Source organism: Saccharopolyspora sp. NPDC050642, from assembly GCF_040654735.1.
Taxonomy (GTDB): Bacteria; Actinomycetota; Actinomycetes; order Mycobacteriales; family Pseudonocardiaceae; genus Saccharopolyspora; species Saccharopolyspora elongata.
Genome location: NZ_JBFAIN010000040.1, coordinates 1 through 56,606, shown reverse-complemented (window position 1 = coordinate 56,606; position 56,606 = coordinate 1). Strand labels below are relative to the sequence as shown.

Genomic DNA, 56,606 nt, shown 5'->3' with positions numbered 1-56,606 from the left:
CGACGTGGCGGAGCTGGTGGAGGAGTGCGCGATCCTGGGCGCCGACACGGCGTTCGTCCCGCATCCGCGCCTGGTCCCGGGCTTCGGCGAGGAGACCTTCGCCGACCCGGCCCGGGTCGACGCCCTCGCCGGAACCCTGGGCTCGGCGGCAGAATCGGTCGCGGCCGATCTGCGCCTGGGCTACCACAACCACTGGTTCGAATGGGCCGAACTCCCGGACGGCACCACGGGCTTCGACCGCTTCTGGTCCCGCGCGGGCGACGACCTGCTCGCGGAACTCGACGTCTACTGGGCGGTCGCGGCGGGTGCCGATCCGGCGTCGGTCCTGGCGTCCCTGGGCTCCCGGGCCGTCGCGGTCCACCTCAAGGACGGCCCAGCCCTGCCCGGAGCGCCCCAGACGACGATCGGCACCGGAAAGGTCGACATCGCCGCGGCGCTCCGCGGCGCATCGGGAATCCGTTGGCACGTGGCCGAAATCGACTCCACCGAACTGGATCCGTTCGAGCTCCTCGCCACCAACGCCAACATCCTGGTGAACGAGGGCCATTCCCGCTGGGCCTAGTAGCGGCCGGTGCGGGCTTGGCACCAGCGCCAAGCCCGCACCGGCTCACTCGGCGATTCGGCTCAGCAGTCCGGCGACGAGTGCGACTCGGTCCGGGATGTCGTCGACGATCACGTGCTCGTGCAGGGCGTGCGCGCCGTCGCCGCTGGCACCGAGCCCGTCGAGCACCGGAAGGCCAAGTGCGGAAACGAAGTTCGCGTCGCTGCCGCCTCCGACGCTGATCGGTTCGAGCGGCGCGCGCACGGACGCGGCGACCTCGTCGGCGAGGCCGAACAGCCGCCTGCTCGCCGGGGTGAGCCGCATGGGCGGGCGGCTCCACTTCCCGTCGACCTCCACCCGCACCCGCGGGTCGCCGGCGCGGAGCCCGGCGAAGACCGCGTCGATCCGGTCGGCCTCGGCCTGGTCGCTGATCCGGATGTCAACGAGGCAGCCGGCCCTGCCCGCGATGACGTTGCGGGCGGTGCCGCCGCTCATCGTGCCGACGTTGATCGTGGTGCCGCGCTCGTGGTCGGCTTCGCCGGCGAGCCGGTAGATGATCTCGGCGAGCGCGTGGACCGCGCTGGCGCCGTCGGTGGCGTTGTTCCCGGAGTGGGCCTCCACGCCGTGCGCGGTGACGGTGAAGATCCCGACGCCCTTGCGCTCCGCCTTGACGTCCCAGCCGACGCCCGGTTCCAGCACCAGCGTCGCCAAGCAGTCCGGCGCCGCGCGTTCGATGTGGGGGCGGGACATCGGGCTGCCGAGTTCTTCGTCGCCGTTGAACATGAACCGGACGGTCGGGCACGGCAGGTCGAACGCGCGCAGCGCCAGCAGCGCCCAGACTCCGGTGACGAGGCCGGTTTTCATGTCGTAGATGCCCGGCCCGGTCGCCGTCCCGTCCTCCCGCACGGCGAACGGCCACCCGTCCACGGTTCCCGCGGGCCAGACGGTGTCGTAGTGGCCGATCATGAGCACGGGCGCTTCGGTGGAGCCGGCGTAGGTCACCTCCAGCAGGTCACCGTGCGCGGCGTGTTCGTGCCGCGTGAGCCGGGACGGTGCGCCGAGCCGGTCCCGCAGCCACGTCGTGATCGAGTCGGCTGTCTTGTCCAGCAACGCTTTCTCGCTGCTCGGCGACTCGTGGTGCACCAGCATCGACACATCGCCGAGCAGCTCGTCCAGCCGGTCTCGGCACCACGTGGACAAGGGCTTCGCGGACAATTCGTGCGCCTTCCTGCATCGGGGGTGGTTCATCGGACGGGAACGCCGGGGCCGAGCGGGATGCCGAGCGCGTACCAGGCCAGGAACATCAGGACCCAGACGCACAGGTTGACGAGCGCCAGCGGCAGCACGAGCGACATCAGGGTGCCGATCCCGGCGGACGGGCGGTAGCGGCGGATGAATCCGAGCGCGATGACGAAGTACGGGCTCATCGGCGTGAGGCTGTTGGTCGGCGCGTCGGCGACGCGGAACAGGGCCTGGGTGGTCTCCGGGTGGATGTCCAGCAGCATCAGCATCGGCACCAGCACCGGGGCGACCAGCGCCCACATCGCCGAACCGCTGGTGAGCAGCAGGTTCAGCGCGCTGATCAGCAGCACCGCGCTCACGAAGATCACCACGGGCGGCGCGTCGATCGAGTCCAGCACGCCGGCGCCGGAGATCGCGATGACCTGGCCGATGTTGGTCCACTTGAAGTACGCGAGGAACTGCGAGACCGCGAAGAACAGCACCAGCACCGGGACCAGTTCGCGCAGCCCCTGGCCCATCAGTTCCGGGAAGTCCTTGGCCGAGCTGATGGTCTTCACCGTCAGGCCGTAGACGGTGCCGATGACCATGAAGAACAGCATCATGATCACCGCGACGTTCTCCATCAGCGGGGAGTCCACGATGGAGCCGCCATCGCCGCGCAGCGGCGAGCCGCTCGGCAGCACGGCGAGCACCACCGCGGCGAGGAAGAGCGCCGCGGCGATCAGCGCCCGCCGCACCCCGGTGCGCTCGGCGGCGGACAGGGACATGTCGGGCAGCTCGTCGACATCGGTCAGCTCCGGCTCGACGGCGTTCATCGCGGCGACCCGGCGGGCGACGACGAGCTCGGTCACCACGGTGATCGAGACCGCCAGCAGCAGCGAGGACGCCGCCGAGAAGTAGTAGTTGGACACCGGGGTGACCAGGTAGCCCGGGTCGATGGTGTGCGCGGCCGACGTGGTGAGTCCGGCGAAGACCGCGTCCGACGCCTCGATCACCGGGCTGATGCTGCTGGCGCCGCCGACGGCGACGTAGGCCACGACCGCGCCGATGATCGGGCTGCGGCCCACGGCCCGGAACACGATCATGCCGAGCGGGATCATCACCACGAACGCGGCATCCGACGCCAGGTGGGCGAACATCGAGGTCAGCGCGACGGAGAAGGTGACCAGCCCGGCGGGCACCCTGGCCAGCGCGGCCCGCATCATCGCCGCCAGCAGCCCGGTCTTGTCCGCGATGGCCACGCCGAGCATGACCACCACGATCATCCCGAGCGGCGGGAAGTTCACGAAGTTCTTGATCAGGTCGCCGAGCATCATCTGGACCCCGGCGCCGGAGACGAGGCTCTTGACCCCGACCTCCTTGCCGTCCACCGGGGAGATCGCGGAGACGCCGAGCGCGGCCAGCAGCCAGCTCGCCAGCACCACCACCGCGCTCAGGATCACGAAGAGCCAGAAGGGATGCGGCAGCTTGTTCCCGACCCGGTCCACCACGTTGAGCACGCGCATCACCAACGACGTCACCGAACGTCGTCGAGTCGTCACCTCGCTCAAGGACCCCTCCACTTACGTCAGACGGTGATTTGATCCAGCATCCAATATTTATATGCAGGCTTGTGTCAAGTAAGCTACGAAAGCGGGATAACCGTTCAACTTGAGGTGAGGTTTTGCAAACACTGGATGACGCGGACCTCGATCTGGTGGCCGCGCTGCAGCTCACGCCCCGGGCGCCGCTGAACGCCGTTGCGGAGATCCTGGGCACCTCGGCGAGCACGGTCGGCCGGCGAATCCAGCGGCTGCAGGAGAGCCGGCTCCTGCGCTTCATCTCGACCGTGCACTGGTCGCTGATCCTCACCGCCAACCCCTACGTGGTGTGGATCAAGTGCGAGCCCGGCATGACCTCCGGTGTCGCGGCAGCGATCCAGGAGGTGCCGGAGGCCCAGTCCGTCATGATCATCAGTGGTGACGCGGATATCTACTGCACCATCTACCCGCTGGCGGGAACGGACCTGCGCCGCCTGCTGACCCACACCTTGCCCGCCATCCCGGGCATCGCGTCCATCGAGTCGCACCTCGTGCTGCGCACGGCGCGCCAGGCCGTGGCGTGGCACCTGAACCGGCTCACCGGCGAGCAAACCGCTGCGCTGCGAGAGCACGCCGACGCCGACCCCAGCTCCCCACCGGAGAGCGTCGGGCCGCTCAACGAAGCCGAGTTCAACACGCTGCGCCTGCTCGTCGACGACGGCCGGATCTCCGCGGCACAAGCCGCCCGCGAACTCGACGTCAGCCGCTCGACCGCGTACCGGCTGATCCAATCGGTGCTGGAAGCGGGCGCCGCCCGCCCCCGGGTGGAGATCGAACCAGCCGTCCTCGGCTTCCCGCTCACGGCGCTGATCACCCTCGATGTCCAGCCACAGCACATCCCCGCGGTGCTGGCAGCGCTGGGCGCGCACCCGTCCGGCCGCTTCACGGTGATGACTGCCGGACCGGCATCGATCACCCACCACGCGGTGTTCCGCGACGAAGACCACCTGTCCCGGTTCGTCACCGAAGACATCGGTGCGCTTCCCGGTATCAACGGTCTGAACATGTCGACGGCGCTCGCGGTCCTGCGCCGCCAGTGGATCGACCGCGACAACGACGTGCTCCTCGGAGACCGAGTGCACGACGTCCTGTCACGCCCCTGACCTGCGGGCTTCGTTGTGGATGTCGGGGCCTGGCGTCCCGGCCGTGGCGCCAACCGCGTCAGTCCAAATTGGACCATGAAGAGACGGGGCATCCGAGCGGCGGGATGCCCCGTCGTTCACGGTCAGCGGCGAGGCAGCAGGAACAACGCGTCGCCGATGGCGCGCTCGCCGGTCGCGTCGGACGGTGTCGTCACCATGTCGTCGTTGACGACCATTCCGGCCGAGCCTCCGCCGTCGAGCGCCATTGCGTCGACGGCACCTAGGGAGTGGATGAACTCGGCGGCCTCCTGCAACCCCCATCCGTCGCTGAAACCAGGCATGCGACCTTCGGTCGTTGCAAGGATGATCCGGCCCCGCGCATCGACACCGATGATGCTTCGCGGGTTGCGCTTGAGCCCCCAGATGTAGGCGAAGGTCGGGGAGTCGTGGATGATCCCGTCCTCCTGGAGGTTGACCCGGACCTGACCGTTGCGGACCAGTTCTGGCCCGCCGTTGATGATGTCGTCGCTCGGTCCGAGGCGCACGGGGCGGCCGGTCTCGTCGTGGATCTGCTGGTCGACCAGAAGCGGTTCGCCTGGCCGCGCATTCGCGGACAGCCAGTGGGCAGCTTCGCCCAATCCCTGCACGACTGTGCCTCCGGCCGGAACCAGCCCGCCCGACGGACGGACCTCGGTGACCCGGCCGGTTCGATCGCGAACGGCTTCCACGCCGTTGCCTGCCGGGGTCGGGGCTCCCAACTCGTCGGTGAAAAGGACGAGTTCGTCCGGGTCCGTGCAGGTCACATCGTGCTGCGGCCGCTCGGTCGGGCTGTCGCCGCCGACGCCGCCGCAGTTGCGGATCTTGCCTGGAATGCGGTTGATCCCGTCTACCAGACGGCGCTGCCCGCGAGCGGTTGCGGTGATGTCCGTGGACATTTTCGAGATCCGCGGACGCAAGCCGTCTCCGGCGAGGATCAGCCCGACGCGGCCGTTCGTCGCCGCGCTCTGCAGTCGACCGTTGTAGGCCGCGATTCCCGCGGAGGCTCCTGGGATGCCGTCCTTGTCCTCCATCACGAAGAATCCGGCGTTGATGCCGAAGATCGCGTCCCGTCGCGCCGACATATCGGTCAGCTTCTCCCGGCCTGCGACCGACGTCCCGTAGTCGGCGACCAGTTCGCCGTCGAACTGCGCCGGGTCGACGATCGCGACGGTGGTGCGGGCGATGCCGGTGTCCGGCAGGGCGTCCGCGCCGGTCCACTCGACGATGCCGTCGAAGCCCGTGTCGTCCACCTTCCGCTCCAGCTCCGCAGCCTGATCCCGGCCGCCGAATCCGCCGGTCCGGACCCGCCACCCGACCGCTCCCGGGGCGACATCGACCCGGGACGTCCAGTCGACACGCTCCACCCTCGGCTCGAACCCGCCGCTGCGGAGCTTGCCCGCCAGCGCCCGAGCATCAGCCTCGGCCGCCAGATGCTCAGGACCGTTCGGGGTGGCGAATCGAACGGTCACGGTCCAGAAGTCGGCGCCGGCCCTGCCGTGCACCTCCCCCTGGTACATGGTCACTCCCGGAGACACGTCGGTGCGCTTCCAATCTCGTACCGGATCTGGAGCGGCACCGTCGGCAACACCGGTCCCGGGACAGGTCACCACCAGGGCCATCGCGAGCAATCCCGCGCCCACCGACCGCCCATCAGGCTTGAACATCGAGTTCTCCCTCCGTACTTGCTCGATGCACCTCAACGGCTGATGACGACGCACGCGAATCGCTTTGCTGAATCACCCCTGAACGCCCCGCGAACAACGAAACCAACACCCGGAGGGAGGGACACGGACAGGCCCCAGCGTTCCACCGACGTGCGGCAAGAACAACACCAAAACGACGAAGTGCGGTTGTAGCACCGGAGAAGCCAGCCGCGAGTGCATTCCTGATTCTCGTCGGAGCGAGCGCGCCTGGCTGGTAAATTCGGTCGCTGGAACGATCGGGGCCGGTGAATAGCGGGGCACGTGGCGAACAACAAGCGGAAGAAGCAGAGGCGCGGCCCTGCTGGCCGGACCACAGTTGCTCCGCCCCGAACGGTTCCGGAACCCGACGAGGTTCCCGAAGAGCGGTCGTCCGGCCCGAAGCCGCCATGGCTCGTCGTCGTCCTGGCGCTCGGCTGCTTCGCCGTCATCAAACCCGACATCTGGATGACGTGGTCGCGGGACCAAGCACCTGAGTGGGCCCAAACCGGCGCGCTCGCAGCCGGTCTCTTCGCGATCTGGCTGATCCTGCGCGGCCTGTGCGCCACGCAGTGGCTCGGCGCGTCCCGCGTCCGGCCGACCCCGGAACTTCGCTCCACCCGCCAGCTGGTCGAACTGGTGCTGTCGCGAACCGCGATCTGCACCCTCGCCGGAACGTTCCTGGCGCTGATGGTCGCCGGCCGAGCGGAAGCGGCGGGAGTCAAGGTGACGAGCCTGATCAGCGACCTCGCGACGGTCGGAGCACTGGTCGGCCTAGCATCCTGTGCGCCGCGTAGCGTGATCCAGAGCATCCGAACCTTCAAGCTCCTCAAGGAAAACGACCGCCGCAACTGGGTCCGCGCCCACCTGACGCTGGCGATCGTCGACCTGATGGTCCTCTTCGAGCTCTTGAACCTGATCCGATCGGTGTTGTTCAACAAGTGAGGGGCACCCGTGACCCGCTTACTTGGTCATGGGTGCCCCTCACCCAAGCACGATCAGGTTCAGCCGGGGAAGCGGTCGCCCTTCACGGCGGCGATGAACGCCGACCACCCTTCCGAAGTCCTGTCGATCGCTTGAGCTCGTTACATGCGTTCTGGAGCATTGATACCGAGGAGATCGAGCCCGTGTTGCAGCGTGCGAGCGGTGAGCTGGCAGAGGGCTAGCCGATTGCTGCGTACGGGGCCCTCGGCGTTGAGGACGTGGCAGGCTTCGTAGAAGTTGGTGAAGTCGCGGGCGAGGTCGTAGAGATAGCCGCACAGCTTGTGGGGTTCAAGGCTTGCGCTCACGTCCGCGAGTGCTGTGCCGTAGGCGTCCAGTTCCAGCGCCAATGCGCGTTCGGCGGGATGGAGTTCGATCGTGGAGTCGATCGCCACGTCAGGATCGCCGGCCTTGCGGAGGATGGAGCGGATGCGGGCGTGCGCGTACTGGAGGTAGACACCGGTGTTGCCGTTGAACGAGACCATGCGGTCGACGTCGAAAATGTAGTCCTTGATCCGCGAGTTGGACAGGTCGGCGTACTTGACCGCGCCGATGCCCGCTTGCTCGGCGATCTGGTCCAGTTGGTCGGCGGGCAGGTCGGGGTTCTTGTCGTGGACGACGGCGCGAGCACGGGCTGTCGCGTCATCGAGCAGATCCATCAGGCGCACGGTGCCGCCAGCGCGGGTCTTGAACGGCCGTCCGTCCGGGCCGAGAACGGTTCCGTAAGGCACGTGCGCGGCCTCGATGTCGTCGGTGAGCCAGCCCGCGCGCCGAGCGGCCTCGAAGATCATTTGGAAGTGGAGCGCCTGGCGGGAGTCCGTGACATACAGCAGGTGGTCGGCCTCGAGGTCGTGGATGCGGTAGCGGATCGTGGCGAGGTCGGTGGTGTCGTAGCCGTAGCCGCCGTCGCGCTTGCGCACCATCAACGGGGCGGGATTGCCGTCCGGACCGTTGACCTCCTCGGAGAAGATCACGAGGGCACTGTCGCTTTCGACCGCGATCCCCACCTCGGTCAATTCGTCGATCACATCGGCGAGGACGTGGTTGTAGAACGACTCGCCCACCGAGTTTTCAGGTGTGAGCAGGACACCGAGGCGGTCGTAGATGTCGCGGAAGGCTTTTTCTGACTCGGCGACGATCTCCCTCCAGCGCTCCACAGTGGCCGGGTCACCGGATTGCAGGGCGACCACCCGGTTGCGGGAGCGGTCGGCGAATTCGGGGTCGGCGTCGAACAGGCCGCGGGCGGCCCGGTACAGCTCGTCCAACGCGGACACGGCCGAGGTGCCCGGCTCCAGCTCGTCGTGGTGCCAGGTCGCTTCGGGATGCTCATCGAGGTATTGGATGAGCATCCCGAACTGGGTGCCCCAGTCGCCGAGGTGGTTCTGACGGATCACGTCTGCGCCGAGGAAGCCGAGCACGCGCGCCAGGCTGTCGCCGATGATCGTGGTGCGAAGGTGACCGACGTGCATTTCTTTGGCGATGTTGGGCGCGGAGTAGTCAATGACGGTCCGCTGGCCCGTGTTCGGCGTCCCGATGCCTAGACGGGAGCTGGCCAATCGTGCGGCTAAATGGGACCAAATGAGCTGGTCGGGCACGGTGATGTTGAGAAAGCCCGGACCAGATATCTCGACGCGCGTGATCGGCCCGTGGTCGTCGGTCAGGCCAGCGGTAAGCGCTTCGGCCAGTTCGGCGGGCTTGGTGCTGGCGCGTTTGGCGAGGGCGAGGGCTGCGTTCGACTGGAAGTCGGCGTGCTCGGATCGGCGGACAACCGGATCAGCTCCGGCTAGTTCAGGGCGGGCATGGGCGATTACCTGGGACACGCTGTCGGCGACCTGGTCGAGCAGCGGCAGCACCTCGTGGTTTGTCACTACGTGAACCCTCCTTATCGAAGGGCATTGTCCCAGGCCGCAGCATCTAGCCCGCGCACAGCCCGAAGTCTCCAAACACGTAGGTACTTATCGGCGCTGCTCAGGGCCCGTTCTCGGACCGTCGGCGCAGACCCCTGCAAGCCCCCGATACGAAGGGCATCTAAGGCCGGCTATGCGGTCAAAGATGCCCTTCGCTCAGACAAGATCGGGTTCAGCCGATGACCTTCGCGATGAGTTTTGCTGAATCGTCCGGGCTTAGAGCCACGTCTCGCAACCAGCTGACTGCGTCCTGGTACGCGCCCACGTCGTCGCGTTCGTGGAAGAACTGTCCGGAACGCCTGTTCTCGATGTGCACCACCGGATTTCGGTTTCGGCCTTCCACGGCTTCGCGAAGGCCGTTGTCATCACCGCGTTCCTTTTCGTCGCAGGAATCTTCTACTGGCACAGAAGGGAATCCGGTCAGCATGGTTGCGGTTCGGGGGGGTTCGATGGGTGTCTGGCAGCTGTGTGCGCAGGTCGCTGCGGAGCGGCAGCGAGAGCTCGAAGCCGAGACCTACGGGCGTCACGCACTGCGGCGGACTTCGTTGTCACTCGATCGGGCGATGGGGTGGCGTGCGGGATCGGTTCTGGGCCGCTTGGCGTTGATGATGATCCGCATGTTTGAGAACGGGGCAGACAAGACCGAGGGCGCCGGCGGTGCTGGGAGAGGGCCGGAGGAGGAGCGGCTGGAGCGGACCCGGACCGGCGGGATCTGGGTTTCCGTCGTCGTCGCGGTGATCGTGCTGGTGTTCCTGCTCGTCTTCATCGTGCAGAACTCCGAGAGCGTGACCGTGCATTTCCTGTGGCTCGCCGGGAACCTGCCGCTCGGCGTGGCGATGATCTTCGCGGTGCTCGCGGGTGCTTTGCTAGTGGCTCTCGTCGGCACTGCCCGGATTCTGCAGCTGCGCCGCTCTGCCAAGCACCGCGCGCGCAAGCAGAAGTGAGGTCGCCGTGGTCGGCGGCGCGAGGGGCGTCGCCGACCACGCCACAATTTCAATTGAAACTGTGGTCTTCGGACCTCGCGGGTCCGCTCACTGCGCGGTGAAGCCGCCGTCGATCGACAGGTTGGCGCCGGTGATGAAGCTCGCCTCATCGCTGAGCAGGTAGGCCGCGAACGCGGCGATCTCCTCGGGCTTGGAGATCCGGCCCATCGGGTGGAGACCGGCGATCTGCGCCTCGCCTTCCGGAGTCGCGCCCATCGTGCTGCGGAACGCCGGGGTGTCGACCGCGCCGCTGGCGATCGAGTTGACGCGGACGCCCTGCTGAGCGTTCTCCAGCGCCGCCGACTTGGTCAGACCGACGACGGCGTGCTTCGCTGCCACGTAAGGCGAAATGCTGCCCATGCCGACCACGCCGACGTTGGAGGCGTTGTTGAGGATCGCGCCGCCGCCGGAGGAGAGGATGGCCGGGATCTCGTACTTCAGGCCGTAGAAAACGCCGTCCAGGTTCAGGCCCAGGTCCGCCCGCCAGCCTTCCGCGGGGATGTCCTGCACGGGGCCGAACGCGCTGATCGCGCCCGCGTTGTTGAACGCGCCGTCCAGCCGGCCGAACTCGTCCATCGCCGCGCGCACCAGCGCCGCGACCTCGCTCTCCACCGTCACGTCGGTAGGCACGAACAGCGCCCGGCCTCCGGTGCCGCGGATGTCGGCCGCCAGCTGCTCGCCGACGTCCTTGCTCCGCGCGCCCAGGACCACCGCCGCGCCCTCGGCGGCCAGCCGCCGGCTCGTGGCCTCGCCGATGCCTGAGGTCGCCCCGGTCACCAAGACCACTTTGGACTCGAAACGTGCCGTGTTCATCTCTTCCTCGATCGTTTCGCCGTTTTCTCGGACGAGCCCAATACTTCCGGCGAAAGCGGATCAAGTCTGGCGGTAATCGGCCGTCGCGTCCGGACGTTCCAGAGTGGTCGCGAGCCAGAGCTCCAGGCGGTCCTGGGGTTGGTCGAGGGAGCGGTTCGTGACGCGTTCGGCGGTGCGCAGGCGGGAGCGCAGCGTGTTGCGGTGGATGTCGAGCTTTCGCGCCGCCGCCTCCAGGTTCTGGCCTTCGTCCAGGAAAGTCCGCACGCAGTCCACGAGGCTCGGGGTGCCCGCGCGGCGGCGTTCGTCCTGACGGCGCAACGGTTCCAGCGCGGAGTCGACGAAGCGGTCGACCGCCGGGCCGTCGAAGACGCCTTGGAACAGGGCGCTCGCGGCGAGCTCGTCGGCGTGCCGGTAGACGTCTTCGGAGCGGGAAATCGCACTCGTGGCGCGGTAGATCGTCGCGGGCAGCTCGGTTCGGTCCCGGGCGGTAGCCGCTCCCGCGCGAACCTGCCCGGCCCGCGCGTTCAGCCGCTCGGCCAGCGCGCGGCCGGTCCTAGGGTTCGCGTCGGGGAGGACGGCGACCAGCGCCTCCGGTAGCGGGCAGACCACCAGCCGTTCCTCCAGCGCCGTGTCGTCGATGACCTCGGCGAGGGTGTCCAGCACGAGGCGCGCCAGCTTCGGCGGCTCGGCGCCGCCGGCGCGCAACGCCACCACCTCGTAAGGCGGAGGAGGCAGCGGGCAGGCGTCCTCCAGCCGGTCCCACAGCGTCGCCGAGTTCTCCTCCAGCGCTGCAGCGAAGAACGCTGCGCGCTGCTGGTGGGTCTTCGCGCGCGCCGAGCGCACGCCTTCGACGCCGACGCCGACGAGGTTGGCCGCGTGGTTGGCGAGGATCCGCACGTGCGCGGCGACCGGCGGCGCGGACGCCACCGCGAGCCAGCCGCTCGGGCTGCCGGAGATGCCGGTGCTCGCCACGTGGATCTCCCAGTCGTTGAAGGTCGTTCCGAGTGCTCCGCGCGTGCTCCGCCGCACGGCCGCGCGCACCGCCTCGTGCCAGTCGCGGCGCTCCGGCGGCTCCGCCGCGCGCATGTGACCGGCCGAGTCGAGCAGCAGCACCTCACCGCCGGTGCCGGCGGCGAGCTCGCGCACGATCCCGGCGGGCCCGGAGCGCAGCGCCGCCCGCGCCATCGCGTCCTGCGCTTTGAGAGCCTGCCGCTCCTGGCGGGAGCGGTGGTCGGCGTACCACTGGGCTACGGCTTCGGTGATCGCGATGAACGGCGTGCTCTCGATGGCCGCCACCACCGGGAAGTCGCATTCGTCGGCGGCCCGCAGGACCGCGGGCGGCAGCTCCGTGCGGATCTCGCCGGGCGGGAAGCCGAGGCCCGCGCACCCCGCGTCGGCCAGCCGCCGCACGTAGTCGCGCTGGCCCCGCGGGTCGTCCGGCAGGCCGAGCCCGACGGTCAGCACGAGCTCGCCGCCGCGCAGCCACGGCACCGGGTCGGTCAGCTCGATGACGTGCGCCCAGCGCACCTCCCGGTGCAGCCCGCCCGCCCCGGCCAGCAGGCTCAGGTCCAGTCCCGGCAGGCCCAGGACATCCGCCATCCGCGGCGCCATAGATCAACCCTTGTGCGAATCGCCCAACTCAGACCGCGAAAGTGTACGGTTCGCCCAGGGTTTTTTTCCGCCCGCGGTCCTACAGTCGCTGCACTCGCTCCCAGCGCCGACGGAGGACTCCATGAGCGATTCGACCGCGTCACCGCGAATGGCCGTCAGGGCCGCGTTCGCATCGTTCGTGGGCACGACCATCGAGTGGTACGACTTCTACGTCTACGCCACCGCCGCCTCGCTGGTGCTCGGCAAGCTGTTCTTCCCGACCACCGCCGACCCGTTCGTGGGCATGATGGCCTCGTTCCGCGGTGCTGGCCGTCGGGTTCTTCGCCCGGCCGCTCGGCGGCATCGTGTTCGGGCACTTCGGCGACCGCGTCGGTCGCAAGTCCGCGCTGGTCACGACCCTGTTGATCATGGGCGCAGTGACGTTCCTGGTGGGCCTGATGCCGACCTACGACACCATCGGGCCGTTCGCGCCGATCGCGCTCGTGGTGCTGCGGTTCATCCAGGGCCTCGCGGTGGGCGGCGAATGGGGCGGCGCGGCGCTGATCGCGGTCGAGCACGCGCCGGAGCACCGCAAGACCTTCTTCGGATCCTTCCCGCAGATCGGCAACTCCGCCGGGGCGCTGCTGGCCACCGGCGCGTTCAGCATCGTGTCGGCCTTCGGCGAGGAGGCGCTGCTGAGCTGGGCGTGGCGGATCCCGTTCCTGGCGTCGGCGGTGCTGGTGCTGGTGGGGCTGGTGATCCGGCTGCGGGTGGAGGAGTCCCCGGTGTTCGCCGAGGCCCTGCGGGAGCAGGACACCTCGAACGAGGCCCCGGTCAAGGAGGTGCTGCGGACCTCGTGGCGGTCGGTGCTGATGGGCATCGGCGCGCTGCCGGTCGCCGTCGGCGGGTACTACATCGTCACGACGTTCCTGCTCGCCTACGCCACCACGCCGGAGATCGGCGTGTCCGAGACGGTGATGCTCAACGCGCTGAGCGCGGCGGCGTTCCTGGAGATCGTCGCGACGCTGATCACCGCCTGGTTCGGCGACCGCGTCGGCGCCCGGCGGATCGTGATCGGCGGGTTGATCGCGGTGGCCGTGCTGGCCGCGCCGCAGTTCCTGGTGGTGCCCAGCGGGAACGTCGCGCTGATCGTCGCGCTGCTGCTGGTGATGCGCGTGGGCATGTCCGGCACGTACGGCCCGCTGCCGAAGATCCTGTCGGAGATGTTCGAACCGCGCGTCCGCTACACCGGCATCTCGCTGTCCTACCAGATCGCCGGGGCGGTCTTCGGCGGCTTGGCGCCGATCGCCTGCACCGCGCTGCTGGCGGCGTTCGGCACCCCGATCCCGGTGGTGGTGCTGCTGGTGGCGATGTGCCTGGTCGCGATCGCCTGCACGGCCAAGGCCCGGCAGGTCGACGACTCGCTGACAGCGGTCTCCCAGCGCGCCTGAGATGAAGTTCCCGAACGATTCGAAAGGTCAACCGTGTCCACTTTGGTCATCACGCACGCCGACGTCCGCACCGTGGACGAGCGCCGGCCGCGCGCGGAGGCCGTTGCCATCCGCGACGGCAAGATCCTGCTCTGCGGCGCGGAATCCGAGGTCCGCGCCGCGGCGGGCCCCGGCGCGGTGGAGCTCGACGCCGGCGGCCGGACCGTGGTGCCCGGGTTCATCGACCCGCACAACCACCTGCTGTCCACCGCGGAGTCGCTGGCGGCGGTGAACGTGCGCAGCCCAGGGGTGTCCAGCGCGGCCGATCTGGTGGCGGCGATCGCGAAGGCGGCCGCGAGCGCCCCGGCGGGCCAGTGGATCCGGGCGTTCGGCATGGACGACGCGAAGTACCCGGAGGGCCGGGTCACCCGGGCCCAGCTGGACGAGGCGACCACCGAGCACCCGGTGATCATCTACCACGTCTCCGGCCACCAGGCGGTCGTCAACAGCGCCGCGCTGAAGTGGCGCGGCATCGCCACCGACGTGGCCGACCCGGCGGGCGGCGCGTTCGTCCGCGACGAGGGCGGCCGGCTGACCGGGATGGTGCTGGACAGCGCGATGGAGCTGCTGCTGCCGCTGGCCGCCGACATCGGCTGCCACGGCCCCAACTTCCACACCGACCTGCCGCACGAGCAGCTGCTCGACTGGCTCGCCGACGCCCGCGACAACTACCTGTCCGCCGGCGTCACCACGGTGTGCGACCCGCAGGTGTCCCGGCGCGAGATGCTGGTCTACCGGGCGGCGAAGGCCGCGGGCGCGCTGCCGCTGCGCACCGTCTGCATGCCGCTGTCGCACCAGCTCGACGGCCTCACCGCGCTCGGCCTCGCGGGCCCGTTCGGCGACGACTGGCTGCGGCTCGGGGCGATGAAGTTCTACTCCGACGGCAGCCTGCTCGGCGGCACCGCGCTGTTCCGCGAGCCGTACGGGGAGCGCGGCGAGTTCACCGGCAGCTCGTACTGGCAGCCCGAGCAGCTCACCGACCTGCTGCGCCGGGCTTCGGAGGCGGGCTGGCAGGTCGCGGTGCACACGCAGGGCGACCTCGCGATGCAGAACACCATCGACGGGCTCGTCGAGGCCGTGCGGGTGGCCGGCGACGACCCGCGGCCGCGCATCGAGCACTGCGGCTACCCGACCCGGGAGCAGGTGCGGATGCTCGCCGATCTCGGCGCGGTGGCGGTGAACCAGCCGAACTTCCTCTACGACAGCGGCACCGACTTCGTGCGCCGCCTCGGTCCCGAGCGCGCGCACCGGCTGCAGCCGATCCGGGAGGAGCTGGACGCCGGCGTGGTGCCGGTGCTCTCCAGCGATTCGTTCGTCTCCAGCCTGCGCCCGATGGAGACCATCGCCAACGCGGTCTGCCGGCGCACCCGGGAGGGCGGCGAGATCGGTGCCGCGCAGGCGATGAGCCTGGACGAGGCGCTGCGCGCGCACACCCTGGACGCCGCCTACGCCCTGCGGCTGGAAGACCGCCTCGGTTCGCTCGCGCCGGGCAAGCTCGCCGACCTCGTGGTGCTCGACCACGACCTGCGCACCACGGCGGCCGAGGACCTGCGGAAGGTCGACGCGCACTGCACGATCCTCGACGGAGAGGTGGCGTACCGGGCATGAGCGACACCGCGAAGGCCGCCGCGTGGGATTGGGTGGACCGCAACCGGTCCCGGCTGTCCGAGTGGCACGGCCGGATCTGGGAGCTGGCCGAGCCCGCGTGGCGGGAGTACCGCTCGGCGGCCTGGTACGTGGACCTGCTGCGGAGCGAGGGCTTCGAGGTCGAGGAAGGCAGCGGCGGAATGCCCACGGCGTTCTCCGCGACCTGGCGCAACGGCCCGGGCCCGACGCTGCTCACCTACGCCGAGTACGACGCGGTGCCGGGCAACTGCCAGGCAGGCACGCCGCGCCCCGAACCGCGCTCCGGCGTCAGCCCGCACGCGCCCGGACACACCGACCCGCACTCGGCGTTGGGCATCAGCACCCTGGGAGCCGTCCTGGCGGCGAAGGAAGCGATGCAGCGCAACGGGATCGGCGGCACGATCCGCTACACCGGAGAACCGGCCGAGAAGGTGCAGGGTTCCAAGGTCGTGCACGGGCTGCGCGGCTACTACGACGACGTGGACGCGATCATCAGCTTCCACCCGTTCTACATGCTGCCGCTGTGCAACACGGTCCGGTGGGACACGCACTGCGGCGCGTACTACAGCCGCATCTACAGCTTCCGCTGCGACGAACCGGAAACCTGGGGCGTCGCGGACCCCGGCAGCCCGATCCCGGCATCCCACTCGGCGGCCCGCGCGCCCGGCGCGAACGCCGCGCTGATGACGATGTACTCGCTGACGAAGTCCACACAGGACTCGATGGCCCCGGCGTTCGGCGGCTGGTCGCTGTCCGAGGCGATCCTGAGCGCCGGCAACGCCACCGCGGACAACCTCCCGGCGGGGATCGCCCAGATCCAGTACTCCTGGCGCTGCCCGGACATCGCCACGGCCGAGCAGGTGCTGCGGGTGCTCGACGCGAATGCGGAGGCCGCGGCCCGCACGGCGCACTGCCGCCTCGAAACCCGCTGGGTGTCGCGGAACCGGCCGGGCCTGGCCAACCACGCGATGGCGGAGGCGACCTACCGCAACCTGGCGCAGGTCGGGCCGCCGGAGTACGACCAGGAGGCGGTCGAGGTGGCGCGGGAGGTGCAGCGCTCGCTCGGCGTCGAGCCGACCGAGAACCCGCTGCTCGCCGAGTGCGCCCAGCTGATCGAGCCGACCGAGGCGGAACGCCTGCTGCGCGAGAACATCCCGCCGTCGCAACGGAACTGGACGTCCGACGACTACGTCGAGATGACCCACTACGCCCCGACGGCCCGCCTCTACATCGCCCGCCCGGCGCTGGCCCCGATCGACGGCCGCCCCACGCCGAGCTGGGCGATGAACGCCCTCGGCGGAATCCCGGCGACGATCGACCCGACGATCGTGTGCGCGGCCAAGACGATCGCCGGAACGCTCCTGGACCTGGCCCGCAGCCCGGAGATCCTGGCGGCGGCCAAGGCGGAGTTCGAGGAGCGCCGCACGGAGGCCCCGGAACCGTTGCTGCCCAAGGACTTCGAGGCCCCGCACGACTACCCGTGGCCGGAGTACGTGACGACCGCCCGCGGCTCGGGCTGGCAAGGAGCGTGAGCGCCGGGTAGGCGCTGACCCGTGTGCACTTCGTGCCGCTATCGCAGTAGAAGTGCACACGGGTCCTTGTCGTGCTTCAGCGGATGCCTTCGCGGCGGAGGCGTTGGGCGAGCTGCGCGGTGACCTTCACCAGGAGCTCGCCCACCTTCCGCGCCTTCGCGTCCGTGGTCTGCTCGATCGGCATCGAGCAGCTGATCGCGTCCGTGCCCGGGATCCGGTAGGGCACCACCGCCGCCACGCAGCGGATGCCGGGCGTGCCCTCCTCGATTTCCGCCGCGTAGCCGCGTTCCTGCGCCGTCGCGCACGCCTCGAGGACGTCGTCCAGTGACACCAGGGTTTTCGGCGTGAGCGCGGGGAGCGGGTCGGGGAGGAGCTCGGCCACCTCTTCGCGGGTGAGTTCCGCCAGCAGTGCCTTGCCCAGGGCGGTGGCGTGCGCGGGCAGCGTGCGGCCGATCTTGGACGTCAGGTACGTCGAGTTCGCCGACTCGCGGGTTTCCAGGTAGATCACCTGGTTTCCGATCAGGCGGGCGTAATGCGTGGTGAAGCCCGTCTGCTCGCGCAGCTCTTCAAGCGCTTCGGTGGCGTAGCGGATCGCCGGGTCGCGGTCGAGGTAGGCCGTGCCGCAGATCAGCGCGCGGACGCCGAGCCGGTACCGGGTGTTGCTGGAATCCGCCTCCAGCCAGCCCGCGTCGAGCAGCGTGCGCAGCAGCCCGTGCAGGCTGGAGCGCGGGAATCCGGTCTGGACGTGCAGATCGGACAGCGACAGCCAGGACGGTTGCGCGGCGAAGGTCTCGACCAGGTCGATCGCGCGGCGGGCGGACTTCACGCCGGCGGCGTCGGTACCGCCCGCCGCGCTGGAAACATCGGCCGGCTGAGGCATCGCGGCATCCTCCTTCGCGGACGGCAGTGCCACGATCCTAGCCAGCCGAACGATCCGTTCGCATACATGAATACTGTTCACGCAGTCGGTCGGTCCCGGTGCGCGGAGGATGACAGTTTCAATTGAAACTGCGGTCAGTTCGGCTCGCCGAGGGCGGCGGTGGTGAACGGGCCGCCCAGGTAGCGGGCCGAGGCGTCGGACGGGGCGGCCTCCGCGGCGAACCGCTCCGAGTCGTCCTGCGGGCGGTAGCCCAGTTCCTCCGCCTCGGCCAGGGAGCAGACCCCGCGGGTGTTGGCCGAGACGCCCCAGATCACGCGGTAGCCCGGCGACGGATGGCCCAGGCACGCCTCGAAGAGGCGGCCCGCGTCGTCGGGGGAGAGCCACAGCGACAGGGCGCGCGCGTCCGCCGGGCGCTCGAAGCAGTTGCCGATGCGGATGCAGATCACGTCGATGCCGAACCGGGAGTGGTACAGGCTGCCCAGCGCCTCGATCGCGGCCTTGCTCACGCCGTAGTAGGTGTCCGGCCGCGCGGGCGAATCCGCCGGCAGGCCGTCCGGCCCCGCGTCGGCGACCGGGCGGAACCCGGCGGCGTGGTTGCTGGAGGCCAGGATCACCCGGCCGACACCGGCTTTCCGGGCCGCTTCCAGCACGGTGTGCGTGCCGTCGATGTTCACCGCGAGCGTCTCCGCCCACGAGTTCTCCCGGCTGTGGCCGCCGAGGTGCACGATCGCGTCGACGCCGTCGCAGGCGGCGGCCATCACGTCCGGGTCGGTCAGCGTTCCGGTGACCGCCTCGACGGCTTCGCCGGGCTCCGCGGGCGGCAGCGGGGCGCGGTCGAGCAGCCGCAGGACGCGGCCCTCGCGACGCAGCCGGGACCGCATCATGGTGCCGACGACCCCGGCCGCGCCGGTGATCAGAATGCGTTGCTGCAACGTGGCTTTCCCTTCTGCGTTCAGCGGATTCCGGCCCGGCGCAGGCGCTGGCCGAGCTCGGCGGTGATGCGCACCAGCAGCTCGGCGGCGTGCCGGGCGTCGGCGTCGGTCGCCTGGTCGGTGGGCATCGAGCAGCTCATCGCGTCGGTGCCGGGGATGCGGTAGGGCACCACGGCGGCCACGCAGCGGATCCCAGTGGTGCCCTCCTCCAGTTCCGCGGCGAAGCCGCGGTCGCGGATCAGCGCGCATTCCGCGTGCAGGGCGGGGAGTTCGACGATGGTGTTCGCGGTGAGCGCGGGCAGCGGGCCGGCGCAGAGCGCGGCGACCTCGTCGCGGGTCAGCTCGGCCAGCAGTGCCTTGCCCAGGGCGGTGGCGTGCGCGGGCAGCGTGCGGCCGACGCGGGAGATCAGGTGCACCGAGCGCCGGGATTCCCTGCTTTCCAGGTAGACGACCTCGTTTCCGTTGCGGCGCGCGTAGTGCGTGGTGAACCCGGTCTGCTCGCGGACCTGCTCCATCGCCTCGGTCGCGTAGGGCACCACCGGGTCGCGGTCGAGGTAGGCGGTGCCGCAGATCAGCGTGCGGATGCCGAGCCGGTAGCGGGTTTCCGTGCGGTCGGCCTGCAGCCAGCCGGTTTCCAGCAGGGTGCGCAGCAGGCCGTGGAGGCTGGAGCGCGGGATGCCGGTGCGGGCGTGCAGTTCGGCCAGCGACAGCCAGGATTCGTACCCGGCGAAGGTTTCCAGCAATTCGATGGTGCGTCGCGCCGACTTCACCCCGGCCGAATCCGTCGCGGTGGCGATGCGGGCCGGCATGCCGACCTCCTCCCCGGGCAGCGCCCAGACGCCGGTTGACATGTGATCGCGGTCATACTAGCGTCCTCCGGCGGATTTCCGATAGTCGAATTAATTCACAAACCCACTATCCATTCAAGTATGTGAACGCCGAAGGGATCGGCCCAGTGCATGCTCTCGACTGGACAACGGTGTGCGGCTACTTCGGCCTGATGCTGGTCATCGGCTGGTGGTCGCACCGCAGGGTCAAGACCGACAAGGACTTCTTCATCGCCGGCGGCCGGATGCCCTGGTGGCTGGCCGGGATCTCGCACCACATGTCCGGCTACAGCGCCGTGCTGTTCGTCGCCTACGCGGGCGTGGCCTACACCGACGGCATCACGGTCTACTTCTGGGGATTCGCCAGCATCGGCATCGGCGTGGCCGTCGGGTCGTGGCTGTTCGCGGCCCGCTGGAACCGCCTGCGCGCCCGCTTCGGAGTGGCGTCGCCGCTGGAGTTCCTGGCCCGCCGCTACAACATCCCCACGCAGCAGGTGCTGGCCTGGAGCGGCTCGTCGCTGAAGGTCTTCGACGTCGCGGCCAAGTGGTTCGCGGTGGCGGTGCTGCTGCACTCCTTCGCCGGGCTGCCGCTGATCTGGGGCATCGTCATCACCGGCACCGTCACCCTGCTGTACTGCACGGCCGGCGGGCTGTGGGCCGACGCGCTGACCGACTTCGGGCAGTTCGTCATCCAGGCGGCGGCCGGGATCGTGATGATCTGGGCGGTGCTGGCCGAACTCGGCGGCGTCTCCGGGTTGTGGACGCTCTGGGACCGGCTGCCCGCGGGGCGCACCTCGCCGGTCACCGGGCAGTACACCACGGTGTTCCTGCTGGTGTACGTGCTGGTGAAGACGCTGGAGTACAACGGCGGGATGTGGAACCTGGCGCAGCGCTACATGGCCGCGCCCGACTCCCGCGCCGCCCGGCGCGGCGCGGTGCTCTCCGCCGCCCTGTACCTGGTCTGGCCGCTGGTGCTGATGTTCCCGATGTTCGCCGCGCCGCTGTTCGTGCCGGACCTCGCCGACCCGACCACCTCGTACGCGGCGATGACCCAGGCGCTGCTGCCGCCGGGCATGATCGGGCTGGTGCTGGCCGGGATGTTCTCCCACACCATGGCCATGGTCGCCTCGGACGCCAACGCGATCTCCTCGGTGATCACCCGCGACATGCTGCCGGTGCTGTGGCGGAAGGCGCGCGGGTTCGACGAGTTCCAGCGGTTGCGGACCGGTCGCATCGCCACCTTCGGCTTCATCGCGCTGAGCATGGTCGTGGCCACCCAGGCCGAGCACCTCGGCGGCGTGCTGTCCATCGTGGTCTCCTGGGTCGCCGCGCTGATGGGCCCGATCTCGGTACCGCTGCTGCTGGGCATGCTGCCGTGGTTCCGGCGGTGCGGCTCGCGGGCGGCCATCGTGTCCTGGGCCGGCGGGCTGCTCACCTACGGCGTCCTCTACTACGGCCTCGACGCCGGTCCCACCGCCACCGTCGCCACCCCGATCCTGGTGTCGCTGGCGCTGTACGTCGGCCTGGGCCTGATCGCCTCGGAGCGCACCGAGCGGGTCGACGAGATGCTCGAAGCCCTGGACCAGGAGTCGGCCGCGGCCGCACCGGCGACCGCCCGATGATCCGGCCACCGCAACAGGAAGCGAGCCCGCGCATGTCCCTGGAAGGTTTGCTGGCCTTTCCGCTGACGACGTTCACCGCCGACCTGGAGCTCGACCTCGACGCCTACGCCGACCACCTGGAGTCGCACCTCGCGGCGGACGTCGGGGCGCTGTTCGTCGCGTGCGGCACGGGCGAGTTCAGCGCGTTGTCGCCGGACGAACTGCGCGCGGTGCTGCGGCGGGCCCGGGAGGTCGTGGCCGGGCGGGTGCCGATCTGGGTCGGCGCGGGCGGCGGGCCGGCGCACGCGCGCAGCGGCGTCGCGATGGCGCGCGCCGAAGGCGCCGACGGGGTGCTGCTCCTGCCGCCGTACCTGGTCACCGGGCCGCAGGGCGGGCTGGTGGATCACGTGCGGTTCGCGTTGCGGGACAACGACGTCCCGGTGATCGTCTACCACCGGACGCCCGGCGTGTTCGGCCCGGACGCCGCCGTGCGGCTGCTGGGCATCCCGTCGGTGGCGGGGGTCAAGGACGGGTTCGGCGACGTCGACCTGATGACCCGGATCGTCACCGCGATCCGCGCCGCCGGAGGTGAGGACTTCCTGTTCTTCAACGGATTGCCGACCGCCGAGGTCTCCGCGCGGGCCTACCGGGCGATCGGCGTGGCTCGCTACTCCTCGGCGGTGCACTGCTTCGTGCCGGAGATCGCGGGGCGGTTCCACCGGGCACTGCGCGACGGCGAGGACGCCGTGGCCGACCGGCTGCTGACCGACTTCTACCTGCCGCTGGTGGCGCTGCGCGACGAGACACCGGGATTCGCGGTCTCACTGGTCAAGGCCGGGGCGCGGCTGCGCGGGCAGAAGGTCGGCGGGGTCCGGCCGCCGCTGGGGGAGCCGAGCGCGTCGCAACTCGAACGGCTGGAGCGGATCGTCGCCGGCGGCCTGGACGCGCTGGCGGAGGTGGGTTGACGTGCACGTGACGGGTTACGCCTATCCGTGGGACGTGGGGCCGGAATTCGCCGACCGGGTGCGGGATCTCGGCGTCGACGAGGTCGCGGTCGCGGTGTCCTACCACAGCACGCGGGCCGCGACGCCGTGGTCGAAGCAGGGCGCCAGCGTCACCGCCCGGCACGCGGCGCTCTACCGGCCGATCCGCGACGGGTGGGGCAGGCTGCGGCCCGCGCCCGCCGACTGGGTCGACTCCGCCGACAGCGCCGGGGACGCGATCCGCGCGCTGGCGGCGGCCGGGATCCCGGCCGCCGCGTGGCTGGTGCTGACGCACAACTCCTTGCTGGGCACGGAGTTTCCTGAGTTCGCGGTGCAGAACTGCTTCGGGGAGACCTATCCCTGGGCGTTGTGCCCGGCCCAGGAGGAGGTGCGGGCGTTCGCGGCCCGGCTGACCGCCGAATCCCTGGCGGAGCTGGATGTCCGTTCCGTCGTGCTGGAGGCGTGCGGGCAGCTCGGCGCGATCCACCAGCACCAGCACGAGAAGACCGACGCGGTGTGGTCGCCCGCCGCGGCCCGGCTGCTCTCGGTGTGCTGCTGCGCCGCGTGCGCCGCCGGCTGGGCCGAGCACGACGTGCTGCCGGAGGCCGCCCGCGCGCTGCTGCGCGAGGAGATCCGGCGGCTCATCGCCGAAGGCGACCTCACCGCCACCGAGGACCGGCTGCCCGCCGAACTCCGCGCGGCGTTCCTGTCGACCAGGCAGCGGGCGACCGACCGGCTGCGGCAGGACGTGCTCAAGGAGATCGGCGGCGACCGCCGCGTGGTGCTGCACGGCGCGATCGACCGGTGGGTGACGGGAGCGCTGCCGGGGCTCACCCCGCAGGCCGCCCACGACGTCGACGCCGTCGTGCTGCCCTGCTGGGTGCCCGGCGCGGCGACGGTCGCGAACGTCGCCGCCGCGGCCGGATCGGTACCAGCGACAGTGGACATCGGCGCCTACGTGACGGCGGCCGGGCCCGAAGTGCCCGACATCGCCGGGTACGTCCGGGAGCTGGGGCGGGCGGGAGCCACCGAAGTGCACCTCTACCACCTCGGGCTGGCCGGGCCCGCCCGCTGGCCGGACCTGCGCAGAGCCGTCGAGCAGGCGCACGGCCGGCCGACGTGAGCCGGGAATTGCCGCGCGAATTGCGAATCAGCCCGCGCTCACCCGGAAGTCGCGGAACTGCGCGTGCACATCCCGGCTCGGCCCCCAAGAAGTGTCGTGACCGCCGAAGAATGTGGAGAAGAAGATTCCCGAGAACGGGATTCCGGCGACGTCCTGGATGCCCTGTTCGCGCAGCACCTCCTGGCCGTCGTACCGGATCGCGATGGTGCCGCTGTTGCGGTCCACCGACTGCTCCACGGTGTGCCACTGCCCGTCGGCCTGCCACGCCCACGAGCCCAGCCCGACGTCCTTGCCGTAGCCGTCACCCTGCGACGGGTCGTAGACGTACACCGTGGCCTTCGGCTCGTCGCTGCGGATCCGCCACATGTACCGGGTCGACCACGCGTCGCCGTGCTGGCCGCCGCTGGCCTGGCCGGGCGGCCCGCCGTAGAGGCCGGGCAGCTTGCCGCCGCGTTCGCCGAAGTCCCAGTCGCTGGGGAATCGCACCTGGTAGCTGAGGTTCAGGACCGCGGCGTCGGCCAGGTCGTCGCGGCCGATCGAGCGGAAGTCGGTGTAGAACTGCCCGCCGCCTTCGCTGGGGCAGTCACCGCACGACGGCGCCGACGAGCCCTTGCCGTAGAACACGTCGAGCTCCTCGCCCTGCGGCTGCATCCGCTCGAAGCCCCAATCGCCCTCGGCGACGAAACCCCACTGCTGCTTCCAGGAATCGCCGGGGAAATCGGCGAATCCGCCGGTCCACGGCTCGGCCGCCGGCGCGCCGGGAGCCGCGGCCGCGGGCAGGGCGGCCAGCGCCAGCACGGCCGCCAGCGACAACCCGGCCAGACCGCTCGTCCGCCGGAAAGCACGTCGTTTCCTCACGTCGTACACCTCGCATCCGATTCGACGTCGACCGGGCGGCGGTACGGTCTGCCGGGAGATTCCCGGCAATCGCAAAGCAGACACCAGAAAAGGGCGATCGGTCAAGCCCGGCAACGATTTCCGCCCCGAATTTCCGGTGCCGTTCAAGAATGTGATCGCGGCATTGACGATTTTTCCGCGCTGCGCCATCGTATTCGGCGTCGACCGGTTCTCCCCGGCAGTGGCCGACCGCCGCCAGCCCCTGCACCTCAACGGCGCGAACCACTGGAACCTCGAGGGCTTCACCGTGGAGAACTCGGCGAAGGGCATCGTGCTCGACCGATCCAGCAACAACGTGATCGACGACGTGGAGGTGCGCAACACCCGCGACGAGGGCGTGCACTTCCGGGCCACCAGCTCCGACAACGTCATCCAGCGCTCGTTCGTCCACGACACCGGTACCGAGCAGCCGTAGTACGGCGAAGGCGTCTACTTCGGCTCTGCGGAGAGCAACTGGGACAAGTACGGCGACACGCCCGGGCAGCCGGACCGCAGCGACCGCAACCAGGCGCTGGACAACCGGCTGGGGCCCGGCGTCCGGGCCGAGCACGTGGACATCAAGGAGGGCACCACCGGCGGCCAGGTGCTGCGCAACTCCTTCGACAGGCAGGGCATGACCGGGGAGAACTCGGCGGAGAGCTGGGTCAGCGCGAAGGGCAACGACTACCAGATCTCCGACAACCGCGGGGCGGGGCGGGTTTCTCCGACGTGGAGCCGATCGGCTGACCGGCGGCGTCGCGGGCGGTCCCGGGTGCGACCCGGGGCCGCCCTTCGCGTCCATAGACCACCGATCCGGTTACAAAACAGGGCCGGTTCGGTGAACTTTCACTATGTGTACGCGATGTGCCCGGAGTTACGGTTAGAACGCGTGACTCCGATCTCGATCGAGTGATCTTGATCCGATACAGTGCGTTCGCACCAGGGGGACACGGACGTGGAAGTGGAGAGGAGCGCCCCGCCGATACCACTGCGCCATGACACGCGTCCGCACGACGTTCAGATCGCCTCGCCCGGGCGCGGGCGAGACAAGACGATGGAAAGTGCTTGGAAGTGACAACCCAAAACGAGTCTTTCGCACCCCCTGGAGAAGCGAGGAGACGCCGGGCGAAACGCTCCGACACCTCGATCAGATCCCGGCTCACGTGGGCGGTCGCCATCCCGTGGGTCGTCGTCGGCGTCCTCTGGGTCTTCGGCTGCTCGCTGTTCGCCTTCGAGGCCATCTACACCCAGCAGGTCGCCGCCAGCGTCCGGCAGATGTCGCTGCCCGCGGTGACGGCCCTGGACCACGTGCAGCGGGAACGCCTGCGCAGCCTCGAAGTGATCACGCGGCCCGGCATCGGCAGCGCCGAACTCGCTGCGCAGCAGAAGGAAACCGACGAGGCGCTGGCCGCGATGCAGGCGGAGGCCGGTTCGCTCATCGACTCGGCCCCGGTGGAAGTCCAGCAGCCGATGCGACAGCTGACCGGCTACTTCGAGCGGCTGCCCGACCTCCGTGCCCGGATCTCCAACGGCCAGGCCTCGGCCAACGAGGTCAACGAGTTCTACAACGGGCTGTTCGACACCGCCACCGGCCTGTTCGACGTCCAGTCCCGGATCGTGCCGGACCCCGAAACGCTGCAGGGCGGTCTCGCCGCGACCTCGCTGTTCCGGGCCTCCGACATGTTCTCCCGGGAAGCGGCGCTGGTCGGCACCGCGCTGACCGCCAATGAGCTGACGCCCGACCAGTACCGCCTGCTGGTGAACTACATCGACGCCCACCACACGACGATGGCGGTGAACGCCAACAGCGTCCTGCCCAGCGTGCGGGCCGACTACCAGCGCCTGGTCGAAAGCCCGGCCTGGAAGCAGCTGGTCGACGCCGAGAACCGGATCATCGCCGCGGGCTCGTTCAAGGGCGGCAACCCGCCGGTGCGGCCGGACGAATGGCAGCGCATCACCAACGAGGTCGGCGCCGGCATGTCCGACCTGGTGTTCAAGCAGGCCGACGAGGTTTCGCAGGGCGGTGTCGCCAGCGGTACGGCCACGCTGTGGAACGTGCTGTGGGGCAGCCTCGCCGCCCTCGCCGTCGCGGTCGTGTCGTTCCTCTTCGCCCGCCGCGTCTACCGCACGGTCGTCGACGAGGCGCTGCTGACCCGGCTGCAGGACCTGCGCACCGAGTCGCTGGCGATGGCCGAGAAGCTGCCCGACGTCGTGCGCCGGCTGCGCGACGGCGAGTCCGTCAACGTGGAGACCGAGATGGTCCCGCTGGCGCACTACGGCACCGACGAGGTCGGCCAGGTGGCGCAAGCCATCCAGCTGTTCCAGGAGGAAGCGGTCCACGCGGCCGTCGGTGAAACCCGGGCCCGGCAGGGCGCGCGAGTGGTGTTCGTCGGCATGGCGCACCGAATCCAGCGACTGCTGCGGCACATGCACGGCACCATCGACCAGCTGGAGCGCAACGAGGAGAACTCCGCGCAGCTGGCGAAGCTGTTCGACCTGGACAACTCGACCACCCGCGCCCGGCGCACGGTCGAGAACCTGCTGGTCCTCGGTGACCAGCAGCCGGGCCGCCGGTGGAGCCGGCCGGTCGCGCTGATGGACGTGCTGCGCTCGTCGGTCTCCGAGATCGACCAGTACTCGCGCGTGGTCATCGGGCACGTCCCGGAGGTGATGGTCAACGGCGCCGCCGTCGGCGACGCGATCCACCTGATCTCCGAGCTGATCGACAACGCGACCGCGTTCTCGCCGCCGAACACCCAGGTGCACGTGGACGCCACCGCGGTGGCGCGCGGTGTCGCAGTCGACATCGCCGACCAGGGCCTCGGCATGGACCCGGGGACCCGGGACCGGGCCAACTCGATGATGTCCGAGCCGCCGGAGTTCGACCGGCTGGTGCTGGAGAACAACAAGGCCGAGCAGCTGGGCCTGTTCACCGCCGCGCGACTGGCGCACCGCCGCGAGATCGCCGTGGAGTTCGGCATCTCGGCCTACGGCGGAACTCGCGCCACGGTGCTGTTCCCCGACCGCATCCTGGAGGCCGACACGGCGGTCACCACCAGCAACGGTGGCGGCGCGTTCCCGCCGCCCAGCAACGGTGGGAACGTCGCGCTGAACGGCAACGGGAGTGGCGGCGGTCACACCAACAGTGGCGGCAAACACCAACTCGCCGAACCGGCGGTGGTGCCGCGGCCGCGGGAGTTGAGCTGGAATGGTGTCATGACCGACCAGCCCACCCAAGCGCCCTCGGCACCGGAGCCGAAACCGGCTGAAACCACTTACGAGTGGCCCGCGTCGGAGCCGGTCCCGCAAGCGAACCCAGCCACGACGCAGTTCGAGCCCCTGCCGCCGGAGCCGACTCCGGCTCCGACTCCGGCGCCGGCCCCGGCCCCGATGCCTTCGTCGGAACGGCGGCGGGCCGCGGGTGGCCGTCCGCCGCTGCCCAAGCGCGTGCCGCAGACCCACCTCGCGGATGGGCTGCGGGACGACCCGGACCAGGAGGAGCAGGCCATCGTTGCCTCTCCGAGCAAGCTGGCGGGCTTCCGGCGGGCGTTCCGAGGCGGCTTCGGCGACACGCCCGACGACCGCTCGTGAGCAGACCAGACAAAAAGCAAGTGTGTGTGAGGTGGGCATGACCGAAACAGCTTCGAAACTGAGTTGGTTGCTGGACGATTTCGTGCAGGGCGTGCACGGCGCGGACCACGCCGTGGTGCTGTCCAACGACGGCTTGGTGATCGCCAAGTCGGCCGGGCTGGACCGCGACTCTGCCGACAAGCTGGCGGCCGCGTCGTCGAGCATGCGCAGCATCGGCAAGGGCGTCAGCAAGGACTTCGGCCGCGGCGTGGTGGCGCAGACGCACGTCGAGATGGAGCGCGGCTTCCTGTTCATCTCCGCCGCCGGCAACGGCGCCTGCCTGGCCGTGCTCAGCGCGTCCGAGGCGGACATCGAGCTGGTGGCCTACGAGATGGGCCGGCTGATCACCCGGGTCGGCACCTTCTTGTCGGCCGCTCCGCGGGAACTTCGCGGCGTGGCGGCGGAAAGGTTCTGACCGTGGACGAGGCGTGGTATGACGATGAAGCGGGCCCGATAGTCCGCCCATACACGATCACGCGCGGTCGCACCCCCGGCAAGCACACGCGGCTCGACACGGCGACGCAGGTGATCACCGCCGAGCCGCGTCCGGAGGCGCCGAGGCTGGAGCTGGCCCCCGAGCACCGGCTGATCCTGGACGCGTGCATGCGTCCGGTGTCGCTGGCGGAGCTGAGCGTCATGCTGACCCAGCCGTTGGGCGTGGTCCGGGTCCTGTGCGGCGACCTGCTCGACCATGGCGCCGTCTTCGTGCGCTCGCCTCGTACAGAAGTCAGCCGAGACATCTTGGAGCAGGTTTACCGTGGGCTTTGCAGACTCTAGATTGGCCGGAGGCCGGTCACCCCAGAACAGAGACGGCGGCTCGTCGTCCGACCGCAGCGGCGAGTCCAACGCGGCGCCGATTCCCGTGAAGCTGGTCGTTGCGGGCGGTTTCGGGGTGGGGAAGACGACCCTCGTCGGTGCGGTGAGCGAGATTCCGCCGCTGACCACCGAAGAGGAGATGACCGTCGCCAGCGAAGGCGTCGACGACCTCACCGGCGTCGAGCGCAAGGAGACCACCACGGTCGCGCTGGACTTCGGGCGCATCACCATCTCGGAAGAGATCGTGCTGTACCTGTTCGGCGCGCCGGGCCAGAACCGGTTCTGGCCACTGTGGAACGACCTGGCGCTCGGTGCGGTCGGCGCCGTAGTGCTGGTCGACACCCGGAAGCTGGAAGAGGCGTTCGCCTCGGTGGACTTCTTCGAGCGGCGCGGCATCCCGTTCGTGGTGGCGGTCAACATCTTCGACGACGCGTACCACTACGAGCCGGAGGAGGTGCGCGAGGCGCTGGTCATCCCGCCGGAGGTGCCCATCGTGATCTGCGACGCCCGAGACCGCGAGCTCGCGAAGAACTCGCTGATCACGCTGGTGCGCCACGCGATCGACCGGGCGCCGGCGGACGTCGGCTGAGGTGTGCGGCAAAAAGGGGCGTGGCCGGGATCTTCCCGGCCACGCCCCTTTTTCGGTGTTCAGACCGCGATCGGTTCGGTGCGGCAGCGGAAGTGCCGCAGCACCTGCGGCGCGTGGCTGATCCGGTAACCCGGCACCCGCTCGGGGTTCTTGGCGATCCCGGCGAGGATGTCGGCCACGTACTCCAGGTGGCTGTGGTCGTAGACGCGGCGCGGCAGCGCCAGCCGGACGAGCTCGAACGGCGCCGGGGTGACCAGCTCGTTGTTCGCGTCCAGCTCGCCGAGGTACAGCGAACCCAGCTCGGCGGCGCGGATCCCGCCCTCCCGGTACAGCGCGCAGGCCAGCGAGTGGCCGGGGAAGTGGCGCGGCTGCAGGTGCGGCAGCAGGCGGCCCGCGTTGAGGTAGATGCCGTGCAGGCCCGACGGGCGCACCGTGTCCACCCCGACTTCGCGCGCGCGGTCGGCCAGGAACGCGGCCTCCCGCTCGCGGTCGGCGAGGTAGTGCGGGTCCAGCACCTCGCGCAGGCCCTGGGCCAGCTGCTCCAGGGTGTGGCCGGTGAGGCCGCCGTAGGTGCGGAAGCCCTCGGTGGCGATGATGTCGACCTCGCAGCGGTCGGCCAGGTCGGTGTCGTGCAGGCCGATGAACGCGCCTTCCGGCGACAGGCCGTCCTTCTTGAGGCTCGCCACCGCGCCGTCGGCGAGCTCGAACGCGCGCCGAGCCACGGCCCGCGGGCTCCACTGCTCGTAGCCGGGCTCCCGCTGGGTGACCAGCCAGGCGTTCTCGGCGAAGCGGGCGGCGTCCAGGATCAGCGGCACGCCGTGCGCGCGGGCGACCGCGCTGATCGCCTCCAGGTTGGCCATCGACACCGGCTGCCCGCCGCCGCCGTTGTTGGTGATGGTGACCAGGATCTGCCCGACGCGGTGGCCGTCCGGTCCGGCGAGGACGTTGCGCACCGCCTCGACGTCGATGTTGCCCTTGAACGGCAGGTCGGCGTCGAGGTCCTGCGCCTCCGGGCAGGGCAGGTCCCAGGCCGCGGCGCCCAACCGCTCCACATTGGCCCGGGTGGTGTCGAAGTGGGTGTTGCTGAGGCTGATCTTGCCGGGGCCGAGCAGCGCGGTGAACAGCACCCGCTCGGCTGCCCGGCCCTGGTGCACCGGCAGCACGTGCCGGTACGGCACGATGTCGCGCACCGATTCGCGGAACCGGTAGTACGACTCCGCACCCGCGTACCGCTCGTCCGCCCGCTGCGCCCAGGCCTGCTGGTCGACCGAGACCGCGCCGGTGCCGGAGTCGGACAGCAGGTCGATGCTGACCCGGTCGGCCTGGATGTTGAACGGGTTGTGCCCGGCGCGGTCCAGTTCCTGGATCCGCTGTTCCCGAGTGGTGATCGGGATCGGCCGCACGACGGCGGCGACGAATGGGCGGAGGTGCGGCATGTTGGCGTTGCTCCTAAGTGGATTCGGAGTGGGTTACCGGTCCCGCGGGGGTGTCCCGCCGTACGCCTCGGAGGAGACGTACACGGTGGTCCCGGTGCGGTTCGGGCTCAGCCGGAGCGACACGTGCGCGAGCAGGCCCGCGTTGTCCTCCAGCCGCCGATCCGTGACCGCATCGATCACCTCGTCGACCACGGCCGGGTCGATGCGGTGCATGCGGAGGTGTTGCTGCACCCGTTCCCGCGCGACGGCGTCGTTGGGCACGTAGTCGCGGATCGGCAGGTAGAGGCTGTAGTTGCTGGGCTTCTCGTGATCCCCTTCGACGAAGGAGTAGCTGGAGATCAGCGGTCGGCCGGTGAAGACCTCGGTGTCGGGGGCGAGCACCGAGCACAGGTGGCGCACCAGCGCCGGGTCGATGCAGGGCACGGCGGAGGCGGCGAACTCGGCATCGGCGGGCCGCGCGGCGTGCTGGCTGACGTAGAGCTTCACCCGCGACTGCGGGCTGTGGTCGAGGTCGACGGCGAAGAACGTCAGGCGGTCGAGCTCGCCGCGCTGCAGCGCGTACTTGCTGATCGTCGAGTAGGCCTCGGGCAGCCCGAGGCGGGCGAACGCCTCCTCCACCAGGTGCGGGGCCGACTCCGCGCCGCACACCTCGGGGTTGAAGTACACCTTGAACTTCGGCGCGCCGTCGGGGGTGAAGATCAGCGAGAACCACCAGGAGAACTTGCCCTGCGGGGAGGCGCTGGAGAAGAGGTCCTGCACGGAGCGCAGCCGGTCCAGGGACAGGTCGTACCGGTCGGCCAGGGCGTCGATCAGGTCGCGGGCGGCCTGCAGGTTGGCGGCGGGGCCGGGGGCGGCGGGGATGGTCTCGGCGAGGATCCGGAGGTGCCGCGAGCCGTTGTCCTCGAACTGGACGGAGAACTCGACGGGGGTGTTGTCGTCGGCCACATCGGACGGCCACAGGGGAGGCTGGGACAGCGGTCTGGACCGGGTGGCGGAGAGGACGTCCCCGAGTAAGCGGACGGGCTCGGTCTCGTCGATGCCCACTATGCGACAGAGGTTCTGCAACTGGTTTCCGGCTACTTCACCCAGCGTGGCATCGACAGCGCGCATTGGAACCCCGATCCGTGCGATTTCGTCATGCGACAAGTTTCGGATTCAAGTGACGGCCGGTCACGATAATACGCCGGTTCCAGACTCGCCACCCCTCGCGGGGTGATCTTTCGCATCTCCTAATCCGCCTGACGGAACTCGACGTGAATACGTAGCGTTACGGCAGCTTGCGGACACATCTCCGAGATCAACTTGTAATGAAACGAAGGTTCACTAGGTGGATTGAAACTGCTAGGGACTTCAATTGGAACTCTCGTTAATCACGGCCGGTAACTATTTCGAAGTTCATCCCGACTTGACTGTTCTGGAAGGCCGTGTTCACGTCCGATTGGTTGCCTGAGTCAACAATGGATTAGTCGTAATGTCGACAATCTCGACAATTGCAATCCGGAATCCGGGTCGGCCCCGGCGGTCGGCCCGTCCCGCCGGGGCCGCCGGGGCCGCCGGTGTCACCGGCCGAGGTGCATGCCGCCGCTGACGTGCAGGACCTGACCGGTGATGTGCGAGGCCTCGGGCGAGGTCAGGAACGCGATGAGCGCGGCGACCTCGTCGACGCGGCCGAGCCGGCCGTCGGCGGACCGCGAGGCGACGAACTCCCGGCGCGCGGCGGGGAAGTCGCCGCCGCGGAAGAAGTCGGTGCCCTCGGTCGGGCCGGGGGAGACGACGTTGGCGGTGATGCCGCGGGTGCCGAGCTGGAAGGCCAGTTCGGACGTCCAGGGCTCCAGGGTGGCCTTGACGGCGCCGTAGCTGCCCTGCCCGGATCGCGCGGTGACGGAGCTCAGGTTGACGATGCGGGCGTCGTCGGCGAGCCGGGGCAGCAGGGCGTGCGTGACGAGCACGGCGCTGAGCACGTTCGCCTCGAAGTTGGCGGACCACGAGTCGCGGACGGCCTTGAGGTCGTCCGCGGCCGGAGCGCCGTCGACGAGGTCGGTGTTCCCTCCGGCGGCGTTGACCAGCACGTCGACCCGCTCGGGGAGCTCGGCCAGCGCGGCCTGCAAGGCGGCCGGATCGGTGGCGTCGACCGGCACCGCCCGCGCGGCCGGGCCGAGCTCGGCGACCGCCTCGGCGAGCCTCTCGGGGCGTCGGCCGAGCAGCACGACCTGATCGCCGGCGGCCACCAGGCGGGAGGCGGCGGCGCGGCCGATCCCGGTCCCGCCGCCGGTGATCACTGCATTGCGAGGCATGCTTCCTCCTAGTTCTTTAGATCTAAAGAATGACCCGATGCTAGCTCTTCTTTAGACCTAAAGACAACCGATCTAGACTGGACGCATGAGCAGCGACGCCGTGGACGAGATCGTCGACCAGTGGGCGCGGGAACGCCCGGGCATGCCGGTGGACTCCATCGGGGTGGTCGCCAGGATCCTGCGCATAGCCAAGCTGCTGACCGACGAGCGGCGCCGGGTGCTGGCCGAGCTGGGCATCGACAACGCGATCCTCGACCTGCTCGCCACGCTGCGCCGCGCCGGATCGCCGTACCGGCTGAGCCCGGCCGAGATCGCGGAGAACTGCCTGGTCAGCGGAGGGGCGATCACGCAGCGCGTGACCAGGGCGGAGGAGTCGGGCCTGGTGCGGTCCCAGCGGTCGGCGTCCGGCAAGCGGACGGTGACGGTCGAGCTGACGCCGCGAGGGCACGAGGTCATCGAACGGAACATCGAGGTGCTGATCGGCCGGGAGCGGCAGCTGCTCGCCGGGATGCCGGCCGACGATCAGCGACGGCTGGAGGGGCTGCTGCGCGACCTGCTGGCCCAGATGAGCCGAGACTGAGCCGAGCTCACTTCTCCCGGGGCACGCGACCCATCAGGAAGAACTCGTCGTTCGGGCGCAGCGCCATCAGGTGCGCCAGCCGGTTGGACATGGCGAAGAACGCGGTGATCGCGCCGATGTCCCAGATCTCGTCGTCGGACAATCCCGCAGCTCGGGCCGCAGCCAACTCGCGCTCGCCGAAGCGCGCCGATTCCTGCGCGACGGACAGCGCGAGGTCGACGATGGCTCGCTGCCGGTCGCTCAGCGCCGCTCCCCACGGGTTCGCGGCCACCAGGTCCGCGAGCTGGTCGTCCTTGGCCCGCACCCGGAGGATCGCGCCGTGCGCAACGACGCAGTACGTGCAGTGGTTGGCCGCCGAGGTGGCCACCACGACGAGTTCCCGCTCGGCCTTCGACAGGCTGGAGTCGCGTTCCATCAGCGCGTCGTGGTAGTCGCAGAACGCGCGAAGCTCGGCGGGCCGGTGGCCGAGCGCGAGGAACACGTTGGGCACGAACCCGGACTTCTCCGCGATGGCGCCGATCCGGTCCCGGAGGTCCTCGGGGAGGTCTGCCAACGGAACCGACCCGAACCTGCTGATCTCTTTGCCCATGCGGGCACGGTATTACTGCGGCGGCGAGCAGTCGATGGCGTCGGGGCTGAGGTCGGACGGGCTCCGGTAGACTTCCCCGGCCAGGGGCGAAGAGTGGAAGCGAGAGTCTTGATGGCACGTGATGGGGACCGTGGCGGTTCTTCGGGGGTCCTGAGCCGGATCGATCGGTTCGTGTGGATCCCCGTGGTGCCGATGCTGGTCCTGGCGCTGGTGACGACGCTCATCGGAGTGCCACTGCTGGGCTTGATGCTGCTGATCGGCGCACTGGTGCTGGTGGGCTTCGACCTGTGGGTGAACAGCCGCCGCAAGTCCTACCGCCCGCGCCGCGAGCCGGAACCGCCCCGCCGCCGCGAGCCCGCCCGAGAGCCTGCCCGCAGGCCCGCGCGCCAGGCCCCGCCCCAGCGCGCTGCAGCCCCGCGCGGAGGCGCGGCCCGAAACAACGCAACGCGCGTCGCCAACCAACCGCGACGCAACCCGGCAGGTCAGGGGTCCAGGCAGCAGCAGCGCCCCGCAGGTGGCCGTCCCGGCCCGCGCCGCTGACCGCCACCCGCCCAGTCGCATCGGGGCGCGGCCGAGCAATGCCCAAGCTCCTGAATATCAGCAGTGCGCCGGTGCTGTGTGAGGCTCGCAAAACAGGGTCCGGACGGTCGTAGAGATCATTTTTTTCTATTGCGGTGGCGAATGACCGGTCGTTGATCAAGGAGTAGAGCGCGAGCGACAAGATCGCCACGACAACTGTGTCGGCCGATCGTGCAAGAGCGCTACGGCTCGGATTGATCATGACGCCATTCTGATCTTCTCGTCACTATGTTCGAATTACGGAGCGTTAAGGACTGTTGAGCAGCCCGTTGCCGTTCTCGGCGTCATTGGCTCGAGTGGCGCTCTAGTAAGCCTCAAGCGTCAACTGGAACGATCTGAACTGCATTCAGGCGTCACGAATCGCCCGCCGGGCCCCGTGGTGCGGGGATGAGCTCCCGGAGGTACTCGCGGTGTTGGGCGGGTAGCGCTCTGCCGCCTGGTCTGGGTGTTCGTCTGGGGTCCACTGTGGATGGTGGGATGAACTCGGGCCGCCCGTCGTGCATGGCGATGTCCCAGCGTTGGTTGTGGAGTGTGCGGTGGTGGTGCGCGCAGAGCATGACCATGTTGTCCAGGTCGGTGGCACCGCCGTCGACCCAGTGTTGGACGTGGTGTGCTTCCGGTGTCCCCGGCGGCCGGTCGCATCCCGGGAACGCGCACACTCCATCGCGCCGGAGCAACGCGGCTCGAATGTGCGTGGGCGCGGTTCGTTTCGCCCTGCCCACATCCAACGGGAGACTGTCACCGTCGAGGACGATCGGCAGGATTTCGGCGTCGCAGGCGATGCGGCGTGCGTTCTGGGCGGTGATGGCGCGTTCGGTGTTCAGTGTGCCGGGCATGCGGTCCTCGTCGGCGAGCCCGAGGCCCTGCTTCAAGTCGTCGAAGTCGATCGCGATGGTCATCTGCGGCCGCTGTCCACTGGTGCGCGGCATTCCGTCGTGGTCCAGCGCCAGGTCGAGCAATGCGGCGAACCCGTCGGCGTTCCGCTGCCCCACCGTGCGCGGGTCCTTCTCTCCGTCGATCTCGGGTCGGGGCGCGGCCAGCGGTTGCATGAGCGCGGCGAACTTCGCCCCGGTTTCACGGTCCAGCTTCGCTTTGATGACGGTCATCCCGTCCCGGGTGGTCGCGTAGTACAACTCCCTTGCCTCGTGTTGGGCTTCTTCGTCGCGGTAGGCGCCGTCTTGGTCGAGCAGGTAGCGGATGCGTTCGGCGAGTTTCTCCAACTCCCTCGGCGACATCGTCCGCGCAAACCCGGCAAGGGTTGATTCGACCTCGGCGACTTGGTGGCAGCGGGCGTAGTCGGGTAGGCGTCGGATGCCGTTGACGATGACACGCGCGTGGTCCAGCCCGATCGCACCCTCAGCCAAAGCGGCTGCCGTGTCGGGCAGGCCAGGAGGCATGAGCTCACCGTGGAAGGTTTGCCGGTCCTCGACATTGCGGGCGACTGTGACACGCGTTTTCGCGTCACGCGGGTCGATGTTGAGCAGTCCTTGCAACCAGACTTGCAGTGATCGGGCGGTGGTCTCGGTGTGGATGGCGCGGTGGTCGGCTTCGGCGATGTATTGCAGTTGCTCCCACAGCAGCACCCGCATCTCCTTCTCCAGTTCTTGGATGCGGGTGGCGAGTTCGGTGTCGGTGCAGGACACCGCCGACCACGGACCAACGAGGTCCCTGGTCGTGTCCTGGGTGTTCAGTAGCGGTGTCATACCTCCATTCTCCTGATTCGAACGTGCGTTCGCACTGTTTTTATGGTCGCTTGATCAGGTGAATCACCCCGCCGAAGTCGGCGAAAACCGCGCCATGTCAAGGGAAAAGGTCACGACACGCCGAAGGCGACCAAATCCGCCACCAAACCCCGCGCGAGCATCGGCAATGCGCACCGCGCCCGCGACCAGGGGTCGATTTCCCGCGGAATCGAGCCATCCTCACAACGGCCCGACCCCTGTGACGGATCAACCCGAAGCCAAACGCCCACCAGTCCCGACCATCCCGAAAACGGCCACCCCGCAACGCAAGCCGCCAATGTGCCGGCCCACTCCGGCCCGCAGCCCCCACCCTCCACCCATCGCGGGGATGGCCCAAAACATGCGGAACCTCTAAAGGTCCCAACCCCAAGCAAACCCCAGCAAAACACCAAACCCCGCCTCACGAACCAACCCCCAACACCCCAAAAGCCCCAACCCACCCCCAACCCTCCCCCCAAAAAACCCAAAACCCCGGGCCTCACCAGAAGCCCGGGGCAAGGGAAAGGCGATCAGTCAGAGCTGGAATCCCAACCGTAATCCGGCAATCCGAAGAACTCCCCGCCGTCGAGCCGGTCGACGTCCCCGGACGCCATCGCGCCGATCAACGACTCGACCCCGGTGCGAACGGACTGGATCAGCATCCCGTGCTGCTTCTGCCCGAGGTCGTCCTGCTGCCCGCGGACCTCGAACAGCACGGTCGCGGACCCGTTCAGGGCGAAGGCGGACCGGCCCTGCCCGGCGTATTCCCGGGAGTCGGGGTGGAAGTACCGGCCCACGCCGGCCAGCGGCGACTGGGACCCGTAGGAGCTCTGGATCCCGCGAGCCACGGCGAGCGCGTAGCGCCGGGACTTGTCCTGGTCGAGCAGCGGGTACTCGGCCTGGTAGGCGGCGCCGTCGTCGACGCCGAGGGGCGGGTAGTCCAGCGATACCGAGATGAGCTTCCCGTCCTGGGGTCCGCCGGTGGTCCGCTCGCACGGGCCCATGTGGTGCAGGTCGACCACGGCGTCGACCGCGCCGAACTCGTCGCGCAGGGCCACGTAGGTGTCCCGGATGGCCCGCGATTCCGGCGAGAGGAAGAAGCCGGCGCCGGTCTGCTGGCCGGGCAGGTCGCCGGGCTGCGGCACGTAGTCCAGGCGTGGGTTGAAGTCCCGGTTCAGGTCGAAGCCGGGCAGGTCGATCCCGTCGCCGTTGAGGCCGTGGTACCAGGCGCGCGGTGCGCCAGCGAGCTGCGGGTAGTCGGCGACGACCTGGTCCCACGGCACGACGTTCATGCGCCGGTTGAGCTCTCCGCCGTCCGGGTTGACCATCGGCAGCGCCACCAGGGTGACCGACGACAGGAGTTGCTGGGTTGCCGCGTCGTTGCTCGTGCCGAGGTCGCGCAGGATGCCGATCAGCGCCTCGGTTCCGGTGCGCTCGTTGCCGTGGATGGCGCTCTGCACCATCAGGACGCGCTTGCCCGTGCCCACGCGCGCCGACCACAGCTCGCGGCCCTGCTTGCTGGTGCCGATCTGCCGGACCGCCACGCGCCCCTTCGAGCTGCTCTCGATGCTGCGCAGCGTGCGGCCGAGTTCGGCGTGGTCGGTCCAGCCGTTCCACTGCGGGTCGTCGAACGTCTTGCAGGAGCCCTGCCCAGGGCCTTCCGGCGGGGCGGAGTTCGCGGGTGCGGCGATGCCGAGGAGGACCGTGGAGGTTGCTGCGGCGAGCGCCATCGTGGTTCGCCAACGCGGAATTCGGAACACAGTTGCACATCTCCGTTCGCGAGTTGCAATCTGTTCCGACGGCCCGGGGACACCGGTGCCCGGGCACGTCGTTCGAGGGGGAGGGCCGGGCGCGGGAAGCGCGTCCGGTGTGGACATCGGGTGCTGCGCGTCAGGCGGTTCGGCCGATGTCCGCGATCACAGCTCGGCACTCTATGAATCCGTCACCCGCGAGTCAATTGCGACGACGATCCTTTTCGTTCCGTTACGCGGCGATCAACACATGTTCTTGCGCTCACTGCCTTGATTCTTCGGCGAACAGCCGCAGTCCGCGCCAGACGGTGTCGACCCGCTGGGCGGCTTCCCGGCTGCCTTCGGGGTCTCCGGCGGCCAGTTCCGCCACCAGTGCGTAGGCGACGCTGGTGGCCGCGGTCATGGACTGGAGGTTCGCGATTCCTTCGGTCGGGATGACGAGCACGTGGTCGGCAGCGTTCGCGGCGGGGGACTGGACGGTGTCGGTGATGACGCACGTCGCGGCCCCGGCGGTGCGCGCCAGGTGGATCGCGTCGACGGTCTCCCGGTAGTGCTGCCAGAAGCTCCACGCCACCAGGCAGTCCTGGCCGTCGAGGGAGGCGAGGGCGTTGGCGAGGTGGGGCCCGCCGCGGTCCTCGTGGGCGATGGGCAGGCCGCGGCTGGCCGCCAGCATCGCGAACGCGGCCGCGGCGACGCCGTGGGTTCCGGAGGCGACGACCAGTGTTCGCCGCGCTTCGCGGATGGCCGCGACGACGGCGCGGGCCGCGGCGTAGTCGAAGGAGTGCTCCAGGGACCTGAGGTTCTCGGCGTCGCGGGCGAACACCGACGCCAGCATGCTCCCGTCGCCGGGCGAGGCCGGCTGCTCGTAGCGGTGCGCGAGGTAGACGCCGCGCAGATCCGCCTGGAGTTGTGGCCATCCGGGGTAGCCGAGCGCCTGCGCGAAGCGGACGACCGTGGCGCCGTTGACCTCGGCCCGGTCGGCGACTTCGGCGGCGGTGGCGTAGGAGCAGTACGTCGGCTGCGTGGTGAGCACGTCGCGCACTCGCGCCGCCTTGGGGCCCAGGCGCGTTTCCGAGATCAGCTCGTCGAGCCACTGCGCGACGTTGGCGCCTTCACCGGTCATGGCCCCATTCTGCCCTGATGCACAAGATCATGCATTGAACCTTGTTTGCACAGAAGTATGCGGCTATGGTTCCAACGCATCGAGGTCCGGTGGGGGCCTCCGGAGGAGGTGCCATGTCGACCAACTCCCCGGCGGGTCCTGCGCTGCTGGCCCGTCTCGAAAGACTTCCCGTCTCCCGGCCGCACTTCCGGCTGATGCTCATGGGCGGCCTGGGCATCGCCTTCGACGGCATGGACGGCTCGCTGGTGTCCTACGTGCTCCCGGCCGTCACCCCGCTCTGGGGGCTCGCGCCGTGGCAGACCGGGCTGCTCGGCAGTTCGCTGCTGATCGGGATCATGATCGGCGCGCTGTCGGCCGGGCTGGCCGGCGACGCGATCGGCCGGCGGCGGATCATGATGTACGCGCTCGCCGTGTACTGCGTCGCCACCGTCGCGGCGGCCTTCGCCCCGAACTGGGGTTTCTTCTTCGTCGCCAGGCTGATCGCGGGGATCGGGGTCGGGGCCGAGGCCGCGATCATCCCGGCGTTCATGTCGGAGTTCGTGCCCGGCCGGATCCGCGGCCTGTTCGTCGGCTCGATCGCCGGGTTCTTCTCGCTCGGCTACATCGCGGCGGCGCTGCTGGGCACCTTCTTCGTCCCGGCGTTCTCGGACGGCTGGCGGGTGGCGCAGCTGGTCACCGCCGCGCCGCTGCTGATGCTGCTGTGGTGGCGCCGCGCGCTGCCCGAATCGCCGCGCTGGCTCATCGATCAGGGCCGTCTGGACGAGGCGGAAACCGTTGTCGCGCAGCTGGAGGAGCGGGTCGAGCGGGCCACCGGGAAACCGCTGCCGCCGGTCGAGGAGCAGGCCGAGCCGGAGCCGGTGCGGGCCGCGGAGCAGAGCGGCGCGGGGTCGCGCATGGCCGGGCTGTGGCTGGGCGGGATGGCGCGGCGCACGGCCGTGCTGTGGTTGCTGTGGATCAGCCTCACGTTCGCCTACTACGGGTTCTTCACCTGGATCCCGTCGCTGCTGGTGCAGCAGGGCATGACGATGTCGAAGAGCTTCACCTACTCCCTGCTGATCACCATCGCCCAGGTGCCGGGCTACTACTCGGCCGCGTACCTGAGCGAGCGGCTGGACCGCAAGCGCACCATCGCCGGCTACCTCACCGGCGGTGCGATCGCCGCCTTCCTGCTGTCGCAGGGCAGCGCCGACGCCCAGGTGCTGATCTTCGGCGCGCTGCTGTCGTTCTTCATGAACGGCACCTACGCGGCGCTGTACGCCTACACGCCGGAGGTGTACCCGACGCGCATGCGGGCGACCGGCACCGGCGCGGCGTCGGCGTTCGGCCGCATCGGCGGCATCGTCGCGCCGATCATCATCGGCGTGCTCTACGCGTCGATCGGGTTCGGCGGCGTCTTCACGATGGTGACCGGCGCGCTCGTGGCCGGCGCACTGGGCGTGCTGGTGTTCGGCGTCAGCACCAGCGGCCGCACGTTGGAGGAATTGACCGGGACCGCCCCGCACGGCCAACAGCAGAAGGAGATTCAGGCGTGACCTCGCGAATCGTGTTCCGCAACGCGACGGTGCTGGACCCCCGCGCCGGCGAGTTGCTGCCGGACAGGTCGGTGGTGGTCGCCGACGGCCGGATCGTCGAGGTCACCGACGAGCCGGTGCGCGCGGCGGAGGTGATCGACGTGCGCGGGCGGGTGCTCATGCCGGGCCTGATCGACTCGCACGTCCACGCCACCCAGGCGAGCGCGGACTTCGCCGAGCTGAAGTCGTGGTCGCCGTACTACGCCGCGGCGCGGGTGGGCCAGGTGCTGGACCAGATGCTGATGCGCGGCTTCACCACGGTCCGCGACATGGGCGGCGCCGATCACGGCGTGGCCCGCGCCGTGGCGGAGGGCCTGTTCCGCGGGCCGCGCGTGCTGTTCGGCGGCCCGATCATCGCGCCGACCGGCGGCCACGGCCTGACCCGGATCTGCGACGGCGAGGTCGAGCTGCGGCGGGCGATCCGCGAGCAGATGGCGCTCGGCGCGCACCACATCAAGCTGACCGTCAGCGGCGGCGTGGTGTCGTCGATGCGGATCGACGCCCTCGGCTATTCCGAGCCGGAGATCCGGGCGGCGGTCGACGAGGCCAACCTGGCTCACCGCTACGTGGCCGGGCACGCCTACACGGCCGAGGCGGTGAACCGCGCGCTGCGCTGCGGCGTGCGCACCATCGAGCACGGCAACCTGATGGACGAGTCGAGCGTCGAGCTTTTCCAGCAGCACCAAGCGTTCTATGTGCCGACGCTGGCCACCTACCACGCGCTGACGCGGGACGACGCGCCGCGCGCGCTGCCGGAGGAGAACAGGCGGAAGCTGCACGACGTGATCGACGCGGGGCTGCACGCGCTGGAGCTGGCCGACCGGGCCGGGCTGAAGATCGGGTACGGCACCGATCTGCACGGCGAGCTGCACGCCTACCAGCTCGCCGAGTTCAGCCTGCGCGCCCAGGTGCAGCGGCCGGTGGAGATCGTCCGCGCGGCCACGATCACCGGCGCCGAGATCGCCGGGATGGTCGGCGAGATCGGCGAGATCGTGCCGGGCGCCTACGCGGACCTGCTGGTCGTCGACGGCAACCCGCTGGAGGACATCGGCGTGCTCACCGACCCCGAGCGCCGCCTGTCGCTGATCATGCGCGACGGGGTGCTGGTGCGCGACGAGATGTGACATCGGTCCGTTAACCGAGCCGTCATCCCAGGTCAAGCTCCTGCAATACGGCGGGGGAAGCATGGTGGCATGACTTCCCGGCAGCATCGCGGGGACTGGACCCGCGAACTCATCGAGCTGGCCGCGCTGTTCCTGGCGGCGGGGGCGGCGAACCTGTTCGCGACCGGAGCGCAGGGCCGCGGGCCGCTGGCGCTGCTGTCCATCGGCGCCGTCCTGCTGGTGGCGGCCGCCGGTCGGTGGTGGTGGCGCCGGCGGCAGGTGCCCGCCGTGCCCGAGGTGCGGGTTCCGGAGATCGTGAGCGTGCAGCAGACGCTGTGGCGGCTGCGCGCGTCGGTGACCGACACGCCGGGCCGGCTGGCGCACCTGGCCGGTGGCCTGGCCGCGCTCGGCGCGGACATCCGGACCATGCAGGTCCACCCCGTCGCCGGCGGGGTGGTCGACGAGGTGCTGCTGCACGTGCCGTCGCGGGTGAGCGGGCGGGAACTGGTCGCCGCGGTCGAGGCCGCCGGTGGCCGGGACGTGACCGCGGTGCGGGCGGACGTGCGCGAGCTCGACGACGTGCCGACGCGGACCGCGAACCTGGCGATCGACCTGGTCAACGGCCGCACCGACCTGGTCCGGGCGCTGCGCGCGCTGCTCGGACAGGTGACGGTCCGGTGGCAGGAGGAGGCCGGTTCGCCCGCCGGCGGCGAGATGCACCTGGCGGATCCGGGCGGCGGGGTCCTGGTGCTGGAGCGGCCCGGCGGGGCGTTCACCCCGGCGGAGTTCGCGCGGGCGCGGGCGATGGTCGAGCTGGCCGCGAGCTGCCGGGCGCGGGTGCGGCCGGTGCCGGACGTCGCGCGCGCCGCGAGCGGGGCGGAGCTGACGATCCGGCCGGCGGACCGGTCGGACGTGGAACTGGTTTCGGAGTTCCACGAGAGGTGTTCCAGCGCGGCCCGCTACCGGCGCTACTTCAGCCCCGGGCCGGGGCAGGGGGAGCGCGGCCTGCTGCGCCTGCTGACCCCGGCGCTGGGCCGGTCGCTGCTCGCGCTGGCGCCGGACGGCGCGGTGGTCGGCATGGGAAACCTGATGTACGACGGCGATTCCGGCGAGCTGGCGCTGCTGGTCCGGGATGACTGGCAGCGGCAGGGCGTCGGCACGGCGTTGGCGCGGAAGCTGGTCGAGCAGGCCGAGGAACTCGGGATCGGCGCGCTCACCGCGCAGACCCACGTCGACAACACCGCGATCGCGCGAACGCTGCGCGGCGTCGGCCTGAGGCTGATCGGCGCGCCGGAACCGGGGGAGTGGAGCTGGTCGCGGGAGCTGCGGCCGAAGGCGGCGGCCACCTGACCGCGGCTCCCGTGCGCGTCAGCCGAGCTTCTCGGCGATCAGCGGCACCACGGTGTCGAGGGTGTGCGGGATGCTGAGCACGGTGTTGTGCGCCAGCGCGATGCCGGTTTCCTCGAACGGAACCACCACGACGTGGCCGCGCTTGGTCACTTCCAGCGTCTGGAACAGCGGATCCGATGCCAGTCGCTGCTTGCCGTCGCCCTGGTCGATGACCACGAGCACGTCGGAGTCGAGCAGCGAGGTCCGCTCGGGGCTGAGCTCCAGGTGGAACTTCTTGCCGTCGTCCAGCGGCTGCAGGCCGGGCGGGAGCTGGATGCCGAGCCCGGTCAGGAACTGCCCGCGCGCGTCGTTGCGGGCGTACGGCCAGTAGCCGCCCTTGGGGTTGATCAGCACCACGGCGCCGGTGGCGGTGGCGAACCGGGGATGCGCCGCGGCGACCTCGTCGATCCGCGCCTGCGTCGCGGTGATCAGCTGCTCGGCCTCCTGCGGCTTGCCGACCGCGGCGCCGATCATCCTGGTGGCGTCCTGCCACGGCGTGCCGTAGTCGGCGAAGCCGGCGGGCCGCACGATCGTCGGGGCGAAGGCGGAGAGCCTGCTGTACAGCGAGGCGTCGATCTCGGCGTTGATCGCGACGATCAGGTCGGGCTGCAGTTCGGCGATCTTCTCCAGGTCGACGTCGCCCTTGGTGGTGAACAGGTACGGCTTCGCGCCGTTCAACCGGTCCCTGGCCCAGGATCCGGGTCCGTCCATCTTGCTCCACGGCCGCATCGCCACGGGCACGACGCCGAGCGCGAGCAGCGGGTCGACGTCGGTGTAGCCGAGGGCGACCACGCGCTGCGGGCGGGTGGGGATCTCCGTCGCGCCGTGCGCGTGCGTGACGGTCACGGGGAACGCGCCGTCCGCACCCGGTTCGTCGCGCGTGGACTCGGTGCTCGTGCCGCACGCGGTCAACACGAGCAGGAGCGTCGATAACGCGCCTGCGACCGCGCGGCGTCGGGTCCGCGACACCAGGTTGACCATGGACCTACCCCATCTCCGATCAAGTTAGCTTTGGCTAACTTAACCGGAGAGGGGGAATTGTCCGCAATGCGGGGTCAGCTCACGTGGGCGGCGGGCGGCAGGCCCGCCGGCGAACCCTTGGGCCACCGGGCCGGTTCCGGGCCCAGCTCGGTCAGCTGGCGGACCTGCAGCGAGCACCACGGCGACACCTCGGACTCGCCGGCGAGCACCGCGGAGCTGAACTCCGCCCAGTCCACCCAGCGGGTTTCGGCGACCTCGTCCGGGTTCGGCTCCGGCGTGCCGCCGGTGAAGGCGACGAACACCGGGCACTTCTCGTTCTCCACCACGCCGTTGGGCATCGTGGCGCGGTACTGGAAGCCGGGCAGCACGAGCTCCAGGCCGTGCACGGTGAGCCCGAGCTCTTCGCCGAGCCGCCGGGTGATCGCGGCCTTCATGTCCTCCGCGGGCGCGGGGTGGCCGCAGCAGGTGTTGGTCCACACGCTCGGGAAGGTGCGCTTGTGGTGCGCCCGCTGCGTCAGCAGGAACTCGCCGCGATCGTTGAACACGTAGCAGGAGAAGGCCAGGTGCAGCGGCGTCTGTCGATGGTGGACGATCGCCTTGTCCTCGACCCCGATCGCGTTGCCGGATTCGTCGAGCAGAACCACCTGTTCCACGGTCCTACCTCCTGGGAGCGTGTTGATCTGACCGGATGCGCCCCAGGCCCGCACTTTACGACAAACCGGTTGGTATCCGCCATACGATCTTGATCACGGGTGGGGCCGCAGCACCACCTTGCCGTAGGTTTCGCGGTTCTCCAACGCCGCGTGCGCCTTCGCCGCGTCGGCCAGCGCGAACGGCGTGCCGACCAGCGGCCGCAGGCTGCCGTCGGCGAGCGCGGCCAGCGCCTCGTCCTCCAGCGCCCGCATGCCGCCGGGCACCTTCAGCAGGTTCGGGCCGAGGGCCACGTTCGCGGCCACCGAGCGGGCGATCAGGTCGTCGGAGGTGAACCGGTGCTCGCCGAATTCCCTGCCGTACATCGTGATCCGGCCGCCGGCTCCGAGCAGGTCGAAGGCCGCCCGGCCGTACTCGCCGCCGGCGCCGTCGAGCACGAGGCTCACCTCGCGTCCGTCGAGCGCGTGGCGCACCGTCTCCGACCAGCCCGGCGCGGTGTAGTCGACGGCGACGTCGGCGCCCAGCTCCCGCACCTTGGCGACCTTCGCAGGCCCGCCGGCCGCGCCCACCACCGTCGCGCCGATGTTGCGGGCGTGCTGCACCGCCAGCGCGCCGATGCCCCCGGCGGCCGAGGTGACCAGCACGACGTCGTCGGCGGTCGGCCGCGCGATGCGCAGGATGGACATCGTCGTCCGGCCGGTGCCGATCATCGCGACCGCGGCGTCGAAGCCGACGTCGGCGGGCAGCACCTGCAGGGCCTCGACGTCGCGGACCGCGAGCTCGGCGTAGCCGCCGCTGGCCATGCCGAGGTGGGCGACGACGCGCCGACCCAGCCACTCCGCCTCGACGCCCGCGCCGAGCGCGTCGACGACCCCGGCGACCTCGCGGCCCGGCGTCATCGGCAGCTCGGGCCGCGGGAACGGCCCGCCCTGCATGCCCTGCCGGATCGCGGTGTCGATGACGTGCACGCCGGCGGCGGCGACCGCGATGCGCACCTGCCCAGGGCCGGGGGTCGGGTCGGGTACCTCCTCGTAGCGGAGGACCTCGGCGGGGCCGAACTCGTACTGCCGAATCGCGTGCATTCCTTCTCCCTGCGCCGTTTTCCGGGTTGCGGCCGCAACGCTAGGAGTTCGAGCGAGGTCGAGGTCAATGCCCCGGCGCGGGAATTGTGATCGCGGCCTCCGGTCAGCGGAGCCGGTAGGTGATCTCCTGCACCGCCGTGCGCACCGCGGCGGCGATCTCGTCGAGCCGGTCGGCCACCCGCGTCGTCGGCCCGGCGATCGACACCGCGGCGGTGCCGGCGTCGGCGCGGTGCGACAGCACCGGTCCGGCCACCGCGGACACGTCCGGTACCGTCTCGCCCCGGTTGTAGGCGACGCCGTCGGCGGCGATGTCCGCGAGCTCGCGCTCGACCCGGGCCCGCTCGTCGGGATCGGGGAAGTGTTCGCGCAGGTACGCCTCGCGGGAGGCGCGGTCGAGGTTCGCGAGCAGGCACTTGCCGATGCTGGTCGGGTAGAGCGGGCGCCGCTTGCGCAGCGGCGCCGAGTAGCGGATGAGCTGGGTGGACTCGATGGACTCCAGGTACACCACCGAGTCACCCACGAGCGTGCCGATCATGACGGTCTCGTCGAACTCCGCGCGCAGCTTCTGCATCGCCGGCCGGGCCGCGTCCACCAGCGGCGTGCCCGGGGTCGGCAGCAGCGCGCCGACCGCCGGTCCCAGCAGGTAGGCGCCGCCCTGCTCCTGCAGGTACCCGGTCGCCACCAGGCCCTTCACCAGGCCGTGCACCGAGGTCTTCGGCGCGTCCAGCGCCCCGGCGAGCACGCTCAGCCGCACCCCGTGCGGGTCGGCGGCCACGGTCTCCAGGATGGTGGTCACCCGGCTGACGGTGCGGTGCTCCTTGGCCGGGCCGCGCGCCCGGCCGCCTGACTCGCCCACGGCGCCCCCCTCGGCTCGGCCTGCGCCTGAAGGATAGCCAGCCCGGCGGCCGGACCGAAGCCACGCCGCTTACGACTCGTTGTGCAGTGGGACGGTGATCTGCTTCAGCCAGGTGCCGGTGGTGAAGTCGCGCGCCATGATGACCACGTTGCGCGCGTCGACCTCGACCTGCAGGCCCTGGTTGAACGCGCCGCCCAGGGACACCTCGCCGCCCTTGCCGTCGTCCTGCCAGCCGACCTGGATCGCGCCCGTGTTGACCACGGTGAAGCCCTCCAGGTTGCCGGTGCCCGGCACCACCCGGCGCACCACCCAGTCGGACAGTTCGAGGTTCCAGTGCGTGTGCCCGGAGAACAGGAACACGTCGCGGTGGCGGCCGAGGATCCCCAGCAGCCGGTCGGACTGCAGGTAGTCGTTGAGGTAGAGCTTGTTGTGCGTGCCGGAGACGGTGTTCGGCAGCGGGTGGTGGGTCAGCACCATGACCGGCTTGCGCCACCGCGCCCAGTGGTCGAGCCGCTGCTCCAGCCAGTTGAACTGCTGGTCGCTGATCCACACCTCGTCCCACAGCTTCGGGTCGTGGTAGTGCGAGTACCGCTCGGTCCCGATGCTCAGCACCGGGATCCCGCCGAAGGAGTGCTCCGCGAAGATGGTGTTGCGGCCGGCGAAGTCGAAGAAGCTGCGGAACAGCGAGTCCTCGGTGGTGCCGTTGGGCCAGGTCTCCTGCGCGAGCGTGTCGGGGTCGCGCCACTTCGGCACGTAGAACTCGTGGTTGCCGATCGCCCAGGCGACCTCCTGCGGGTGCGCGTGCTTGTCCAATGTGGACTTCACGGCCGCGTACTCGAAGTCGTAGCCGCGCGGCGTGATGTCGCCCGCGATGCCCAGCCCCGCGCTGCCCGGGTTGATCCGGGCCAGGTCGTCCAGCGCCTTGCCGAAATCGCCGAGGTCGCCCTGGATGTCGCTGATGATGTTGAAGCGCACCTTGTTGCCGGCCTGCGGCGGCGGGGCCGCGTGCGCGGTGGAGCTGAGGACGGTGGTGGCGGCGAGCGCGCCACCCGTCCCGGCGATGAACGATCGGCGATCCATGAGCGCTGATTCCTCCTGTGCTGGCCGGTTGGCCCCGTGAAATTAGGCCGAACGGCCGCACCGGCGGTGGATTCCTCGTGTCGGCCGGGTGGACGCGTGCCGAACACTTCACCGAAAGTCGGGCAAAGCCGGGAAAAACGAGTTCCGGACACCGGCGGCGAGTTCACGTCAAACCGCCCACCGCGTCGCGTCGCGTCGTTACGTTCCGCTGCGGCGAAGATCGACCGACGGAAGGGCGCAGCATGCCGAAACGACCACTCCTGGCGACCGCGGCGGCACTGGCCGTGGCGTCCGCTCTGGTGTTGCCGGCCACGGCGGCCAGCGCACCGCTGACCGGCGTCACCGCCGTCCAGGACCACCTGCAGGAGCTGCAGAAGATCGCCGAGGCCAACGGCGGCAACCGGGCGGCGGGCCAGCCCGGCTACAAGGCCTCGCTCGACTACGTCAAGGCCCAGCTGGACGCAGCCGGATTCGCCACCACGATCCAGGAATTCGACGCCATCGGCGGCACGACGTACAACCTGCTCGCCGAAACCCCCGGCGGCGACGCCAACAGCGTGGTGATGTTCGGCGCCCACCTGGACAGCGTCAGCAGGGGCGCGGGGATCAACGACAACGGCACCGGTTCGGCCGCGATCCTGCAGGCCGCCCTGGACTACGCGGGCAGCGGCGCGACGCCGAAGAACAAGCTGCGCTTCGCGTTCTGGGGCGCCGAGGAGCAGGGCCTGGTCGGCTCGTCGCACTACGTGCAGAGCCTGTCCGATGCGGAGCGCGGCCAGATCGTCGCGTACCTGAACTTCGACATGGTCGGCTCGCCGAACGCCGGCTACTTCACCTACGACGGCGACGACTCCGACGGCGAGGGCGCCGGCCCCGGCCCGGAGGGCTCGGCGGAGATCGAGAAGCTGCTCAACGACGCGCTCGCGACGTCCGGGGTGGAAACCGAGGGCACGGACTTCGACGGCCGCTCCGACTACGGCCCGTTCATCGAGGTCGGCATCCCGGCGGGCGGCACCTTCACCGGCGCCGAGGGCACGAAGACGCCGGAGCAGGCGCAGAAGTGGGGCGGCCAGGCCGGCGAGGCCTACGACTCCTGCTACCACCAGTCCTGCGACACGGTCGACAACGTCGACCAGCAGGCCCTGGACCGCAACTTCCAGGCGATCTCGACGGCGGTCAAGACCTACGCCGAGCAGTTCCCCCAGCCGTAACCGGCGATACCCCGAAGCGTTGGGCGCCTCCGACCCGGTCGGAGGCGCCCTTCGCTGTCAGCCCACCGCCGGCTCGGGGGCCGCGGTCCGGATCGCCGGCAGGGCGATCAGGTGGGCCAGCAGGATCGCCAGCACCCCGCCCGCCAGCTTGCCCGCCAGGAGCGGGAGGATCAGGTTGGGCTGGAAGTTCGCCGTGAACGCCAGGTGGTCGCCGACCAGGAAGGCCGCGCACACCGCGTAGGCGATGCACAGCACCTTGTCCTCGGGCGGCATGTGCCCGATCAGGCGGAACAGCGCCAGCACGTTCGCCGACGCCGCGAGCAGGCCCGCGGTTCCTTCCGGGCTCATCCCGATCCGGCGGCCCAACGCGCCCAGCGGGCGGGTCAAACCCTTGCGCAGCACGTAAACCATCGGGAACGCGCCGGCCAGCATGATCCCGATGTTGCCCGCCACCTCCAGCGCCCGGTACTGGTCGTCGGCGTCGGCGATGATGGGGTCGAAGCCCCAGGCGCCCAGCACCGCCGAGAACAGGCCGGTGAAGTGCTCGATGATCGACAGCGCCAGCACGATCTTGAGCGCCGCGTCCAGGAAGCGGCCGAACCAGATGAACAGCCGGATCATCGCCGCCGGCCAGAATCGCAGGGCCAGCGCCAGCACGACCACGAACACCGCCAGCGGCAACAGGTTCAGCAGCATCGCCGAAGTGTCCAAACCGGACAGTGCGGCGTCCGACGGTGCGTCGGCGGAGACCTCGCCGCGCACCGTCGTGCCGGTGGCCAGCAGGATCGAGGTGCTGATCAGGACGCCGATCGGCACCGTGAGGATGCCCGACATCACGCCCAGCGCCAGGAAGCGGTGGTCCCGGCGGTCCAGGACCGCCAGTCCCACCGGGATGGTGAAGATGATCGTCGCCCCGGCCAGGTAGCCGACGATCGTCGCCATGATCCAGCCGCCGGTGGAGTTCGCGGTGGCCTGCGCGAGCTGGTAGCCGCCCATGTCCACCGCGATGAGGCTCGTCGCCGCGATCGCCGGGTCCGCGCCGATCGCGCTGAACAGCGGGCCCGCCGCCGACTCGACGAACGCGGACAGGTAGGGGATCGCGGCCATGATCCCCGCCACCGGGATGAAGATCTGCCCGATGGCGTGCAGGCCCTCCTTGAACTCCCGGCCCATCCCGGTGTCGGCGTCGCGGATCGCCGCCACCGCGCCGATCGCGACGAAGGCCATCATCAGGTAGATGATCGAGTTGCCCACGAGTTCCATCCCGGACCTCCTCGCGGCTCAGGCCAGCAGCGGGCGCAGGTGGTCGTTGAGGAAGGTGCCGTTCGGGTCGAATTCGCGGCGCACGTCGAGGAACGTGCCGAACTCGTCGAACAGCTCGCCCATCCGGTCGCGGGTCATGAAGTGCAACTTCCCCCAGTGCGGGCGGGCCCGGAACTCGCGCAGCCGCTCGTCGACCGCGCGCAGGAACGGCCAGTAGTCGGTGCCGGGGGCGCCGGAGACGGAGATGACGGTCGTCGCGCGCCGGTGGTTCGGCGAGAGGTACGCCTCGTCGGCGGCGGTCCACCGGACCTCGATGGGGTAGCGCTGGTCGGGGTGCTCGGTGCGCATCAGCTCGCGGATCGCCGAGACGGCTTCGAGCCCGTGCCCGGCCGGGACCATGTACTCCATCTCGTGGAACGGCGTGTCGAATCCGCCCGGGTAGATCCGGTAGGCGCGGTCCACGCGGTGGCCCTCGGCGGTGACGATCCCGGCGGGCTCGTCGACCTCGGCCTCGTCGTAGAGCTTCACGTAGCAGTGGTCGGCCATCGGCTGGTCCGGCGGCGCGGGCAGCTGGTAGAGGTCGGCGGATTCGTCGGCGGGGCACCAGAAGAACGAGAAGTGGCGGTGCCCGGCGATCAGCTCGTCCCACGACTCGACGATCTGCTGCCACGGCCGGTAGCTGATCTCCTCGGTCAGGTGGTAGGCGGCGGAGACGGCCAGCTCGACCTCCAGCATCACGCCGAGCGAGCCGATGGCCACCTGCGCGGCCCGCAGCCGCCGCGCGTCGCCCTCGTCGATCTCGACGACCTCGCCGCGGCCGTCGACCAGCCGGACTCGCCGCAGCGCGGCGGAAAAGCTCGGCAGGTCGATGCCGGAGCCGTGCGTGCCGGTGGCGATCGCCCCGGCGATGACCTGCTTGTCGATGTCGCCCTGATTGGTCAGCGACAGCCCGGCTTCCCACAGCGGCGGGCCGAAGTCGCCGACGGTGGTCCCGGCCAGCGCCGTGGCCCGCAGCCGGTCCGGGTCGGTCGCGGTCACCCCGGTCAGCCGCGTCAGGTCGAGCAGCATGCCGCCGGTGGGCACCACCGGGGTGAAGGAGTGCCCGGAGCCGGCGACCCGGACGTTCAGGCCCCGGTCGATCGCATGCCGGACGGCGGCGACCACTTCGGCCTCGTCGCGGGGCCGGGCGAAGACCGCCGCGGTGCAGGTCTGGTTGCCACCCCAGTTGGTCCAGATCCGGTCGGTGTCGCTGCCGGGCAGTGCAGAGCTCATGCGGTGCCTCCTGCCTTGTTGACCATCACGTGCTCGTTGCGCGGGTGGTGAAGCGGGAAGACGGCGGCGCGAGCTGGATGCCGCTGGACCAGTGCAGGTTACGGCGGGTGGATCGGGAGTGGCAATGACCGTTATGGGCGATCACCGCCACTCCCGACCGTCCGGATCAGCAGGTGTGCAGGAGGCGTTGCATCACCCGGGTGGAGAAGCGCAGCGACTCCAGCGGGATTCGTTCGTCCACCCCGTGGAACATCCGCGAGTACGGCAGTTCCGGCGGTACCCGGAGGGCCTTGAAGCCGAACCCGTTGATGCCGATCGTGGCGAACGCCTTGTTGTCGGTGCCGCCCGCGTTGCAGTACGGCGCCGGGTGGCCGTCGGGGTCCTCCGCCCGGATCGCCGCGCACATCGCGTCGACCAGGGTGCCGGCGAACTCCGTCTCCATCGCCACGTCGTGGTGGATGAACTCGCGGCGCACCGACGGCAGCAGCAGGGAGTCGATGGTGTCCAGCAGCTCCTGCTCGTGGCCGGGCAGGAACCGCCCGTCCACCGCGGCCGTGGCCCGGCCCGGGATGACGTTGGTCTGGTAGCCGCCCTCGATCATCGTGGGATTCGCCGAGTTGCGCAGGATCACGTCGACCAGGTCGGCCACCGGGCCCATCTTCGTCAAGCTGCCGTCCACATCGGACGGATCGAAGTCCGTGCCGAGGAGTTCGGCGGCCCGCTCCAGCAGCACCCGCACCGGCTCGATCAGCCGCACCGGGAACCGGTGCCTGCCGATGCGGGCCAGCGACTCCGCCAGGTCGGTGACGGCGTTCTCGTCGTTCGGCGAGGAGCCGTGCCCGGCCCGGCCGGTGGCGATCAGCCGCAGCCACGCCTGGCCGCGCTGGGCGTTCTCGATCGGGTACAGCCGCTGGCCGTTGCCCAGGTCGAACGACACGCCGCCGCCCTCGGTGATCGCCTCGGTGACGCCGTCGAACAGCTCCGGCCGGTTGCGCACCAGCCAGTGCGAGCCGAACTTGCCGCCGTCCTCCTCGTCGGCGAGGAAGCCGAACACGATGTCCCGCGGCGGTTTCCGGCCGGTGCGGCCGAATTCCCGGGCCACCGCGAGGATCACCGCGTCGAAGTCCTTCATGTCGATCGCGCCGCGGCCCCACAGGCAGCCGTCGTAGATCTCGCCGCCGAACGGGTCGAAGGTCCACTCGCTCGCATCCGCCGGCACCACGTCGAGGTGGCCGTGCATCAGCAGCGCACCCCGCGACGGGTCCTCGCCCTCGACGCGGGCGATCACGCTGGCCCGCCCCGGCGCGCTCTCGACCAATGTGGACTCGATGCCGACCTCGGCCAGCTTCGCCGCGACGTACTCGGCCGCCGCGCGCTCGTTGCTGGTCGGGTTGGAGGTGTCGATGCGGATCAGGTCCCGGCAGAGGTCGACGACCTCGTCCTCGGGCACGCTCATGACTTGCGTCCTTCCAGCGTCGAGGTCCCCACCGGGCGCACCAGCCCGGCGAAGGCGAGCACCGCGTAGAGCAGGAATCCGGTCAGCAGCGAGTTGAGCGCCGGGATGCCCGCGTCGACGAAGTAGCCGACGCAGAAGCCGGCCGCCCACACCACCAGTGTCGCGGGCACCCAGGTGGCCACCTTCTCCGGCAGCGTGCCGGTCGGCCGGGTGCGGTCGAGCTCGCCGCGCATCCGGCGGGCCACCCAGTACTCGGCCACGATGATGCCGCCGATCGGCGGGATCGCCACGCCGAGGATCTTCAGGAATTCCGTGAAGTGGTCCAGGAAACCCATCGCGGACAGCACGGTGCCGAGCACGCCGATCACGAGCGTCACCGTCGCGCGGTGCAGGCGCTTGCCGAAGACCGTGTCCGCGAAGTTCACCACGCCCAGCGAGGAGGCGTAGAGGTTCCAGTCGTTGATCTTCGCGGTGGACAGGATCACGATGACCAGCCCGGCGAGCCCGGACGTGGACAGCACGATCGAGGTGACGTCCTTGCTGCCGACCAGCTGGCCGAGCAGCACGCCCGTCATGCCGACGATGTACTCGCTGAGGATCATCGAGCACGAGCTCTGCAGCAGGACGTGCCAGCCCTTGCGGTTGTAGCGGGTCATGTCGGGGGCCACGACCGCGCCGGACATGAACCCGCCCGCCACGATGGTCGCCGCCGCCGGGATGGACAGCGCCGCGGCGGTCGGCTCCTTGGCGATCAGGTCGCCGATGGAGTGCTGCGAGAGCGTGCTGATCACGCTCCAGGCCACCAGCGCGAAGAACAGCGGCACGGCGATCTTGGCCAGCCACATCATGTACTTGAACCCGTAGATCACCAGCGCGGTCAGCACCGCGCCGGAGATCGCGCACCACAGCCAGATCGGGCCGCCGACCAGCGACTGCATGCTCTTGCCGAAGATGCCGTTCTGCACGCCGAACCAGCCGACCATGCTGATCGCGATGACGAGGCTGACCAGCGCCGAGCCGTTGCGCCCGAACCCGGCGAAGCGGGTGAGCATGGTCATCGCCAGGCCCTCGCGCTGACCGGCCAGGCCGACCAGGAAGATCACGATCTCCAGCAGCACCGCGCCGAGGGTGAACGCCCAGAAGGCGTCCCAGAACCCCATCGCGATGCCCAGCGAGGCACCCAGCACGAACTGGGAGAGCGAGCCGGACTGCCCGAGCCACTGCAGCAGCATCGACCCGAACCCGTAGCGCGCGTCCTGGGGGACGCGGCGCAGCGAGTAGTCGTCGTTGCCGATCTGCTTGCCCGGCGCGGCCTCGGCGGTCTGCGCCGTGCCCATCACTCCTCCTCGGCGGGCAGGTCGCCCATGGTCTGCAGGTGGGCGAGGGAGCCGTAACGCGCGACGAGGTGGTCGAACTCCGCCTGGTCGTGGAAGGCCAGCTGGCCCGCGCCGAACTCCTTGGCGACCTCGACGGCGTAGCGCGCGGCCGCCGCGATGTCGGTCTCGTGGCTGGCGCCGGTGGCGCAGCCGGGCACTGCGGTGGCGGCCACGATCGCCAGGCCCACGACCGGCGCGGCGGTCGCGGTGGCCGGCTGCAGGATCGAGTTGATGTGGTAGACGCCGTTGCCGTAGGGCGTGATGTCCTGGGTGGTCACCGGGTAGGTCACCAGCGGTTCGCCGGTCACGGTCTCCAGCAGGGTGCCCAGCCGGTCCGACACCCGCAGCACCCAGCCCTGCTTGACCGTCGGCGACAGCGCCAGGCCCTTGTGGTTGATGATCCGGTTGCCCTTGGTGGTGTCGATGGACAGCACCGCGTCCATGTCGTCGCTGACCTCGTGGGCGTTCATGGTCGCGATCCCCACCGGGGAGTCCATGAACGGCACCGGCTCGTGCGGCCGGGTCGGGGCGTCCGGGCACACGTGGGTGCTGATCAGGACGTCGCCCGGGAGCACGTCGCCGCGGGCGCGCATCGACAGCAGCTTCGCCGCGGTCGCGATGGCCGCGGCGGCGCCGTCGCCGTCGGAGACGAACCCGGTCACCTCCGGGCGGGCGCCGATCCCGCCGAGCCGCCCCACGACGCCCAGCGTCGGGGCGTCGCCGCCGGCCGCCTTGCCCCGCGTGCCGGGGATGCGGACCTGCACGAAGTCGGTCGTGCCCTGGTGGCCTTGAACGGTGGTGCTGGTGGCCAGCCCGGACTCGCCGGCCACCTCGTCGAGATGGGCGACCACGCGGGCGCCGGTGACCGACGGATCGTCGAGGAGATCCACCACATCCAGGACGTGTTTGAGCATCTGGGCCCCTTGGAACTCGGCACCGCGAACAGGTGCGGGCCGCGAGCGCCCGGGCAGGACGGGGGAGCTGCCCGGGCTCGCGGCCTGGTAGTTGGAATGGCGTTCGCCGGAGTTGTTCTCGGGGCATCCCCGGCGACCGCCGTGCCGATTACGGTGCGCTTGCGCCGAACGGTCGAGCAAGGAAATCCCGCTATTCGCAAAACCGGACGTCGCGTGGCCCGGTGGCGGCCGGGTACCGGTGGTTAAGCTGCGGGCACGTTCCGGGTCTTGGGGAGGTGCTTGATGGCGCAGGTGGAGGCCGTCCGGGTGCTGGCGGCCAATCTGCGGGCGCTGCGGGCCGAGCAGGCGCTGTCGCTGTCCGAGGTGGCGCGGCGGTCCGGGATCGCCAAGGGCACGCTGTCGCAGCTGGAGTCCGGCGTCGGCAACCCCACCATCCAGACGGTGTTCAGTTTGTCGAACGCTTTGCAGGTGCCGGTGTCGACCCTGCTGACCGAGCGCACCGAGCCGGACGTGGTGCTGGTGCGGTCCGCGGGGCTGGAGGTGCTCAGCAGCAACGCCGTCGACCTGCGGATGCTGCGCCGGCTCGACCTGACGTCGGCGGTGGTGGAGGTCTACGACCAGCGCGTGCGGCCCGGCGAGGTTCAGCGCTCCGACGGGCATCCCGGGCGGGAGCATGTCGTTGTCACGGAAGGGAAGCTGCGCGTCGGGCCGGCCGACGCGCCCTACGAGCTGGGGCCGGGGGATTACGTGTGCTTCCCGGCGCAGCTGCCGCACACCTACGAGACCGTCGGCGGCCCGGTGACCTCGGTGCTGCTGCTGGAGTACCCCAGCGACACCGACAGCCCGATGCTCCGCCACCACCCACCGCTCACCTAGGCGCGGTGAACCGCTATTTCAATGAGGTGATCTCAGTGGATTCGGTTGTGTTCGTGGTGGGTGAGGGTGAGTGCGGCGCGGACGATCGCGGTGATTTTGCGTGGGCTGGC

The 56,606-nt window shown here is 70.1% G+C and carries 51 protein-coding genes (1 of these 51 running past the window's edge); 22 read left to right on the top strand and 29 right to left on the bottom strand.

Annotated features, from left to right (window positions below; translation table 11 throughout):
* Positions 1-562, top strand: partial view of a sugar phosphate isomerase/epimerase gene (locus tag AB0H93_RS36810; protein WP_358579732.1) — the 3' portion only. Its footprint begins 227 nt before the window's first position; the window shows 562 of its 789 coding nt (coding positions 228-789); the start codon falls outside the window, past its left edge; its stop codon occupies positions 560-562.
* A 45-nt stretch (positions 563-607) separates the two neighbouring features.
* Here AB0H93_RS36810 and AB0H93_RS36805 read toward each other — a convergent pair whose 3' ends face one another.
* Together AB0H93_RS36805 and AB0H93_RS36800 are read right to left on the bottom strand one after the other, a co-directional pair.
* Entirely contained in the window at positions 608-1,756 is a 1,149-nt protein-coding gene (locus AB0H93_RS36805) for a M20 family metallopeptidase (protein ID WP_358579729.1), read from the bottom strand.
* Between the two features lie 29 nt (positions 1,757-1,785).
* The gene (locus tag AB0H93_RS36800; RefSeq protein ID WP_358579786.1) at positions 1,786-3,288 is read right to left on the bottom strand and encodes an AbgT family transporter; all 1,503 of its coding nucleotides are present in this window, start codon (positions 3,286-3,288) and stop codon (positions 1,786-1,788) included.
* A gap of 158 nt (positions 3,289-3,446) precedes the next feature.
* Here AB0H93_RS36800 and AB0H93_RS36795 point away from each other — a divergent pair, with 158 nt between their 5' ends.
* Positions 3,447-4,466 (top strand): Lrp/AsnC family transcriptional regulator, encoded by a 1,020-nt coding sequence (locus AB0H93_RS36795; protein ID WP_358579726.1) that lies wholly within the window; start codon positions 3,447-3,449, stop codon positions 4,464-4,466.
* Positions 4,467-4,588: 122 nt separating this feature from the next.
* Here AB0H93_RS36795 and AB0H93_RS36790 read toward each other — a convergent pair whose 3' ends face one another.
* On the bottom strand, positions 4,589-6,001 hold the full coding sequence (locus AB0H93_RS36790; RefSeq protein WP_358579724.1) for a phosphodiester glycosidase family protein: 1,413 nt from the start codon (positions 5,999-6,001) through the stop codon (positions 4,589-4,591).
* Between the two features lie 447 nt (positions 6,002-6,448).
* Between AB0H93_RS36790 and AB0H93_RS36785 the strand changes: the two genes are divergently transcribed.
* Positions 6,449-7,108 (top strand): hypothetical protein, encoded by a 660-nt coding sequence (locus AB0H93_RS36785; RefSeq protein ID WP_358579722.1) that lies wholly within the window; start codon positions 6,449-6,451, stop codon positions 7,106-7,108.
* Between the two features lie 140 nt (positions 7,109-7,248).
* Here the strand turns inward: AB0H93_RS36785 and argS are convergent, their stop codons facing one another.
* Together argS and AB0H93_RS36775 are read right to left on the bottom strand one after the other, a co-directional pair.
* Complete coding sequence (gene argS / locus AB0H93_RS36780; RefSeq protein ID WP_358579720.1) at positions 7,249-9,012, bottom strand: arginine--tRNA ligase; 1,764 nt, start codon at positions 9,010-9,012, stop codon at positions 7,249-7,251.
* 211 nt (positions 9,013-9,223) lie between these two features.
* On the bottom strand, positions 9,224-9,478 hold the full coding sequence (locus tag AB0H93_RS36775; RefSeq protein ID WP_358579717.1) for a Scr1 family TA system antitoxin-like transcriptional regulator: 255 nt from the start codon (positions 9,476-9,478) through the stop codon (positions 9,224-9,226).
* Positions 9,479-9,500: 22 nt separating this feature from the next.
* On the opposite strand from AB0H93_RS36775, the gene AB0H93_RS36770 reads away from it, so the two are divergent.
* On the top strand, positions 9,501-9,995 hold the full coding sequence (locus AB0H93_RS36770; RefSeq protein WP_358579715.1) for a LapA family protein: 495 nt from the start codon (positions 9,501-9,503) through the stop codon (positions 9,993-9,995).
* 87 nt (positions 9,996-10,082) lie between these two features.
* Here AB0H93_RS36770 and AB0H93_RS36765 read toward each other — a convergent pair whose 3' ends face one another.
* Both AB0H93_RS36765 and AB0H93_RS36760 read right to left on the bottom strand, forming a co-directional pair.
* Positions 10,083-10,847 (bottom strand): glucose 1-dehydrogenase, encoded by a 765-nt coding sequence (locus AB0H93_RS36765; protein WP_358579712.1) that lies wholly within the window; start codon positions 10,845-10,847, stop codon positions 10,083-10,085.
* Between the two features lie 60 nt (positions 10,848-10,907).
* Positions 10,908-12,446, bottom strand: a complete 1,539-nt coding sequence (locus AB0H93_RS36760) for a PucR family transcriptional regulator (protein ID WP_358579709.1) — start codon at positions 12,444-12,446, stop codon at positions 10,908-10,910.
* A 314-nt stretch (positions 12,447-12,760) separates the two neighbouring features.
* Between AB0H93_RS36760 and AB0H93_RS36755 the strand changes: the two genes are divergently transcribed.
* Genes AB0H93_RS36755 through AB0H93_RS36745 form a run of 3 tightly spaced genes read left to right on the top strand, consistent with a single transcriptional unit; the run spans position 12,761 to position 17,085 of the window.
* On the top strand, positions 12,761-13,888 hold the full coding sequence (locus AB0H93_RS36755) for an MFS transporter (protein ID WP_358579707.1): 1,128 nt from the start codon (positions 12,761-12,763) through the stop codon (positions 13,886-13,888).
* Between the two features lie 33 nt (positions 13,889-13,921).
* Complete coding sequence (locus tag AB0H93_RS36750) at positions 13,922-15,535, top strand: amidohydrolase (protein WP_358579705.1); 1,614 nt, start codon at positions 13,922-13,924, stop codon at positions 15,533-15,535.
* Positions 15,532-17,085: a hypothetical protein gene (locus AB0H93_RS36745; RefSeq protein WP_358579703.1), complete on the top strand. Its 1,554-nt coding sequence runs from the start codon at positions 15,532-15,534 to the stop codon at positions 17,083-17,085. Before AB0H93_RS36750 ends, AB0H93_RS36745 begins: the two co-directional genes overlap by 4 nt.
* Positions 17,086-17,161: 76 nt before the next feature.
* On the opposite strand, the gene AB0H93_RS36740 is transcribed toward AB0H93_RS36745, so the two are convergent.
* The 3 genes from AB0H93_RS36740 to AB0H93_RS36730 form a co-directional block, all read right to left on the bottom strand.
* Positions 17,162-17,965, bottom strand: coding sequence for an IclR family transcriptional regulator (locus AB0H93_RS36740; protein WP_358579700.1), 804 nt, complete (start codon positions 17,963-17,965; stop codon positions 17,162-17,164).
* A gap of 134 nt (positions 17,966-18,099) precedes the next feature.
* Positions 18,100-18,897: an NAD(P)-dependent oxidoreductase gene (locus AB0H93_RS36735; RefSeq protein ID WP_358579697.1), complete on the bottom strand. Its 798-nt coding sequence runs from the start codon at positions 18,895-18,897 to the stop codon at positions 18,100-18,102.
* Between the two features lie 20 nt (positions 18,898-18,917).
* Entirely contained in the window at positions 18,918-19,706 is a 789-nt protein-coding gene (locus AB0H93_RS36730; protein ID WP_358579784.1) for an IclR family transcriptional regulator, read from the bottom strand.
* A 146-nt stretch (positions 19,707-19,852) separates the two neighbouring features.
* Here AB0H93_RS36730 and AB0H93_RS36725 point away from each other — a divergent pair, with 146 nt between their 5' ends.
* Genes AB0H93_RS36725 through AB0H93_RS36715 form a run of 3 tightly spaced genes read left to right on the top strand, consistent with a single transcriptional unit; the run spans position 19,853 to position 23,431 of the window.
* Positions 19,853-21,346 carry a sodium:solute symporter family protein gene (locus tag AB0H93_RS36725; RefSeq protein WP_358579696.1) on the top strand — a complete coding sequence of 498 codons (1,494 nt, stop codon included), beginning with the start codon at positions 19,853-19,855 and terminating at the stop codon, positions 21,344-21,346.
* Between the two features lie 32 nt (positions 21,347-21,378).
* Positions 21,379-22,290: a 5-dehydro-4-deoxyglucarate dehydratase gene (locus AB0H93_RS36720; protein WP_358579693.1), complete on the top strand. Its 912-nt coding sequence runs from the start codon at positions 21,379-21,381 to the stop codon at positions 22,288-22,290.
* Position 22,291: 1 nt separating this feature from the next.
* Complete coding sequence (locus AB0H93_RS36715; protein ID WP_358579690.1) at positions 22,292-23,431, top strand: hypothetical protein; 1,140 nt, start codon at positions 22,292-22,294, stop codon at positions 23,429-23,431.
* 27 nt (positions 23,432-23,458) lie between these two features.
* On the opposite strand, the gene AB0H93_RS36710 is transcribed toward AB0H93_RS36715, so the two are convergent.
* Entirely contained in the window at positions 23,459-24,289 is an 831-nt protein-coding gene (locus tag AB0H93_RS36710; protein ID WP_358579688.1) for a polysaccharide lyase, read from the bottom strand.
* Positions 24,290-24,452: 163 nt separating this feature from the next.
* Between AB0H93_RS36710 and AB0H93_RS36705 the strand changes: the two genes are divergently transcribed.
* On the top strand, positions 24,453-24,743 hold the full coding sequence (locus AB0H93_RS36705) for a right-handed parallel beta-helix repeat-containing protein (RefSeq protein WP_358579686.1): 291 nt from the start codon (positions 24,453-24,455) through the stop codon (positions 24,741-24,743).
* A 14-nt stretch (positions 24,744-24,757) separates the two neighbouring features.
* On the opposite strand, the gene AB0H93_RS36700 is transcribed toward AB0H93_RS36705, so the two are convergent.
* Positions 24,758-24,988 (bottom strand): hypothetical protein, encoded by a 231-nt coding sequence (locus tag AB0H93_RS36700; protein ID WP_358579684.1) that lies wholly within the window; start codon positions 24,986-24,988, stop codon positions 24,758-24,760.
* Between the two features lie 390 nt (positions 24,989-25,378).
* Here AB0H93_RS36700 and AB0H93_RS36695 point away from each other — a divergent pair, with 390 nt between their 5' ends.
* From AB0H93_RS36695 to AB0H93_RS36680, 4 genes are all read left to right on the top strand, one after another.
* The gene (locus AB0H93_RS36695; RefSeq protein WP_358579681.1) at positions 25,379-27,898 is read left to right on the top strand and encodes a nitrate- and nitrite sensing domain-containing protein; all 2,520 of its coding nucleotides are present in this window, start codon (positions 25,379-25,381) and stop codon (positions 27,896-27,898) included.
* Between the two features lie 37 nt (positions 27,899-27,935).
* Entirely contained in the window at positions 27,936-28,352 is a 417-nt protein-coding gene (locus AB0H93_RS36690) for a roadblock/LC7 domain-containing protein (protein WP_132481011.1), read from the top strand.
* Between the two features lie 2 nt (positions 28,353-28,354).
* Positions 28,355-28,714, top strand: a complete 360-nt coding sequence (locus tag AB0H93_RS36685; RefSeq protein WP_093259859.1) for a DUF742 domain-containing protein — start codon at positions 28,355-28,357, stop codon at positions 28,712-28,714.
* Between the two features lie 79 nt (positions 28,715-28,793).
* Entirely contained in the window at positions 28,794-29,342 is a 549-nt protein-coding gene (locus AB0H93_RS36680) for an ATP/GTP-binding protein (RefSeq protein WP_235883332.1), read from the top strand.
* A gap of 59 nt (positions 29,343-29,401) precedes the next feature.
* On the opposite strand, the gene AB0H93_RS36675 is transcribed toward AB0H93_RS36680, so the two are convergent.
* The 3 genes from AB0H93_RS36675 to AB0H93_RS36665 all read right to left on the bottom strand — a co-directional run bounded on the left by AB0H93_RS36675 (position 29,402) and on the right by AB0H93_RS36665 (position 33,072).
* Positions 29,402-30,778, bottom strand: coding sequence for a tryptophanase (locus AB0H93_RS36675; RefSeq protein ID WP_358579677.1), 1,377 nt, complete (start codon positions 30,776-30,778; stop codon positions 29,402-29,404).
* Positions 30,779-30,811: 33 nt separating this feature from the next.
* Positions 30,812-31,888, bottom strand: a complete 1,077-nt coding sequence (locus AB0H93_RS36670) for a tryptophan dimethylallyltransferase family protein (protein ID WP_358579676.1) — start codon at positions 31,886-31,888, stop codon at positions 30,812-30,814.
* A gap of 449 nt (positions 31,889-32,337) precedes the next feature.
* Positions 32,338-33,072, bottom strand: a complete 735-nt coding sequence (locus AB0H93_RS36665) for an SDR family oxidoreductase (RefSeq protein ID WP_358579673.1) — start codon at positions 33,070-33,072, stop codon at positions 32,338-32,340.
* 85 nt (positions 33,073-33,157) lie between these two features.
* On the opposite strand from AB0H93_RS36665, the gene AB0H93_RS36660 reads away from it, so the two are divergent.
* Positions 33,158-33,652, top strand: coding sequence for a MarR family transcriptional regulator (locus AB0H93_RS36660; RefSeq protein WP_358579671.1), 495 nt, complete (start codon positions 33,158-33,160; stop codon positions 33,650-33,652).
* A gap of 7 nt (positions 33,653-33,659) precedes the next feature.
* Here the strand turns inward: AB0H93_RS36660 and AB0H93_RS36655 are convergent, their stop codons facing one another.
* Positions 33,660-34,241, bottom strand: a complete 582-nt coding sequence (locus tag AB0H93_RS36655; protein WP_358579668.1) for a peroxidase-related enzyme — start codon at positions 34,239-34,241, stop codon at positions 33,660-33,662.
* 171 nt (positions 34,242-34,412) lie between these two features.
* On the opposite strand from AB0H93_RS36655, the gene AB0H93_RS36650 reads away from it, so the two are divergent.
* Positions 34,413-34,781, top strand: coding sequence for a hypothetical protein (locus AB0H93_RS36650; protein ID WP_358579666.1), 369 nt, complete (start codon positions 34,413-34,415; stop codon positions 34,779-34,781).
* A 392-nt stretch (positions 34,782-35,173) separates the two neighbouring features.
* On the opposite strand, the gene AB0H93_RS36645 is transcribed toward AB0H93_RS36650, so the two are convergent.
* The 3 genes from AB0H93_RS36645 to AB0H93_RS36635 form a co-directional block, all read right to left on the bottom strand.
* Positions 35,174-36,523: a DUF222 domain-containing protein gene (locus AB0H93_RS36645; RefSeq protein ID WP_358579664.1), complete on the bottom strand. Its 1,350-nt coding sequence runs from the start codon at positions 36,521-36,523 to the stop codon at positions 35,174-35,176.
* A gap of 548 nt (positions 36,524-37,071) precedes the next feature.
* Complete coding sequence (locus AB0H93_RS36640; protein WP_358579662.1) at positions 37,072-38,271, bottom strand: M14 family zinc carboxypeptidase; 1,200 nt, start codon at positions 38,269-38,271, stop codon at positions 37,072-37,074.
* A 283-nt stretch (positions 38,272-38,554) separates the two neighbouring features.
* On the bottom strand, positions 38,555-39,415 hold the full coding sequence (locus AB0H93_RS36635) for a MurR/RpiR family transcriptional regulator (protein ID WP_358579661.1): 861 nt from the start codon (positions 39,413-39,415) through the stop codon (positions 38,555-38,557).
* Positions 39,416-39,528: 113 nt separating this feature from the next.
* Between AB0H93_RS36635 and AB0H93_RS36630 the strand changes: the two genes are divergently transcribed.
* The 3 genes from AB0H93_RS36630 to AB0H93_RS36620 all read left to right on the top strand — a co-directional run bounded on the left by AB0H93_RS36630 (position 39,529) and on the right by AB0H93_RS36620 (position 43,439).
* Positions 39,529-40,947 carry an MFS transporter gene (locus AB0H93_RS36630; protein WP_358579658.1) on the top strand — a complete coding sequence of 473 codons (1,419 nt, stop codon included), beginning with the start codon at positions 39,529-39,531 and terminating at the stop codon, positions 40,945-40,947.
* A complete protein-coding gene (locus AB0H93_RS36625; RefSeq protein ID WP_358579656.1) occupies positions 40,944-42,110 on the top strand; it encodes an amidohydrolase family protein in 1,167 nt (388 codons plus the stop codon). Before AB0H93_RS36630 ends, AB0H93_RS36625 begins: the two co-directional genes overlap by 4 nt.
* Positions 42,111-42,179: 69 nt before the next feature.
* Positions 42,180-43,439 (top strand): GNAT family N-acetyltransferase, encoded by a 1,260-nt coding sequence (locus AB0H93_RS36620; RefSeq protein ID WP_358579653.1) that lies wholly within the window; start codon positions 42,180-42,182, stop codon positions 43,437-43,439.
* Positions 43,440-43,457: 18 nt separating this feature from the next.
* Here the strand turns inward: AB0H93_RS36620 and AB0H93_RS36615 are convergent, their stop codons facing one another.
* From AB0H93_RS36615 to AB0H93_RS36595, 5 genes are all read right to left on the bottom strand, one after another.
* Positions 43,458-44,447 (bottom strand): iron-siderophore ABC transporter substrate-binding protein, encoded by a 990-nt coding sequence (locus AB0H93_RS36615; RefSeq protein ID WP_358579651.1) that lies wholly within the window; start codon positions 44,445-44,447, stop codon positions 43,458-43,460.
* An 86-nt stretch (positions 44,448-44,533) separates the two neighbouring features.
* The gene (idi, locus tag AB0H93_RS36610) at positions 44,534-45,112 is read right to left on the bottom strand and encodes an isopentenyl-diphosphate Delta-isomerase (protein ID WP_132494885.1); all 579 of its coding nucleotides are present in this window, start codon (positions 45,110-45,112) and stop codon (positions 44,534-44,536) included.
* A 93-nt stretch (positions 45,113-45,205) separates the two neighbouring features.
* On the bottom strand, positions 45,206-46,192 hold the full coding sequence (locus tag AB0H93_RS36605) for a zinc-binding dehydrogenase (protein WP_358579648.1): 987 nt from the start codon (positions 46,190-46,192) through the stop codon (positions 45,206-45,208).
* 103 nt (positions 46,193-46,295) lie between these two features.
* A complete protein-coding gene (locus tag AB0H93_RS36600; RefSeq protein ID WP_358579646.1) occupies positions 46,296-47,048 on the bottom strand; it encodes an IclR family transcriptional regulator in 753 nt (250 codons plus the stop codon).
* A 69-nt stretch (positions 47,049-47,117) separates the two neighbouring features.
* Positions 47,118-48,128 (bottom strand): DUF4073 domain-containing protein, encoded by a 1,011-nt coding sequence (locus AB0H93_RS36595; protein ID WP_358579643.1) that lies wholly within the window; start codon positions 48,126-48,128, stop codon positions 47,118-47,120.
* A gap of 242 nt (positions 48,129-48,370) precedes the next feature.
* On the opposite strand from AB0H93_RS36595, the gene AB0H93_RS36590 reads away from it, so the two are divergent.
* Positions 48,371-49,339: a M28 family metallopeptidase gene (locus AB0H93_RS36590; protein WP_358579641.1), complete on the top strand. Its 969-nt coding sequence runs from the start codon at positions 48,371-48,373 to the stop codon at positions 49,337-49,339.
* A gap of 57 nt (positions 49,340-49,396) precedes the next feature.
* Here AB0H93_RS36590 and eutH read toward each other — a convergent pair whose 3' ends face one another.
* The 5 genes from eutH to AB0H93_RS36565 form a co-directional block, all read right to left on the bottom strand.
* Positions 49,397-50,602: an ethanolamine utilization protein EutH gene (gene eutH / locus AB0H93_RS36585; protein WP_358579638.1), complete on the bottom strand. Its 1,206-nt coding sequence runs from the start codon at positions 50,600-50,602 to the stop codon at positions 49,397-49,399.
* An 18-nt stretch (positions 50,603-50,620) separates the two neighbouring features.
* Entirely contained in the window at positions 50,621-51,874 is a 1,254-nt protein-coding gene (locus tag AB0H93_RS36580; protein WP_358579636.1) for a D-arabinono-1,4-lactone oxidase, read from the bottom strand.
* A gap of 166 nt (positions 51,875-52,040) precedes the next feature.
* A complete protein-coding gene (locus tag AB0H93_RS36575) occupies positions 52,041-53,330 on the bottom strand; it encodes a M20/M25/M40 family metallo-hydrolase (RefSeq protein ID WP_358579634.1) in 1,290 nt (429 codons plus the stop codon).
* Positions 53,327-54,667, bottom strand: a complete 1,341-nt coding sequence (locus tag AB0H93_RS36570) for a cytosine permease (RefSeq protein WP_358579631.1) — start codon at positions 54,665-54,667, stop codon at positions 53,327-53,329. The genes AB0H93_RS36575 and AB0H93_RS36570 overlap by 4 nt, the downstream gene beginning before the upstream one ends.
* Positions 54,667-55,620 carry a DUF1177 domain-containing protein gene (locus tag AB0H93_RS36565; RefSeq protein WP_358579629.1) on the bottom strand — a complete coding sequence of 318 codons (954 nt, stop codon included), beginning with the start codon at positions 55,618-55,620 and terminating at the stop codon, positions 54,667-54,669. The genes AB0H93_RS36570 and AB0H93_RS36565 overlap by 1 nt, the downstream gene beginning before the upstream one ends.
* 282 nt (positions 55,621-55,902) lie before the next feature.
* On the opposite strand from AB0H93_RS36565, the gene AB0H93_RS36560 reads away from it, so the two are divergent.
* Complete coding sequence (locus tag AB0H93_RS36560; RefSeq protein ID WP_358579626.1) at positions 55,903-56,496, top strand: XRE family transcriptional regulator; 594 nt, start codon at positions 55,903-55,905, stop codon at positions 56,494-56,496.
* The last annotated feature ends 110 nt before the right edge of the window (positions 56,497-56,606 follow it).

Bases quoted from the DNA above. Each gene is read 5' to 3' on its own strand.
- AB0H93_RS36800 (WP_358579786.1), bottom strand. From the start codon at position 3,288: ATGCGCGTGCTCAACGTGGTGGACCGGGTCGGGAACAAGCTGCCGCAT.
- AB0H93_RS36790 (WP_358579724.1), bottom strand. From the start codon at position 6,001: ATGTACCAGGGGGAGGTGCACGGCAGGGCCGGCGCCGACTTCTGGACC.
- AB0H93_RS36775 (WP_358579717.1), bottom strand. From the start codon at position 9,478: ATGCTGACCGGATTCCCTTCTGTGCCAGTAGAAGATTCCTGCGACGAA.
- AB0H93_RS36770 (WP_358579715.1), top strand. From the start codon at position 9,501: ATGGGTGTCTGGCAGCTGTGTGCGCAGGTCGCTGCGGAGCGGCAGCGA.
- AB0H93_RS36765 (WP_358579712.1), bottom strand. From the start codon at position 10,847: ATGAACACGGCACGTTTCGAGTCCAAAGTGGTCTTGGTGACCGGGGCG.
- AB0H93_RS36760 (WP_358579709.1), bottom strand. From the start codon at position 12,446: ATGGCGGATGTCCTGGGCCTGCCGGGACTGGACCTGAGCCTGCTGGCC.
- AB0H93_RS36745 (WP_358579703.1), top strand. From the start codon at position 15,532: ATGAGCGACACCGCGAAGGCCGCCGCGTGGGATTGGGTGGACCGCAAC.
- AB0H93_RS36740 (WP_358579700.1), bottom strand. From the start codon at position 17,965: ATGCCTCAGCCGGCCGATGTTTCCAGCGCGGCGGGCGGTACCGACGCC.
- AB0H93_RS36730 (WP_358579784.1), bottom strand. From the start codon at position 19,706: ATGCCGGCCCGCATCGCCACCGCGACGGATTCGGCCGGGGTGAAGTCG.
- AB0H93_RS36720 (WP_358579693.1), top strand. From the start codon at position 21,379: ATGTCCCTGGAAGGTTTGCTGGCCTTTCCGCTGACGACGTTCACCGCC.
- AB0H93_RS36690 (WP_132481011.1), top strand. From the start codon at position 27,936: ATGACCGAAACAGCTTCGAAACTGAGTTGGTTGCTGGACGATTTCGTG.
- AB0H93_RS36675 (WP_358579677.1), bottom strand. From the start codon at position 30,778: ATGCCGCACCTCCGCCCATTCGTCGCCGCCGTCGTGCGGCCGATCCCG.
- AB0H93_RS36670 (WP_358579676.1), bottom strand. From the start codon at position 31,888: ATGCGCGCTGTCGATGCCACGCTGGGTGAAGTAGCCGGAAACCAGTTG.
- AB0H93_RS36665 (WP_358579673.1), bottom strand. From the start codon at position 33,072: ATGCCTCGCAATGCAGTGATCACCGGCGGCGGGACCGGGATCGGCCGC.
- AB0H93_RS36660 (WP_358579671.1), top strand. From the start codon at position 33,158: ATGAGCAGCGACGCCGTGGACGAGATCGTCGACCAGTGGGCGCGGGAA.
- AB0H93_RS36655 (WP_358579668.1), bottom strand. From the start codon at position 34,241: ATGGGCAAAGAGATCAGCAGGTTCGGGTCGGTTCCGTTGGCAGACCTC.
- AB0H93_RS36645 (WP_358579664.1), bottom strand. From the start codon at position 36,523: ATGACACCGCTACTGAACACCCAGGACACGACCAGGGACCTCGTTGGT.
- AB0H93_RS36640 (WP_358579662.1), bottom strand. From the start codon at position 38,271: ATGGCGCTCGCCGCAGCAACCTCCACGGTCCTCCTCGGCATCGCCGCA.
- AB0H93_RS36635 (WP_358579661.1), bottom strand. From the start codon at position 39,415: ATGACCGGTGAAGGCGCCAACGTCGCGCAGTGGCTCGACGAGCTGATC.
- AB0H93_RS36630 (WP_358579658.1), top strand. From the start codon at position 39,529: ATGTCGACCAACTCCCCGGCGGGTCCTGCGCTGCTGGCCCGTCTCGAA.
- AB0H93_RS36620 (WP_358579653.1), top strand. From the start codon at position 42,180: ATGACTTCCCGGCAGCATCGCGGGGACTGGACCCGCGAACTCATCGAG.
- AB0H93_RS36605 (WP_358579648.1), bottom strand. From the start codon at position 46,192: ATGCACGCGATTCGGCAGTACGAGTTCGGCCCCGCCGAGGTCCTCCGC.
- AB0H93_RS36595 (WP_358579643.1), bottom strand. From the start codon at position 48,128: ATGGATCGCCGATCGTTCATCGCCGGGACGGGTGGCGCGCTCGCCGCC.
- AB0H93_RS36590 (WP_358579641.1), top strand. From the start codon at position 48,371: ATGCCGAAACGACCACTCCTGGCGACCGCGGCGGCACTGGCCGTGGCG.
- eutH (WP_358579638.1), bottom strand. From the start codon at position 50,602: ATGGAACTCGTGGGCAACTCGATCATCTACCTGATGATGGCCTTCGTC.
- AB0H93_RS36580 (WP_358579636.1), bottom strand. From the start codon at position 51,874: ATGAGCTCTGCACTGCCCGGCAGCGACACCGACCGGATCTGGACCAAC.
- AB0H93_RS36575 (WP_358579634.1), bottom strand. From the start codon at position 53,330: ATGAGCGTGCCCGAGGACGAGGTCGTCGACCTCTGCCGGGACCTGATC.
- AB0H93_RS36570 (WP_358579631.1), bottom strand. From the start codon at position 54,667: ATGGGCACGGCGCAGACCGCCGAGGCCGCGCCGGGCAAGCAGATCGGC.
- AB0H93_RS36565 (WP_358579629.1), bottom strand. From the start codon at position 55,620: ATGCTCAAACACGTCCTGGATGTGGTGGATCTCCTCGACGATCCGTCG.
- AB0H93_RS36560 (WP_358579626.1), top strand. From the start codon at position 55,903: ATGGCGCAGGTGGAGGCCGTCCGGGTGCTGGCGGCCAATCTGCGGGCG.